Origin of the sequence: Geobacillus sp. FSL K6-0789 (assembly GCF_038593135.1) — a bacterium.
GTDB classification, from domain to species: Bacteria; Bacillota; Bacilli; order Bacillales; family Anoxybacillaceae; genus Geobacillus; species Geobacillus stearothermophilus.
Map to the genome: position 1 here is coordinate 2,292,300 of NZ_CP151966.1, position 57,671 is coordinate 2,349,970.

51 protein-coding genes, 3 pseudogenes and 2 other annotated features (2 of these 56 cut by a window edge) are annotated in these 57,671 nt (G+C 54.1%); of the genes and pseudogenes, 6 read left to right on the top strand and 48 right to left on the bottom strand.

The features are described from left to right. Nucleotides 1-273, bottom strand: a binding site (T-box leader); it reaches 57 nt to the left of the window's first position. Nucleotides 274-412: 139 nt separating this feature from the next. Further along, complete coding sequence (locus NSQ51_RS12145; RefSeq protein ID WP_011232115.1) at nt 413-601, top strand: hypothetical protein; 189 nt, start codon at nt 413-415, stop codon at nt 599-601. A gap of 37 nt (nt 602-638) precedes the next feature. Here the strand turns inward: NSQ51_RS12145 and ysxE are convergent, their stop codons facing one another. The 8 genes from ysxE to hemA all read right to left on the bottom strand — a co-directional run bounded on the left by ysxE (nt 639) and on the right by hemA (nt 9,063). Then, entirely contained in the window at nt 639-1,667 is a 1,029-nt protein-coding gene (ysxE, locus tag NSQ51_RS12150; RefSeq protein WP_121649952.1) for a spore coat protein YsxE, read from the bottom strand. 44 nt (nt 1,668-1,711) lie between these two features. Continuing rightward, entirely contained in the window at nt 1,712-2,758 is a 1,047-nt protein-coding gene (spoVID, locus tag NSQ51_RS12155; protein ID WP_121649953.1) for a stage VI sporulation protein D, read from the bottom strand. A 118-nt stretch (nt 2,759-2,876) separates the two neighbouring features. Beyond that, nucleotides 2,877-4,166 carry a glutamate-1-semialdehyde 2,1-aminomutase gene (gene hemL / locus NSQ51_RS12160; RefSeq protein WP_049624176.1) on the bottom strand — a complete coding sequence of 430 codons (1,290 nt, stop codon included), beginning with the start codon at nt 4,164-4,166 and terminating at the stop codon, nt 2,877-2,879. A 16-nt stretch (nt 4,167-4,182) separates the two neighbouring features. Then, nucleotides 4,183-5,157: a porphobilinogen synthase gene (gene hemB / locus NSQ51_RS12165; protein ID WP_011232119.1), complete on the bottom strand. Its 975-nt coding sequence runs from the start codon at nt 5,155-5,157 to the stop codon at nt 4,183-4,185. Continuing rightward, nucleotides 5,158-5,925, bottom strand: a complete 768-nt coding sequence (locus NSQ51_RS12170) for a uroporphyrinogen-III synthase (RefSeq protein WP_049624175.1) — start codon at nt 5,923-5,925, stop codon at nt 5,158-5,160. It lies immediately after the preceding gene. After that, a complete protein-coding gene (gene hemC / locus NSQ51_RS12175) occupies nt 5,922-6,854 on the bottom strand; it encodes a hydroxymethylbilane synthase (protein ID WP_033014321.1) in 933 nt (310 codons plus the stop codon). Before hemC ends, NSQ51_RS12170 begins: the two co-directional genes overlap by 4 nt. A gap of 15 nt (nt 6,855-6,869) precedes the next feature. Continuing rightward, on the bottom strand, nt 6,870-7,688 hold the full coding sequence (locus NSQ51_RS12180) for a cytochrome c biogenesis protein (RefSeq protein ID WP_055358687.1): 819 nt from the start codon (nt 7,686-7,688) through the stop codon (nt 6,870-6,872). Between the two features lie 10 nt (nt 7,689-7,698). Continuing rightward, on the bottom strand, nt 7,699-9,063 hold the full coding sequence (gene hemA, locus NSQ51_RS12185; protein ID WP_033014323.1) for a glutamyl-tRNA reductase: 1,365 nt from the start codon (nt 9,061-9,063) through the stop codon (nt 7,699-7,701). Nucleotides 9,064-9,229: 166 nt separating this feature from the next. Between hemA and NSQ51_RS12190 the strand changes: the two genes are divergently transcribed. Beyond that, complete coding sequence (locus NSQ51_RS12190) at nt 9,230-9,715, top strand: DUF5668 domain-containing protein (protein WP_033014324.1); 486 nt, start codon at nt 9,230-9,232, stop codon at nt 9,713-9,715. Between the two features lie 41 nt (nt 9,716-9,756). Here NSQ51_RS12190 and yihA read toward each other — a convergent pair whose 3' ends face one another. The 21 genes from yihA to ltrA all read right to left on the bottom strand — a co-directional run bounded on the left by yihA (nt 9,757) and on the right by ltrA (nt 34,780). After that, nucleotides 9,757-10,344, bottom strand: coding sequence for a ribosome biogenesis GTP-binding protein YihA/YsxC (gene yihA, locus NSQ51_RS12195; RefSeq protein WP_033014325.1), 588 nt, complete (start codon nt 10,342-10,344; stop codon nt 9,757-9,759). Beyond that, nucleotides 10,341-12,683 (bottom strand): endopeptidase La, encoded by a 2,343-nt coding sequence (gene lon, locus NSQ51_RS12200; protein WP_049624173.1) that lies wholly within the window; start codon nt 12,681-12,683, stop codon nt 10,341-10,343. The genes yihA and lon overlap by 4 nt, the downstream gene beginning before the upstream one ends. Nucleotides 12,684-12,913: 230 nt before the next feature. Then, on the bottom strand, nt 12,914-14,587 hold the full coding sequence (gene lonB, locus NSQ51_RS12205; RefSeq protein WP_033014327.1) for an ATP-dependent protease LonB: 1,674 nt from the start codon (nt 14,585-14,587) through the stop codon (nt 12,914-12,916). Nucleotides 14,588-14,730: 143 nt separating this feature from the next. Beyond that, nucleotides 14,731-15,996: an ATP-dependent protease ATP-binding subunit ClpX gene (gene clpX / locus NSQ51_RS12210; RefSeq protein ID WP_033014328.1), complete on the bottom strand. Its 1,266-nt coding sequence runs from the start codon at nt 15,994-15,996 to the stop codon at nt 14,731-14,733. A 229-nt stretch (nt 15,997-16,225) separates the two neighbouring features. Beyond that, nucleotides 16,226-17,512 carry a trigger factor gene (gene tig, locus NSQ51_RS12215; protein ID WP_033014329.1) on the bottom strand — a complete coding sequence of 429 codons (1,287 nt, stop codon included), beginning with the start codon at nt 17,510-17,512 and terminating at the stop codon, nt 16,226-16,228. Nucleotides 17,513-17,676: 164 nt separating this feature from the next. Further along, nucleotides 17,677-18,657, bottom strand: coding sequence for a tetratricopeptide repeat protein (locus NSQ51_RS12220; RefSeq protein ID WP_033014331.1), 981 nt, complete (start codon nt 18,655-18,657; stop codon nt 17,677-17,679). 204 nt (nt 18,658-18,861) lie between these two features. Then, nucleotides 18,862-19,455: a 3-isopropylmalate dehydratase small subunit gene (leuD, locus tag NSQ51_RS12225; protein ID WP_011232131.1), complete on the bottom strand. Its 594-nt coding sequence runs from the start codon at nt 19,453-19,455 to the stop codon at nt 18,862-18,864. A gap of 96 nt (nt 19,456-19,551) precedes the next feature. Beyond that, the gene (leuC, locus tag NSQ51_RS12230; protein WP_033014333.1) at nt 19,552-20,967 is read right to left on the bottom strand and encodes a 3-isopropylmalate dehydratase large subunit; all 1,416 of its coding nucleotides are present in this window, start codon (nt 20,965-20,967) and stop codon (nt 19,552-19,554) included. A 20-nt stretch (nt 20,968-20,987) separates the two neighbouring features. Continuing rightward, on the bottom strand, nt 20,988-22,103 hold the full coding sequence (gene leuB / locus NSQ51_RS12235) for a 3-isopropylmalate dehydrogenase (RefSeq protein ID WP_121649954.1): 1,116 nt from the start codon (nt 22,101-22,103) through the stop codon (nt 20,988-20,990). 17 nt (nt 22,104-22,120) lie between these two features. Beyond that, nucleotides 22,121-23,668, bottom strand: a complete 1,548-nt coding sequence (locus NSQ51_RS12240; RefSeq protein WP_121649955.1) for a 2-isopropylmalate synthase — start codon at nt 23,666-23,668, stop codon at nt 22,121-22,123. Next, nucleotides 23,655-24,680, bottom strand: a complete 1,026-nt coding sequence (ilvC, locus tag NSQ51_RS12245; RefSeq protein ID WP_033014337.1) for a ketol-acid reductoisomerase — start codon at nt 24,678-24,680, stop codon at nt 23,655-23,657. The genes NSQ51_RS12240 and ilvC overlap by 14 nt, the downstream gene beginning before the upstream one ends. Before the next feature lie 121 nt (nt 24,681-24,801). Next, nucleotides 24,802-25,320, bottom strand: a complete 519-nt coding sequence (ilvN, locus tag NSQ51_RS12250; RefSeq protein WP_033014338.1) for an acetolactate synthase small subunit — start codon at nt 25,318-25,320, stop codon at nt 24,802-24,804. Then, the gene (ilvB, locus tag NSQ51_RS12255; protein WP_033014347.1) at nt 25,308-27,026 is read right to left on the bottom strand and encodes an acetolactate synthase large subunit; all 1,719 of its coding nucleotides are present in this window, start codon (nt 27,024-27,026) and stop codon (nt 25,308-25,310) included. Before ilvB ends, ilvN begins: the two co-directional genes overlap by 13 nt. A gap of 70 nt (nt 27,027-27,096) precedes the next feature. Beyond that, nucleotides 27,097-27,363, bottom strand: a binding site (T-box leader). A 22-nt stretch (nt 27,364-27,385) separates the two neighbouring features. Continuing rightward, nucleotides 27,386-28,285, bottom strand: a complete 900-nt coding sequence (gene ilvE, locus NSQ51_RS12260) for a branched-chain-amino-acid transaminase (protein ID WP_033010640.1) — start codon at nt 28,283-28,285, stop codon at nt 27,386-27,388. Nucleotides 28,286-28,622: 337 nt separating this feature from the next. Further along, nucleotides 28,623-29,129, bottom strand: coding sequence for a metallophosphoesterase (locus NSQ51_RS12265; RefSeq protein ID WP_033014339.1), 507 nt, complete (start codon nt 29,127-29,129; stop codon nt 28,623-28,625). Then, nucleotides 29,126-29,740 (bottom strand): XTP/dITP diphosphatase, encoded by a 615-nt coding sequence (locus NSQ51_RS12270; protein WP_033014340.1) that lies wholly within the window; start codon nt 29,738-29,740, stop codon nt 29,126-29,128. The genes NSQ51_RS12265 and NSQ51_RS12270 overlap by 4 nt, the downstream gene beginning before the upstream one ends. Further along, complete coding sequence (rph, locus tag NSQ51_RS12275; protein ID WP_033010643.1) at nt 29,737-30,510, bottom strand: ribonuclease PH; 774 nt, start codon at nt 30,508-30,510, stop codon at nt 29,737-29,739. Before rph ends, NSQ51_RS12270 begins: the two co-directional genes overlap by 4 nt. A 384-nt stretch (nt 30,511-30,894) precedes the next feature. Beyond that, nucleotides 30,895-31,968: a GerMN domain-containing protein gene (locus NSQ51_RS12280; protein ID WP_049626412.1), complete on the bottom strand. Its 1,074-nt coding sequence runs from the start codon at nt 31,966-31,968 to the stop codon at nt 30,895-30,897. 105 nt (nt 31,969-32,073) lie between these two features. Continuing rightward, nucleotides 32,074-32,868, bottom strand: a complete 795-nt coding sequence (racE, locus tag NSQ51_RS12285) for a glutamate racemase (RefSeq protein ID WP_011232143.1) — start codon at nt 32,866-32,868, stop codon at nt 32,074-32,076. Nucleotides 32,869-32,877: 9 nt separating this feature from the next. Beyond that, nucleotides 32,878-33,321: a MarR family transcriptional regulator gene (locus tag NSQ51_RS12290; protein ID WP_015375537.1), complete on the bottom strand. Its 444-nt coding sequence runs from the start codon at nt 33,319-33,321 to the stop codon at nt 32,878-32,880. Between the two features lie 199 nt (nt 33,322-33,520). Next, a complete protein-coding gene (gene ltrA, locus NSQ51_RS12295; RefSeq protein ID WP_020754699.1) occupies nt 33,521-34,780 on the bottom strand; it encodes a group II intron reverse transcriptase/maturase in 1,260 nt (419 codons plus the stop codon). Nucleotides 34,781-35,202: 422 nt separating this feature from the next. On the opposite strand from ltrA, the gene NSQ51_RS12300 reads away from it, so the two are divergent. The 3 genes from NSQ51_RS12300 (at nt 35,203) to NSQ51_RS12310 (ending at nt 37,954) form a co-directional block, all read left to right on the top strand. Next, the gene (locus NSQ51_RS12300) at nt 35,203-35,766 is read left to right on the top strand and encodes a DUF6431 domain-containing protein (RefSeq protein WP_033011559.1); all 564 of its coding nucleotides are present in this window, start codon (nt 35,203-35,205) and stop codon (nt 35,764-35,766) included. A 141-nt stretch (nt 35,767-35,907) separates the two neighbouring features. Then, nucleotides 35,908-37,161 (top strand): IS481 family transposase, encoded by a 1,254-nt coding sequence (locus NSQ51_RS12305; protein ID WP_342462687.1) that lies wholly within the window; start codon nt 35,908-35,910, stop codon nt 37,159-37,161. Further along, on the top strand, nt 37,154-37,954 hold the full coding sequence (locus NSQ51_RS12310; protein ID WP_064213564.1) for an AAA family ATPase: 801 nt from the start codon (nt 37,154-37,156) through the stop codon (nt 37,952-37,954). Before NSQ51_RS12305 ends, NSQ51_RS12310 begins: the two co-directional genes overlap by 8 nt. Before the next feature lie 578 nt (nt 37,955-38,532). Here NSQ51_RS12310 and NSQ51_RS12315 read toward each other — a convergent pair. From NSQ51_RS12315 to NSQ51_RS12335, 5 genes are all read right to left on the bottom strand, one after another. Beyond that, entirely contained in the window at nt 38,533-38,757 is a 225-nt protein-coding gene (locus tag NSQ51_RS12315) for a response regulator transcription factor (protein ID WP_020754265.1), read from the bottom strand. 105 nt (nt 38,758-38,862) lie between these two features. After that, nucleotides 38,863-39,102, bottom strand: a complete 240-nt coding sequence (locus tag NSQ51_RS12320) for a hypothetical protein (RefSeq protein WP_049626559.1) — start codon at nt 39,100-39,102, stop codon at nt 38,863-38,865. 53 nt (nt 39,103-39,155) lie between these two features. After that, nucleotides 39,156-39,917 (bottom strand): succinate dehydrogenase iron-sulfur subunit, encoded by a 762-nt coding sequence (gene sdhB / locus NSQ51_RS12325; protein ID WP_049626560.1) that lies wholly within the window; start codon nt 39,915-39,917, stop codon nt 39,156-39,158. Between the two features lies 1 nt (nt 39,918). Beyond that, nucleotides 39,919-41,676 carry a succinate dehydrogenase flavoprotein subunit gene (gene sdhA, locus NSQ51_RS12330; RefSeq protein ID WP_015375539.1) on the bottom strand — a complete coding sequence of 586 codons (1,758 nt, stop codon included), beginning with the start codon at nt 41,674-41,676 and terminating at the stop codon, nt 39,919-39,921. A gap of 168 nt (nt 41,677-41,844) precedes the next feature. After that, nucleotides 41,845-42,453 (bottom strand): succinate dehydrogenase cytochrome b558 subunit, encoded by a 609-nt coding sequence (locus NSQ51_RS12335; protein WP_049626561.1) that lies wholly within the window; start codon nt 42,451-42,453, stop codon nt 41,845-41,847. 243 nt (nt 42,454-42,696) lie between these two features. Here NSQ51_RS12335 and NSQ51_RS12340 point away from each other — a divergent pair, with 243 nt between their 5' ends. Next, nucleotides 42,697-43,149, top strand: a complete 453-nt coding sequence (locus tag NSQ51_RS12340; protein ID WP_013144566.1) for a YslB family protein — start codon at nt 42,697-42,699, stop codon at nt 43,147-43,149. Nucleotides 43,150-43,584: 435 nt separating this feature from the next. Here the strand turns inward: NSQ51_RS12340 and uvrC are convergent, their stop codons facing one another. The 14 genes and pseudogenes from uvrC to NSQ51_RS12410 form a co-directional block, all read right to left on the bottom strand. Further along, the gene (gene uvrC / locus NSQ51_RS12345) at nt 43,585-45,372 is read right to left on the bottom strand and encodes an excinuclease ABC subunit UvrC (RefSeq protein WP_121649963.1); all 1,788 of its coding nucleotides are present in this window, start codon (nt 45,370-45,372) and stop codon (nt 43,585-43,587) included. A gap of 10 nt (nt 45,373-45,382) precedes the next feature. Then, on the bottom strand, nt 45,383-46,825 hold the full coding sequence (locus NSQ51_RS12350) for a hypothetical protein (protein ID WP_049626562.1): 1,443 nt from the start codon (nt 46,823-46,825) through the stop codon (nt 45,383-45,385). Nucleotides 46,826-46,872: 47 nt separating this feature from the next. Further along, nucleotides 46,873-47,799: an FTR1 family protein gene (locus NSQ51_RS12355; RefSeq protein ID WP_049626563.1), complete on the bottom strand. Its 927-nt coding sequence runs from the start codon at nt 47,797-47,799 to the stop codon at nt 46,873-46,875. A 26-nt stretch (nt 47,800-47,825) separates the two neighbouring features. Continuing rightward, nucleotides 47,826-48,587 carry a hypothetical protein gene (locus NSQ51_RS12360; protein WP_049624958.1) on the bottom strand — a complete coding sequence of 254 codons (762 nt, stop codon included), beginning with the start codon at nt 48,585-48,587 and terminating at the stop codon, nt 47,826-47,828. Nucleotides 48,588-48,680: 93 nt separating this feature from the next. Further along, complete coding sequence (locus NSQ51_RS12365) at nt 48,681-49,442, bottom strand: glycosyltransferase family 2 protein (RefSeq protein ID WP_049626564.1); 762 nt, start codon at nt 49,440-49,442, stop codon at nt 48,681-48,683. Next, nucleotides 49,399-50,899, bottom strand: a pseudogene (locus NSQ51_RS12370) (ectonucleotide pyrophosphatase/phosphodiesterase). The gene NSQ51_RS12365 and the pseudogene NSQ51_RS12370 overlap by 44 nt, the downstream one beginning before the upstream one ends. Beyond that, nucleotides 50,896-51,828 carry a lysylphosphatidylglycerol synthase transmembrane domain-containing protein gene (locus tag NSQ51_RS12375; RefSeq protein ID WP_033014359.1) on the bottom strand — a complete coding sequence of 311 codons (933 nt, stop codon included), beginning with the start codon at nt 51,826-51,828 and terminating at the stop codon, nt 50,896-50,898. Before NSQ51_RS12375 ends, NSQ51_RS12370 begins: the two are co-directional and overlap by 4 nt. After that, nucleotides 51,818-52,762 carry an NAD-dependent epimerase/dehydratase family protein gene (locus NSQ51_RS12380; RefSeq protein WP_033014381.1) on the bottom strand — a complete coding sequence of 315 codons (945 nt, stop codon included), beginning with the start codon at nt 52,760-52,762 and terminating at the stop codon, nt 51,818-51,820. The genes NSQ51_RS12375 and NSQ51_RS12380 overlap by 11 nt, the downstream gene beginning before the upstream one ends. A gap of 205 nt (nt 52,763-52,967) precedes the next feature. Continuing rightward, nucleotides 52,968-54,173, bottom strand: a complete 1,206-nt coding sequence (locus NSQ51_RS12385) for a hypothetical protein (protein ID WP_049626565.1) — start codon at nt 54,171-54,173, stop codon at nt 52,968-52,970. 202 nt (nt 54,174-54,375) lie between these two features. Continuing rightward, nucleotides 54,376-54,693 carry a thioredoxin gene (gene trxA, locus NSQ51_RS12390; protein ID WP_033014362.1) on the bottom strand — a complete coding sequence of 106 codons (318 nt, stop codon included), beginning with the start codon at nt 54,691-54,693 and terminating at the stop codon, nt 54,376-54,378. 266 nt (nt 54,694-54,959) lie between these two features. Further along, nucleotides 54,960-55,583, bottom strand: a pseudogene (locus NSQ51_RS12395) (electron transfer flavoprotein subunit beta/FixA family protein); the annotation flags it as partial. 112 nt (nt 55,584-55,695) lie between these two features. After that, entirely contained in the window at nt 55,696-56,469 is a 774-nt protein-coding gene (locus NSQ51_RS12400; RefSeq protein WP_049626566.1) for an enoyl-CoA hydratase, read from the bottom strand. Between the two features lie 25 nt (nt 56,470-56,494). Further along, the gene (locus NSQ51_RS12405; RefSeq protein ID WP_033010670.1) at nt 56,495-57,082 is read right to left on the bottom strand and encodes a TetR/AcrR family transcriptional regulator; all 588 of its coding nucleotides are present in this window, start codon (nt 57,080-57,082) and stop codon (nt 56,495-56,497) included. Between the two features lie 48 nt (nt 57,083-57,130). After that, nucleotides 57,131-57,671, bottom strand: a pseudogene (locus NSQ51_RS12410) (AMP-binding protein) (its annotated part continues 966 nt past the right edge of the window); the annotation flags it as partial.

Sequence of the window (57,671 nt, forward strand, 5' to 3'; positions counted from 1 at the left end):
CTGGTGATGAAGAGAACCGCAACACGGCCAACCCACCGGTGAAACATCGGCTGGCGAGCCCACAATCAGTTTAGTTGACCGGCCTTCTAGAAGCTTAAGCGCTTCATTGGCATAACGGCATGATGCCGGCTTCCTCTACTCGGCAGCAGCGCCTTTCAAAGAAGCAGCTCAAGGGCGACCTTCCAGCAGCCGTCATCCTAGGAAATCTCGCAGCTTCTGATTTCCCTCTCTGCAGGCGCGGACCGCTGTACTCCTCCCCGTCTTCGCTTTTGTCGTCATGATTCGATTATTATACTACCATTGTCCATCATCTTTGCCAAGTTTTTATTTATTTATTCCATCCGTGTGCATTTGGTGACAAACCACCGCACGTTTCATATTGTATAGTAAACCGGAGAAGGAGGGAACACCGATGCGGCGATTCAACCCGTATTCATGGCCGCCTTGGCTTCGGCAAGTGCGCGCCGTCTGCGCCCAAGTGATCATCCCGCTCACCATTTTTCAAGCGATCCGCACCATTTTTCTGCCAACGACGTTTGATGTCATTTTATTGGCCATCTTCGTTTTCATTGCCGTGGCGCTCCATTTGGAATGGATTTAGTGCGACGCCGTTTTGTTGGGCTGGATTCAAAATCCATTTAACCATTGCTGCTTTCATCCACCGGCTGTTCATTATCCATCGCCTCTTCCTGCTGCGCGGCGTCGCGTTGGACAAGATGCATGACAACGGCCTCCATGTTTTTGAACGCCCAGTAACAACGTTGCAGCGCGGTCACATATTCCCGTTCGTTCCGCTCGTTCCGCGAAGCGGCCTCATACCGCTCCAAACAGCGGACAAACCCACGCGGCTCCGCCAAATGGCTGTATAAAAACGCCCGCTCCCCGTCGGACAGCGGCAGCTCCTTCTCGTACTCCCCCATCCCTTCAAGCCACTCGCGCCCAAGCGGCGGCATTGTCTGTACGTGAAAACGGAGCGCGGCGATCACATCAAAGAGCGGCGAATTCCAATGCGCCCGCTCCCAACTGATCCAATACGGCGGGAGATGGTGGGAGAGGCGCGCTTTGCCGTGCACCCAGGCGATGCGCCATTGCTTCGTCTCTTTGAGCGTCTCTTCCCACACATCGAGCCGTTCTTCAGCGAACGAGTACGCGCGCATCACCTCATGAAAATAGGTGCAGCATTGGAGCTGAAACGGAGACATGTACCACGCCGCTTCGTACCGCTCAATCCGTTCTTCCCAAACCATCCGCGCCCGTTGCCATTCGTCCTTTTTTTGCTTTCGGTACGCCGCCGCCTCTTCCTCACTCACCTCGATCGTACGGACGGTGGCGCGATGGAGGCGGGCGAGCTCGCGAAAAAAGGCGTCCACCGCATCCTTCTCCACCTTTGATTCGCCGTCATGCCATGCTTGCAAATAATAAAGGCGCCTGCCTTCTGTGGCAAACAGCGACCGCCGCCGCGTCAGGTAAAGCGGGAGACAATGGGGGCCGCCATGCTGAAGAGACTGCCAAACGGCGGCGGCTTCTTGCTCGCTTTCAAGCGGCTTTAAGGCGAAAACACCGCGGTTCGTGTATACTTTGACGGCTTTGCCTCGCTGCTCCATGCGCTCTGGACGAAGACCGTACTGGGCGAGCACAGCCTCATATCGGTCAGCCTGTGCGGCCATTTGTTACGCCCCCTTATCGGCAAAAGAAACGGAAAGCGTTCCTTTCATGAGAAAGGACGGCTTCCCGCCATGGCCGGAATATAGAGCAGCTGCCCCTCGTGCACGTTATCTGGGCTTTCCAAATCATTGGCGCGCAAAAGCTGTGAGACGGTCACATCATACCGTTCGGCAATCTTGTCCAATGAATCTCCTTGCTGGACGATGCAAATTTTCAGTTTCGTAAACTCTTTCTCCTCGCTTTTCGCAAACAGTTTCGTCAAGTAAAGCGCATTTTCGCTTTTTGTTTTCGTTTCTTCTTCCTCAACCGCCTTTTTCGCCGCCCCGATTGATACCTTCGCCTCAGTTGGCGGCAGCAGCGAAGCGATGTCTTCCTCCGTCTGTGCGCTGACCTCCTTCGTTTCCGTCTCAAGCGGCAAAAACGGCTCTTTGGCCTCCTCTTCTTTCTCAGCCTCCGTTTCTTCATGACGTATGGCGGCCGGCTCCATGACGGAAACGGTCGTTTCGTCGGCGGCAAAAGCCGGCTGTTCATCCGCCTCATCGGTGAGATCATCCACGGAAGCAAACGCTTCCTCACCGGCCGCTTCCTTGCGGGCGATTGATTCAAACGGGGCAAACAGCGGCTCATCGTCCTCCTCATCGTCCGGCAAATCATCGTCAAGCGGCGCTTCACTAATGCCGCTGATCGAAATGTCGGCAGTGATCAGCAATCTTCCGTTTTCATCCAAATCATAATCAAACGATTCAACCGTCACGTACACATCCTCAAGGGAACGAATGCGGTTTTTTGGAATCGTAATATCGATTGGAAAGCGGTGCGACAGTTCGCTGATCCCGTCTTCGCGCACCGAAATGTGCTGAATGAACCGATAACCAGCCAGCTCAAACACGTCGTCATCCGCTTCAGCCTGCCCTTCGCCCGCTTGGTGGAATTCGCCGCTCAACTCAAGCGCGCCGCGGATCGTAATATATTGGTCGTACTCATCGACGGAAATGACCGGATCAAGAGAAATGGATAAAAACTCGGCGACTTCCTGTCCTCTTTTAAACCAGACCGATTCTTCCAATGAAAAACGCAAATACGATTGCTCCAACCGGGCCTCCTCCTTCCGTCCCTTCGGCAAATAGTTTCTATGACATTATCCATTGTATGAACGGAAACGAGGCGGTATGATAAAAAATTGGGCTGCCGACCGTCGGCAGCCCCTTTCCTTATCCGCGCAGACGGGCAAACACCCGCTCAGCAGCGGCAATCGTATATTCAATATCATCATCACTGTGCGCCGTCGACAAAAACAGCCCTTCAAATTGCGACGGCGGCAGGAAAATGCCTTCATTCGCCATTTCCCGATAATAGGCGGCAAACAGCTCCAAGTCGGACGTTTTCGCTGTCTCGTAGTTGACCACCGGCTCGTTCGTGAAGAAAAAGCCGATCATCGACCCAGCGCGGTTGATCGTATGCGGGATATCGTATTTCTCTGCTGCCTGATGAAGCCCATCCGCAAGGCGCGCCGCTTTGCGGCCAAGCTCTTCGTACGTTTCCGGCGTCAGCTGGCGGAGCGTCTCGTACCCGGCCGTCATGGCGAGCGGATTGCCGGAGAGCGTGCCGGCTTGGTACACCGGCCCGCTCGGCGCGACAAGCTCCATGATCTCGGCTTTGCCCCCGTACGCCCCAACCGGCAAGCCGCCGCCGATCACTTTGCCAAGGCACGTCAAATCCGGCTCAATGCCATAATACCCTTGGGCGCAGTGGTAATCGACGCGGAACCCGGTCATGACCTCGTCGAAAATCAATAAGGCTCCGTATTGTTTCGTCACCTCGCGCAGCCCTTCCAAAAAGCCAGGCACTGGTGGAACGACGCCCATATTGCCGGCGACCGGTTCGACGATCACCGCGGCGATGTCTTCGCCAAACCGCTCAAACGCATAGCGGACGCTGTCGAAATCGTTGTACGGCACCGTGATGGTATGCTGGGCGACCGATTCCGGCACGCCCGGGCTGTCCGGCAGGCCGAGCGTCGCCACGCCGGATCCGGCTTTAATGAGCAGCGAATCGCCGTGGCCGTGGTAGCTGCCTTCAAATTTGATAATTTTGTTGCGCTTCGTGTAGCCGCGCGCTAAGCGGAGGGCGCTCATCGTCGCCTCCGTACCGGAGTTGACCATCCGCACGATTTCCACCGACGGCACCCGCTCAATCACGAGCTTGGCGAGCTCATTTTCAAGCAATGTCGGAGCGCCAAAGCTTGTGCCTTGTTCCGCCACGCGCTTCAACGCTTCCACGACCTGCGGGTTGGCATGCCCTAAAATGAGCGGACCCCATGACAGTACGTAATCAATGTACTCATTGCCGTCAATATCGTAAATTTTCGCTCCTTGGCCGCGCGCCATGAAAATCGGCGTCATCCCGACCGACTTGAAGGCGCGCACCGGGCTGTTCACCCCGCCCGGCATCAATTTCACCGCTTCTTCGTAAGCGGTTTTTGACCGTTCGTAGCTTCGCATGCTTCCGCCCTCCTCTCTATTCAGCCAGCCAGCGGGCGACATCTTTGGCAAAATACGTAATGATCAAATCTGCGCCCGCCCGTTTCATCCCTGTCAACATTTCCATGACGACCGACTTCTCATCGATCCAGCCGTTTTGCGCCGCCGCTTTGACCATCGCATACTCGCCGCTCACGTTATAGGCGACAAGCGGAAGCGGAAAACGGTTTTTGACGTCGCGGATAATATCCATGTAGGCAAGCGCTGGCTTCACCATCAAGAAATCAGCGCCTTCTTTGACATCCGACTCCGCCTCGCGAAACGCCTCAAGGCGGTTGGCCGGATCCATTTGGTACGTCTTCCGGTCGCCAAACTGCGGCGCGCTGTCGGCGGCATCACGGAACGGGCCGTAAAATGCCGAAGCGTATTTGATTGCATACGACATGATCGGCACATACTCAAACCCTGCTTCATCAAGCCCACGGCGAATGGCGGCGACAAAGCCGTCCATCATGTTCGACGGCGCGATGATGTCGGCGCCGGCTTGCGCTTGGCTCACCGCCGTTTTGGTGAGGAGCTCGAGCGACGGGTCGTTCAGCACGCGCTCGTTTTCGACGACGCCGCAATGGCCGTGGCTCGTATATTCACATAAACACGTATCCGCAATGACGACTAGATCTTTGTGTTCAGCTTTGATTTGGCGGATCGCCCGCTGAACAATCCCTGTTTCGCAATACGCCTGCGAACCGACTTCATCTTTTTCATTCGGCACACCAAACACCATGACGGCGGGAATGCCAAGCTTGGCGATGTCGTCCACTTCCTCAGATAAACGGTCAAGCGATAAATGGTAAACCCCTGGCATCGACGGCACTTCCCGCTTAATGCCGCTTCCCTCGACCACAAACAGCGGATAAATGAGATCCTCGACGCGAAGATGCGTCTCACGCACCATCGCCCGAATCGCAGCCGTTTGCCGCAAACGGCGATGGCGGTCAAATGACAGTGCCATTCATCGTCCCTCCATGGAAAAATATTGTTCCATCGCTTTGATTATACCATCCGTGGTGTAATCCGTCGGACAAATATGGACCGAAATGCCCGCCCGCTCGGCCGCTTCTTTCGTCACCGGTCCGATGCAGGCGACCGCAACACCGGAAAGAAGGGCATCCACTTCTTTGTCGAGAAGGCGGACAAGGCTGTCAACCGCCGACGGGCTCATCAAGGTGACCGCATCAAGCTCCCGCCGGCGCAGCAGCGACAACAACCGCTCCCGGCCGTTTTCATCAGGCTCGGTCTCATACACCGTGAGCTCGTCGACCGCGGCGCCGGCGTTTCGCAACGCCTCAGGCAAGGTCGGGCGCGCCAAATTGCCTTTGACAAACAGCACCCGGTCGCCTTGTTTGACGCGCGGCATGAGCAAGTCAGCCAGCCGTTCAGCGGTGTAATCATCCGGCACAAGCGCCGGGGAAAGACCATGCTCGGCGAGCGCGGCCGCCGTCTTCCGCCCGACGACGGCGACATTCGGCAGCGGCCGCGGCAACGAAACGTGCGGAAAAAAGAAGCGGACGGCGTTCGCGCTTGTGAAAACGAGCCAACGGTATTCGCCAAGCCGCTCAACCATAGAAGCGATTTCTTCCGGCGCCGCCGGTCGGATGGCAATGAGCGGGATCTCGACCGGCACGGCGCCGACAGCGCGCAGCTTGGCAGAAAACGATGCCGCCTGCTCTTTGCCGCGCGTCACGAGCACCGTTTTGCCGGCGAGCGCGCTGTGTGTCATGATTGGCTCAACTCCTGTTTCACCCGCTCGATGAGCGCTTTCGCCCCTTGTTCGATCAAGACAGCAGCCGCCTGTCGGCCGACCGCTTCCGGATCGGCGCCAGTGACGATTTCTTTATACATTTCTTTGCCATCCGGGGAGGCGACAAGCGCGGTAAGACGCACCGTCCCCTCCTTCACTTCCGCATAGCCGGCAATCGGCACTTGACAGCCTCCTTCCATTTGCTGCAAAAAGGCGCGCTCCGCCCGAACAGCCCGCTCGGTTTGCTCGTCGTTTAACCGGCTGAGCCATTGGCGCAATTCGTCATCATCCTCCCGGCATTCGACCGCCAGCGCCCCTTGGCCGACCGCCGGAACACAGACATCAAAAGGAAGATAGTCGCTGATGACGTCATCGCCCCAACCCATGCGCGCAAGACCCGCCGCCGCTAACACGATCGCATCGTACTCTTCGCTTTCGAGCTTCGCCAACCTTGTGTCAATATTGCCGCGAATCCATTTGATCGTCAAATCCGGGCGATAGGCAAGCAGCTGCGCCGAACGGCGCAAGCTGCTCGTGCCAATGACCGACCCAGGCGGCAAGTCGGAGAGCATCCGGTTTCCTTTGCTGACAAGCACATCGCGTGCATCTTCGCGGCGTGGAACCGCACCGATCACTAAACCTTCGGGCAGCACAGCCGGCATATCTTTCATGCTATGGACCGCCATATCGATGCCGCCGGCGAGCAATTCATGCTCAATCTCTTTCACAAACAACCCTTTGCCCCCGACTTTCGAGAGCGTAACATCAAGCACCCGATCTCCTTTCGTGACGATTTCTTTCACTTCAAACGTAAACGGCGCCCCAAGCTGTTTCAATTCGTTGATCACCCACTTCGTCTGGGTCAAGGCAAGCTTGCTGCGCCGCGAGCCAACGACAATGTTCCGCATCTCGTTCCACCTCGATTACGAATACCAGAAATGAAATTTTGACAAACTACCAAACAAGAAAAAGTTGACAAGCAAAAATAAAAACGAACCGATATTCCATAGCGCGATCGCCTTCCCTTGCATCTGCCGGACGACTCGCTTGTAAAAATAGACGCCATAGACGAGAAGAACGACAAACGACCCGAGCACTTTCGCATCATACCAATGGAAATGGTCGATTTGAATATACGCCCAAATCACGCCAAGAATGAGCCCTAATAACAACATAGGTAAGCCGAGCGCGTTTAAAACATACGACAAACAATCAAGCCGCGACAAATCCGCCATGCGCCAAAGGCGCGCCCCCCACTTTTTCTTTTTCAGCAAACTGTACTGCAACATGTAAAGCACCGAAAACAGAAACGACAGCGTAAACGCCGCATACGCTCCGAGCGAAAGGGTGATGTGGATGATCAGCAGCTCCGAGACGAGCCGCTCCGCAACAGCCGGCGACTGCGAAGACGGTGCAAACGTATGAATGGCCAAAATAAAAAAAGCAAGCACGTTCGTAAAAAAGACGATGAAATCGACGCGCAGCAGCCGATTGATGACGAGCGACAGCGTAATGAGCAGCCAAGCGTAAAAATAAAGCCCTTCCGACATCGTTAAAATCGGAAAGCGCTTCGTCTCCATGATGCGAGAAACAAACGTCACTGTCTGCAAAAGCCACACAATAGAAAGCAACCAGAAGGCGATGTCGTTCGCCTTCCGGTTTTGTTGCAAAAAATCGATGAAATAGAATAGGATCGAAGCGATGTAAAGCAAAATGGACAACTCATACAACAGCGCCACCATCCATCCCACCTTACAGCTGCCATGATGGGCGGGCGGCACGGACCGCTTCCGCGTCTTGTTCATCGCATTGCACGGATTTCGCCTGCTCTATATGCCGCTCGGCTTTCACCGCATCTTCGATATTGAAAATTTTCATAAACAGCAAAAGCGCCTCCTCGGCATTCGGGCCGGCGGCGAGTTCCTTCGCCTGCAAAATCGGATCGCGGAGCAGCTGGTTAATAATGCTTTTCGTATGCTTATTCAACACTTTCCAGTCGCGCTCCGACAAATGCGGCAGTTTCCGCTCCAAACTTTTCATCGTTTCTGCTTGAATGGCCAGCGCCTTTTCGCGCAATGCGGCAATGACTGGCACGACGCCGAGCGTCTGCAGCCATTGGCTAAACGCCATAAGTTCCGCTTCGATCATCGTTTCAATGCGAGCCGCTGCCTTTTGCCGTTCCGCCAAGTTGGCCGCCACCACATCTTGCAAATCGTCAATGTCGTACAAAAACACCGTTTCCAAATCAGCCAACGCCGGATCCAAATCGCGCGGCACCGCGATGTCAACCATAAAGAGCGGGCGGCCTTTGCGCATTTTCTCAAGCGGCGCCACCATTTCCTTCGTCAAAATATAGCCTTTGGCTCCCGTCGAGCTGATGACGATATCTGCTTCCAGCAAAGCGCATGACAATTCGCCGAGCGGCTTCGCTTCGCCGGCAAACTGCTTAGCAAGCTGTTTCGCTTTTTCAAGCGTCCGATTGACAACCGTCACCTTCCCGACGCCGCTGCCGTACAAGTTTTGCGCCGCCAGCGTCCCCATTTTGCCGGCCCCGATAATCAAGACGTGCTTGCCGGCAAGGCGGCCGAAAATTTTCTTCGCCAGCTCAACCGCCGCATAGCTGACCGATACAGCGTGCGCGCCGATGCCCGTTTCCGAGTGGGCGCGCTTCGCAAAGGTCACCGCCTGCTTGAACAGATGATTGAAAATCGTGCCGCTCGTCCCGACCTCTTGAGCGAGCAAATAGCTGTCTTTCACTTGCCCTAAAATTTGCGTTTCCCCAAGCACCATCGAATCAAGGCCGGCCGCCACGCGGAACAAATGCTTTATGGCCGCTTCTCCTTCAAGCACACGCAAATACGGAGCAATCGCTTCCACTTTGACGCCAAACCATTCGGCTAAAAATGCTTTCATATAGTAACGTCCGGTATGCAGTTGATCAACCACTGCATAAACTTCCGTCCGGTTGCACGTCGAGACGATCACATTTTCGAGTACGCTTTTTTGCTCGGCGAGCTGTTTCATCGCCGCACCGAGTTCCGCTTCTGCAAACGCGAGCTTTTCGCGGATTTCTACAGGGGCGGTTTTATAGTCGACGCCAACGACTACGATTTGCACGATGCCATCCCCCTTATTGACCGAATCCCTTCCATCATTATATCACAACTGTCCATCGTTCCGATTTAAAAAAATTGTGAACATGCCTCCAAAGCTATGCTAAACTGTAGACAGTGATCATTCTATCATAAACATGTCCAAAAGGGAAACGGAGGACGCGACGATCATGAAAACCCGAACGGTATTCGCCGGCATCTTGTTCATCGGCCTCGGGCTGTATTTTCTCGCCGGACAGTTGGAATCCCCCCTTTTCCATTTCTTCCAAGGGTGGCCGGCCTTGCTTGCCATTTGCGGCGCGGCTTTGCTTGGCCAGGCGCATTCAGCGCGTGAATATGCTTACCTTTTCCCCGGCTTTCTTTTACTCGGATTTGGCGTTGAGTTGCTCCTTGCGAGTGCATTTTCGGCCTGGCCCCGCGGCGTGAACATGTTTTTTTTCCTCATTGCGTTCGCTTTTTTCGCCAGCAGCCGCAAACAAAAAGGCGGGGCCGGCTTTGGCGTACTTTTCTTGCTTCTCGCTGTCGTGCTGACGTTTTCCGGGCGCGGCCAGCCGTTCTTTCACCTCGTCCAAGCCGGACTTTCCTCTGTCTGGAAGTTTTGGCCGCTCGGACTCATCGCCATCGGCGTCTATCTATTATGGACTAGGCGAAAATAGCCTTGGAAGTGAAAACACCAGCGGAATCGCTGGTGTTTTCGTCATGAGGACACAAACGGCAAAAGCGCCGCCCATGCTTCGTCTTTCCCTTGTCCGGTCTCGGCGGAAAACAAAATGAGCGGGTCGCCGTCAGCCATCCGCAGCGTCTCGCGCGCGATTTTCGCGTGTTTTTGATGCTTGCCGCGCGGCACTTTATCCGCTTTCGTCGCGATGACGATCACCGGGATCTCGTAATGTTTCAAAAACTCGTACATCATCACATCGTCTTTCGTCGGCGGATGGCGCAAATCAACGAGCAGGACCGCCGCCTTAAGCACCTCGCGCGTCGTAAAGTACGTCTCCATCATGTTCCCCCATTTTTGCCGCTCCTGCTTCGACACGCGGGCGAAACCATAACCTGGCACGTCCACAAAGTAAAACGAGTCGTTAATCAAATAAAAATTCAACGTTTGCGTTTTCCCTGGCTTTGAGGAGGTGCGCGCCAAGTTTTTCCGGTTGATCATTTTGTTGATGAATGATGATTTGCCGACGTTCGAACGGCCGGCGAGCGCCACCTCTGGCCGTCCGCCGTCCGGATATTGTTCCGGCTTGACGGCACTGGTCACAAGCTCTGCTTTCTTCACATTCATCGCTTCCACCCCACCAGCGCGTGCGGCAGCACCTCATCGAGATGGGAGACGAGCACAAAGCGCAAGTCGCGCTTCACCGTTTCCGGAATGTCCGCTAAATCTTTTTCATTGTCTTTTGGCAAAATGACCGTTTTCAGCCCGGCACGATGGGCGCTTAACGTTTTCTCTTTTAAGCCGCCGATCGCAAGAACGCGGCCGCGCAGCGTAATTTCGCCGGTCATGCCAACAAAGCGGCTCACCGGCTTGCCCGTCAGCGCGGAAATGAGTGCGGTGGCGATCGTAATGCCTGCAGACGGCCCGTCTTTTGGCACCGCTCCTTCCGGAACGTGAATATGGATGTCGTACGTTTCGTGAAATTTCGGGTCGATGCCGAGTTCCTCAGCGCGCGATCGAACATAACTGAACGCCGCCTGCGCCGATTCTTTCATCACATCGCCGAGCTTGCCGGTCAAAACGAGTTTGCCGTTTCCTTTCGCGAGCGACACTTCGATGGCGAGCGTATCGCCGCCAAACGCCGTATACGCCAGCCCGGTCGCCACGCCGACTTGGTCTTCCGCCTCCGCTCGGCCGTAGCGGTATTTTCGCTTCCCTAAAAATTCCTCAAGATTGTTTTCTGTGATCACCACCCGCTTTTTCTCGCCGGAAACGATGAGGCGGGCCGCTTTTCGGCAGATAGCGGCGAGCTGCCGCTCAAGCTCCCGCACCCCGGCTTCGCGCGTATAATGGCGGATGATATCGAGCATCGCGTCATCGCGAATTTGCAACGCCGCCTTTTTCAGCCCGTGCTCGGTGATTTGTTTCGGCAGCAAATGCCGCTTCGCAATATGGAGCTTTTCAACTTCGGTATAGCCCGGAATCTCAATCACTTCCATCCGGTCCAACAGCGGCTGCGGAATCGCCGCCAAATAGTTGGCAGTCGCAATAAACATTACCTTCGACAAATCGTACGGCTCTTCAATGTAATGGTCGCTGAACGTATGATTTTGCTCCGGGTCAAGCACCTCCAGCATGGCCGCCGATGGATCGCCACGGAAATCACTCGACATTTTGTCGATTTCATCAAGCAAGAAGACGGGGTTGATCGTGCCTGCTTTTTTCATCCCTTGGATAATGCGTCCCGGCATGGCGCCGACATACGTGCGGCGATGGCCGCGAATTTCCGATTCGTCGCGGACGCCGCCGAGCGAAACGCGGACGAAGCGGCGGCCGAGCGCTTTGGCGATCGAGCGAGCGAGCGACGTTTTGCCGACCCCCGGCGGTCCGGCGAGGCAAAGAATCGGACCTTTTAACGATTTCGTCAGCTGCTTGACAGATAAAAATTCAAGCACCCGTTCTTTCACTTTATCGAGCCCGTAATGCTCCTCGTTTAAAATCGCTTCCGCCTGCTTAATGTCGTGGATGTCTTCTGTTTCTTTCGACCACGGCAAGGCGATGAGCCAATCGAGGTAGTTGCGAATGACTGTGCTTTCCGCTGAGGTCGCCGGAATTTTTTCATAGCGGTCAAGCTCCTTCAATGCCGTTTGTTTCACATGCTCCGGCATGCCGGCCGCCTCGATTTTTTCTTTCAGCTCCTCGACTTCGCCCGTTTTTCCTTCTTTTTCGCCAAGCTCTTTTTGAATCGCCTTCATTTGCTCGCGCAAATAATACTCTTTTTGCGTCCGCTCCATCGACTGCTTGACGCGGGCGCTGATCTTTTTCTCAAGCTGGAGCACTTCTTTTTCGTTGTGCAAAATTTGGATGATTTTATTGAGGCGCTCTTTCACGTCGATCGTTTCTAAAATACGCTGTTTTTCCTCAAGCTTAAGTGGCAAGTGCGAGGCGATGATGTCCGCCATTCGCCCCGGCTCATCGATGTCGACGATCGAGGCGTAAATGTCGACCGACAGCCGCTTGGACAAGTTTATGTACTGCTCGAAATATTCAAGCATCGTCCGCTTGAGCGCCTCATCTTCTAAATCTTTCGCCGCCCGATCAGCAAACTTTTCGACTTTGACGAGAAAGTACGGCTCCTCGCTGATCACTTCCGTAATGAGCGCCCGAGCGACGCCTTCGACAAGCACGCGGAACGTGCCGTTCGGGAGTTTTAGAAGTTGCTTGACGCGCGCGATCGTTCCCATTTTATATAAGTCATCCATGTCCGGTTCGTCGATGGCAACGTCTTTTTGCGACGTCAGCAAAATCATATGATCCTCAACCATGGCTTGTTCGAGCGCTTTGACCGATTTCTCGCGCCCGACATCCAAATGGAGCACCATCGTCGGAAACACGAGCAGCCCACGCAGCGGCAAAAGCGGAACGACCGTCTCCTTTTTCTTTCCGTTCACGCCGAACACCTCCATCTCTCGCTTCTATTCGTTTATTGTATAGTACGGTAGCCGGGTTTGTAAAATTTGACGAACGAAAAAGCGCGCGGCGCTCCATCTGCATGCAAAGAAAAACCGACTTCAGCGACGATCCGCTTGCGCCGAAGCCGTACATAAAAGAGAGGCCGGGCGAACCGCCCGACTCGGTTGCGAGCGGATCGCCCGCTTTCGTTGCCAATCGTTCGCCTTGCCGCCGTTTCCTTTGGCTAGACGAGCTTTTTCTCCGAGCGGTCCATAGCCGCTGGCAGCAGCGCGGAGCCGCGGCGGAGCGCCTCTTCGTCGAACACATGGACGAGCACTTCCTCGAGGCGGCGGACGGCGATGATTTGAATGCCGCTGACTTCGCCTAGCAACGATTGCATATTCTCAATCGGGATGATGACTTTTTTCGCCCCAGCTTGTTTGGCCGCTTTGATTTTGGCGAACACGCCGCCGACCGGTTTCACGCAGCCACGGATACTGATTTCTCCGGTCATCGCGACCGTATGATCGACTGGAAGCTGGTAAATGGCGGAATAAATGCCGACTGCAATCGCCACCCCGGCTGAAGGGCCGTCAACCGGCACCCCGCCCGGGAAGTTGACATGAATGTCGTAACGGTCGGCCGGCACGCCCATCGCCCGCAACACAGTGATGACGTTTTCTGCTGAACCGCGCGCCATGCTTTTGCGGCGCACCGATTTTTCGGCGCTGCCGATGCTCTCTTCCTCAATAATGCCCGTGACGTTGATCGTCCCTTTTCCTTTCGCCGGCAAGGCGGTCACTTCAATTTCAAGAAGCGCGCCGGTGTTCGGGCCGTACACGGCAAGGCCATTGACGACGCCGACCGCCGGGGCGGACGCAATTTTCTTTTCATAGCGCGGGGCCATTTGGCTTGAATGAATGACCCATTCAATGTCTTTATCCAAAATTTTGTCGCGGTTTTCCGTAATGGCAAGACCGGCGGCGATTTGCATCATGTTCACCGCCTCCCGCCCGTTGCGCGCATAGGCAGCAAGCAGGCGAATGCCGCTTTCTGACACGTTCAGGCGGATTTTTTCCGCCGCCTTTTTGGCGATGAGGGCGATCTCATCTTGGTCCAATTCACGGAAAAATACTTCCAGGCAACGAGAGCGAATGGCCGGAGGAATTTCGTTCGGCGTGCGCGTCGTCGCCCCGACAAGACGGAAATCAGCCGGCAGTCCATTTTGGAAAATATCGTGAATATGGCTTGGGATTTGCAGATTTTCTTTGCTGTAATAGGCGCTTTCAAAAAATACTTTCCGGTCCTCAAGCACTTTCAGCAGCTTGTTCATTTGGATCGGATGAAGCTCGCCGATTTCGTCGATGAATAAAACGCCGCCGTGGGCGTTCGTCACCGCCCCTTGCTTCGGCTGGGGAATGCCGGCTTGCCCCATCGCCCCGGCCCCTTGGTAAATCGGGTCGTGCACCGAACCGATGAGCGGATCGGCAATGCCGCGCTCGTCAAAACGCGCCGTCGTCGCGTCAAGCTCCACGAACACCGCATTTTTCTTAAACGGGGAGAGCGGATTTTTTTTCGCTTCCTCAAGCACGAGCCGAGCAGCTGCCGTCTTGCCGACGCCAGGGGGGCCGTAAATGATGACATGCTGCGGGTTGGGGCCGCATAAAGCAGCTTTTAACGCCTTGATGCCGTCTTCCTGACCGACGATATCGTCAAAACTTTTCGGCCGCACTTTTTCCGCCAGCGGCTCGGTGAGCGAAATCGAACGCAGCTTGCGGAGCTGTTCCATCTCTTTGCGCGACTCCTTATCAATCGAAACTTTTTGCACACGTTGCCCTCTTAGCAAATTCCAAAAATAAAGGCCGATGATGACCCCGAAAAACAGCTGGATGACCAGTACGATGTTCGTCCAATCCATGCCCCGATATCCTCCTGCCTTTAGATGGTATGTAGTATGATAGTATCTCCGCGAACGGGCGGGAATAAACAAAAAAAGCGCCGACCGGCGCCAAGGGCATGGGCGGCAAAAAAAGAAACCGCCGAAAAAAGGCGGTTTTCCCATCAGGCAGATGTTTTCCGTTCCAGCTCGATGACGGTGCCGTCATGACGGATCAGCGTCGGCGGCTTTGTGCCGCGCACCGTGTCGAGCGTGATGATGCACTTTTGCACATCTTCGCGCGACGGCAACTCAAACATCACATCGAGCATAATGCCTTCGATGATCGAGCGAAGGCCGCGCGCGCCCGTTTTCCGCTCAATCGCTCTTTTCGCGATTTCCCGGAGCGCCGCTTCTTCAAACTCGAGTTCAACGCCGTCAAGCTCCAGCATTTTTTGGTATTGTTTCACGATCGCGTTTTTCGGCTTCGTCAAAATATCGATCAACGCCTGTTCGTCAAGCGGCTCAAGCGTCGTAATGACCGGCAGACGGCCGATGAACTCCGGAATAAGCCCGAACTTGAGCAAGTCTTCCGGCAGCACTTTCGACAGCAAGTTTTTCTCATCAACATCGGCTTGGTTCATTTCCGCACCGAATCCGATCACTTTTTTGCCGAGGCGGCGCTTAATGATCGGCTCGATGCCATCAAAAGCCCCGCCGCAAATGAACAAAATGTTCGTTGTGTCGATTTGGATGAACTCCTGATGCGGATGTTTGCGGCCGCCCTGCGGTGGAACGCTGGCGATCGTTCCCTCCAAAATTTTGAGCAGCGCCTGTTGCACCCCTTCACCAGAAACATCGCGGGTGATGGAAGGGTTTTCCGATTTACGGGCGATTTTATCGATTTCATCGATATAAATAATGCCTTTTTCTGCCCGTTCCACATCATAATCGGCCGCTTGGATGAGCTTTAACAAAATGTTTTCGACGTCCTCGCCGACATAGCCTGCCTCCGTGAGCGATGTCGCATCGGCGATGGCAAACGGCACGTTTAAAATGCGCGCCAATGTTTGCGCCAGCAGCGTTTTCCCGCTCCCGGTCGGTCCGATCATCAAAATGTTGCTTTTCGACAGCTCGACATCATCGATTTTGCTGCCGGAATTGATCCGTTTATAATGGTTGTAAACCGCAACGGCGAGCGATTTTTTCGCGTCATCTTGGCCGATGACGTATTCATCTAAAATTTCCCTGATCTCCATCGGCTTCGGCACGTCTTTAAATTCAAATTCTTCCTCGTTTCCAAGCTCTTCCTCGACGATCTCCGTGCACAATTCAATGCATTCATCACAAATGTAAACGCCCGGGCCGGCGACGAGCTTGCGCACTTGGTCTTGCGTTTTGCCGCAAAACGAACACTTTAGCTGCCCTTTTTCATCATTAAATTTAAACATGTCATTCACCCCTTGCTAACAAAATCGCACCTGCGTTATGTATCATGTCTCGCCATCCCATGTTGCAAAAAACTTATGTATTCGCTATTTTACCATACATGCGTCAAAAAAAGCGAATGAAAAACCCGTGATGTATTAGAAAAGTTTGAAAAATCACCTCCAGGCGCCAATGACTGAGATAAAGAACAAGGCACGAACGTCTCGCGCCTTGTTCCTTCTACCTTTATTATTATGCCGCAACCGTGCTGTGCTCCACAAGAAAATCGATCGTTTTCCGCCATTTTAAATCTTCTTTGACGCCATCCAAGCTGCCGAGCAGCTCTTTTAACTTGTCCACGCTCAAGTTGTAGGCTTCCGCCATTTTTTGGAGTTCTTCCTCCACCTCTTCATCGGTTACCTCGATGTTTTCTGCTTTGGCGATCGCTTCGAGCGTCAAGGCCGCACGCACCCGTTTTTCGGCGTCTTCTTTCATTTGCTCACGCAGCGCCGCTTCATCCTGACCTGAGAATTGATAGTACAGCTGCAAGTTCAGCCCTTGCATTTGCAGTCGTTGATCAAATTCGCGAAGCATCCGGTCCGTCTCGTTTTGCACCATGACAGCCGGAATATCGATTTCCGCATTGGCAGCCGCTTTTTCGACGACCGCATTGCGCAACGCCGTTTCCGCTTCATTCTTTTTCGCTTCTTCCAGACGGGCGCGGATTTTCGCTTTCAGTTCGTCAAGCGTTTCAACTTCTTCATCGACGTCTTTCGCAAACTCGTCATCCAAAGCCGGCAATTGCTTCGCTTTCACTTCATGCACTTTCACTTTGAACGTCGCCGGTTTGCCGGCCAGCTGCTCAGCGTGGTATTCTTCCGGGAACGTCACTTGAATTTCTTTTTCTTCGCCGGCTTTCATACCGACAAGCTGTTCTTCAAACCCCGGGATAAAGGTGCCTGAACCGATTTCGAGCGAATAGTTTTCCGCCTTGCCGCCTTCAAACGGCTCGCCGTCGACAACCCCTTCGAAATCGATGACGACCGTATCGCCGTTTTCCACCGTCCCGTCTTCTTTCACGACAAGTTCGGCGTAATTTTCTTGCAAACGTTTCAATTCGTTTTCGACATCTTCGTCCGTCACGGTTGTATCCATTTTTTCCACTTCAAGCCCTTTATATTGACCGAGCTTCACTTCCGGCTTTACGGTCACTTTCGCTTTGAAAATTAAGCTTTTGCCTTTTTCCATTTGCTCAATGTCAATCTCCGGCATTGACACCGGTTCGATGCCTGCCTCTTCGACGGCTTTGGCATACGCCTCTGGCAGCAAAATATCGAGCGCGTCTTGATAGAGCGCCTCAACGCCAAACCGTTTTTCAAACAGGACACGCGGCACTTTCCCTTTGCGGAAGCCCGGCAGCGCAATATTTTTCACCACTTTTTTAAATGCGGCATCCAAGCCTTTGTTCACTTGCTCGGCGTCGACCTCAACGGTCAATACGCCTTCGTTCCCTCCAAGTTTTTCCCATTTGACTGACATCCTTGTTCCCTCCACCTGAAATCATTGCTCGGACCATAGCGCACTCCGCTTGTCCATATCTTTTTATGATGCCCAATTATGTAGACAAGTATGCGAAAACAGATACATAGCACAGCCACTATATTATAACATACAACAGCCATGTTTCAACAGAGAACTAGCCATTAGAGGGAGGAAAGTTCCTCTATTTCGTATAGATTTTGGCAAAGCGTTTCCATCTCCGCCGCCTCCACACCGTAGCGGTCGGCCAAGGCGGTCGCGTCAGCATCCAAGCCTAAAAACCGGCTCGCCATCCAATGGAGAGCAGCAAGCCAGGCCGCTGCATCCGCCGGCTCTGGCGGAAACGGGTACAACACATATGCATAGCGAAGCCAAATGTCCGCCGCCGTTTCATACAAACTCGGGCTTTCCGCCGCGAGCTGCTGTTCAAGCCGACCCAGCAGCGATGAAGCAAATTCCGTTTCCGTCTGTTCGTCCAACGCTGACGGGACGACCTCCATGCAACGGCCAAATTTCTCAACCGTCACCGTTTCGTTGACTTGCTTCCCTGTCAACAGGCGAAGGAGCATCGTTTTCGCCATCGGGCTTTTTTCCGGTGCGCGTAAATATTGCTTGAGCAACGGCAGCACCGGCTCGATGTCTTCTTTTTCCAGTTGTTTAATCAGTTGCAGCTGCTCAGCAATGTCCCCGGACTCAAGCAGCCGTCTCACCCGCTTCCACTCCGCGGGCGGAAGCGTGCGGGCATTCATTTTTTCACTAAACCGGAGCAGCTGATGAAGCTGTTCGCGCAACGAAGCGGATAGCGACGGATGGCGCAAGGCGGCGCGGATCACCGTTTCCGCCTTGCTGTATCGATTCGTTTGCAACAGCACAGCGAGATACATTTGCAACAGATCGCTGTTGTTCGGCTGTTCGTCAAGTAAGGCGGCGAGGCGCCACTCCGCCTCATCGTAGTCTCCAAGCTCATAGCAACAGACAGCCAGCCCAAGGCGAACAGGAAAACTGTGGTCGCCAAGCTGTTCAGCAGCGCGCAAAAAGCGGAGCGCTTCTTTGTAGCGTTTCGCTTCAAGCGCCGCAAACGCTTCTTCCATCAGTCGTTCTTTCGTTTGCGGAAACATGATGATTTTTCCTTTTTTCCCGGTCATCTTCGCCCGCTCCCATTTGCATTTACCATCAGTGTAACAAGTTTTCCCTAGCGAAACAACCCGCGCCTTGCTGGGTAACACAAACCGCTTGTTTGCCAAAAAGCAGCCGGCCTCTGGACGCAGGCGCCGTCAAACGCGAAAAAGGCTGCGCCCGCCGATTGGCAGAGCAGCCCATCTCTCCTTGCCTCCCGAAACACATGGCGCTTACGGCCGTGGACAATGCCGTCGTTCGTAGGCGGCGATATGCGCTTCGTACACAAACGTCAAATCAATTTCGTCCCATCCTTTTAGCAACAGCTGTTTTCGATACGGGTCGATGTCAAACGGACGCGAAAATCCTTCATCGTCAAATACCCGCTGTTCTTCAAGCGAAACCGTCAGTTCATAGTCTGCGCGCTCGCTTTGGCGCAGCAAGTAGCGGACATCCTCTTTATCCAGCCGGATCGGCAACAGCCCGTTTTTTAAGCAGTTGTTGTAAAAAATATCGGCAAACGATGGGGCAATGATGACGCGAAATCCGTAATCTTGGAGCGCCCAAGGCGCATGTTCGCGCGATGAGCCGCAGCCGAAGTTTTCATCGGCGACTAAAATCGTCGCCCCTTCGTTTTCCGGGCGGTTGAGCTCAAACTCCGGATTTGGCGTGCCGTCGCTCAAATACCGCCAATCGTAAAAGAGAAACTGGCCAAAGCCGGTGCGTTCAATCCGTTTCAAAAACTGCTTTGGAATGATTTGATCGGTATCAATATTCGCCCGGTCGATGCCGGCGGTTTTCCCGCGGTGAATCGTAAACGGCTTCATCCCGTCTCTCCCCTTCCGTCCCGTGTATCGTTCGTTTCTATGCCGCTTTTGAGAAGATAGCCCCAAAACGGGGGCGGCCATATCAAGGAGCACCCGTCATCGGACCAGCTCAGCTTCAAGCTGGCGCACATCGACAAAATGTCCGTAAATCGCAGCCGCCGCGGCCATCACCGGGCTGACGAGATGCGTGCGCGCCCCTTTTCCTTGCCGCCCTTCAAAGTTGCGGTTCGACGTTGACGCACAGTGCTCGCCTTCCGGAATGATGTCCGGGTTCATGCCCAAACAGGCGCTGCATCCAGCATCACGCCATTCAAAACCGGCATCGATGAAAATTTGCGCCAACCCTTCCGCCTCGGCTTGTTTTTTCACTTGCTGCGATCCAGGCACGACGAGCGCCCGTACACCCGGAGCCACTTTTTTCCCTTTCACGATGCTCGCCGCCGCGCGCAAATCGCTGAGGCGTGAGTTGGTGCACGAACCGATGAAGACGTGCTGCACCGGAATATCCGCAATCAGCGTGCCCGGCTTGAGCCCCATGTACTCAAGCGCCCGGCGCACCGCGTTTTGCTCTGTTTTGTTTTCAAACTGCTCGGGATGCGGCACGACACCATCGACCGATGTGCTCATCGCCGGGGTTGTACCCCATGTCACCATCGGGGCGATCGTCGACGCGTCGATTTCAATCGTCTTGTCGTATTCCGCCCCCTCATCGCTTGCAAGCGCCCGCCACCGTTCGACCGCTTGCTCAAACGCTTCGCCTTTTGGCGCATATTTGCGGCCGCGCAAATAGGCGAATGTCGTTTCATCCGGGCTGATGAGCCCGGCTCTCGCCCCCGCTTCAATCGACATGTTGCAAATCGTCATCCGTTCTTCCATCGACATGCGGCGGATCGCCTCACCGGTAAATTCAATAATATAGCCGGTGCCGACGCCAACGCCATAGCGGCCGATAATGGCCAAGATGACATCTTTGGCGGTCACCCCTTTGCCGAGGCGGCCGTTGATGCAGATTTGCAGCGTTTTCGGCTTATGCTGCCAAAGCGTTTGCGTCGCCAGCACGTGCTCGACCTCGCTTGTGCCGATGCCAAACGCCAACGCGCCAAACGCCCCGTGCGTCGACGTATGGCTGTCGCCGCAAACGATCGTTTTCCCCGGTTGGGTCAAGCCGAGCTCCGGACCGATGACGTGCACGATTCCTTGCTCTTCGCTATGCAAATCTGCCAGTGGGATGCCGAACTCGCGGCAGTTGCGCTCAAGCGCAGCGATTTGGTTGCGCGCCACTTCGTCGGTAATCACAAATCGGTTAACGGTCGGCACGTTATGGTCCATCGTCGCAAAGGTCAAATCCGGCCGCCGCACCTTCCGCCCTTTTTGCCGCAATCCTTCAAAGGCTTGCGGCGAGGTCACTTCATGCACTAAGTGCAAATCGATGTACAATAAATCCGGTTTGCCCTCCTCACGGTAGACGACGTGGTTTTCCCAAATTTTATCGATGATCGTTTTCGGCTTCATTGGTCTTCACCTCGCACGTCTTAGGCATAAACGGTCCTAATTTGAGCAATGGTCGTATAATCCAGCACCGCCGCTTTGATTTCTTCGACCATTTCGTTCGTGGATACAATGCGGCCGCCGCTTGGCGCCAAGTCGGCGGTGCGCAAACCTTGATCGAGCGCCTGCCACACCGCGTGCTCTACCGCCTCCGCTTCCGCGGTGAGCCCGAACGACAGTCGAAGCATCATCGCGGCCGACAAAATCGCCGCAATCGGATTGGCTTTGTTCATGCCAGCGATATCAGGCGCTGAACCGTGTACCGGCTCATACAAGCTCGGACCGGAAGCGGATAAGCTGGCTGACGGCAGCATCCCGAGCGAACCGGACAGCATCGAGGCCTCGTCGCTCAAAATATCGCCAAACATGTTTTCTGTCACAATGACATCAAACTGCTTCGGCGCGCGGATGAGCTGCATCGCGGCATTGTCAACAAGCATATGCTCAAGCGTGACGTCCGGAAATTCCTTCGCCACCTCTTCGGCCACTTCTCGCCATAATCGGCTTGACGACAGGACGTTCGCCTTGTCGACCGACGTCACTTTTTTCTTCCTCCCGCGCGCAAGCATAAACGCCATGCGCACGATCCGTTCGATTTCTTCCTTTTTATATAAGAGAGTGTCAACCGCTCTTTCTTCCCCGTTTTCCACGACGCGGCCGCTCGGCTGGCCGAAGTAAATGCCGCCGGTCAGCTCGCGGACGATGACAAAATCGACGCCTTTCACGAGATCCGGTTTTAACGGCGAAGCGGAAACCAAACTGTCATAGCAAACAACCGGCCGCAAGTTGGCATATAAGTCGAGCTGCTTGCGAATGGCAAGCAATCCTTTTTCCGGGCGCAAATGCGGAGGGTTGTCGTCCCACTTCGAACCGCCGACCGCCCCGAGCAGCACCGCATCGCTCTGTTGGCAAAGGCGAAGCGTCTCTTCTGGGAGCGGCGTCCCGGCTTCATCGATCGCGACTCCGCCAATCAATCCATACTCAAACGCAAACTCGTGGCCAAACCGGATGCCGACCGCTTTCAAAACCTCGACCGCTCCGGACGTCACTTCCTTGCCGATGCCATCGCCCGGCAAGACGGCAATCCGATAGTTTCCCATGTTTGAATCCCTCCGTTTTATGATGTTGCCACCTTTTCGTTTTCAGCACGCATCGCTTCGATCATAAACACGCGGTTCATGGCGTTGATGTACGCTTTCGCCGACGCCTCAAGCACGTCTTGCGCCGTTCCGCGCCCGCTCGTTTCAACATCGCGCACGCGCACTTTCACAAACACTTGCGCTAGCGCATCGCGGCCGCCGCCGACCGACTCAATCCGGTAGTCAAGCAGTGTCACTTCCGTTTGGAAGCAGCGCTCGAGCGTATTGTACAGCGCCTCGACGCTGCCGGAGCCGGTCGCCGCTTCTTGGATTTCATTCCCCTTCCCGTCTTTCAGTACCACGACCGCTGTCGGAATTTGATTCGTCCCGTATTGCACTTGAATGGAAGACAATTGATAAAAATCTTTGAAGTGGTCGAACTTCTCTTCGAAAATCAACGCGATTAAATCGTCGTCGGTAATATCCTTCTTTTTGTCCGCCAGTTCTTTAAAACGGACAAACAGCTGATTGATCTCTTCATCGGACAACGTGTAGCCGAGCTCCTCAACCCGGTTGCGAAGCGCATGGCGGCCGGAATGTTTGCCGAGCACCATCAAATTCGACGGCACGCCGACGAGCTCCGGTGAAATGATTTCGTACGTCGTTTTTTCTTTTAAGACGCCGTCTTGATGGATGCCGGATTCATGCGCAAACGCGTTTTTGCCGACGACCGCTTTGTTGGGTGGAACGACGACCCCGGTCAGCTTGCTGACAAGATTGCTTGTGCGCTTAATTTCTTGCAAATTGAGGCGCGTTTCCACTTGATAATAATCTTTGCGAATGTGAAGGGCGACGGCGATCTCCTCAAGCGCCGCGTTGCCGGCCCGCTCGCCGATGCCGTTGATCGTGCACTCGACCTGCGTCGCCCCATGCTCAATGGCCGACAACGAGTTCACCACCGCCATGCCCAAGTCATCATGACAATGAGCGGAGAGCGAAACATTTTCAATATTCTGAACATTGTTTTGCAAATAGAGGAAAATTTCCCCGTATTCTTTCGGCGTAATATAGCCGACCGTATCCGGGATGTTGATGACCGAGGCGCCGGCTTTGATCACTTCGGCGACGATTTTCGCCAAAAACGGCAGCTCGCTCCGGCACGCATCTTCCGCCGACCATTGGACGATCGGGAAAAAGCGCTTCGCGTATTTCACTGCCTCAACCGCCGCTTCAATCACTTGTTCCGGCGTCATCCGCAATTTATGCACCATATGGATCGGCGAGGTGGCGATGAATAGGTGGAGCCGCGGCTCCGCGCCGCCTTTTAACGCCTCCCACGCCGCATCAATGTCGCTTCGGACCGAGCGCGACAGCCCGGTGACCGAGCATGTTCTCACCGTTTCGGCAATTTGTTTGACCGCCTCAAAATCGCCTTTTGACGAGGCGGGGAAGCCCGCCTCGATGATGTCAACCCGCAGCCGTTCAAGCTGACGGGCAATTTCCAACTTTTCTTGCAAGTTCAAATTGACGCCGGCCGACTGTTCCCCATCGCGCAATGTAGTATCAAAAAACTTAATGTTTCGCACCTGGCACCACCGCTTCTTTTTGTTTTGCTTTCACAAACGGCATCATGCTCCGCAGTTCGCGTCCGACGACTTCGATTAAATGCTCGTTCTCGCGCCGGTTGATGGCGTTGAACTCCGGACGGTTTGCTTGGTTTTCCAAAATCCAGCTTTTCGCGAATTTGCCGGTTTGGATGTCATCGAGCACCTTTTTCATTTCCGCTTTCACGGCGTCGTTAATGATGCGCGGACCGGTGATAAAGTCGCCCCATTGCGCCGTATCGGAAATCGAGTAGCGCATCCACGACAAGCCGCCTTCATAAAGAAGATCAACGATGAGCTTCATTTCATGCAAACACTCGAAATAGGCGACTTCCGGCTGATACCCGGCTTCAACGAGCGTTTCAAACCCGGCCTTGATGAGCGCCGTCAGCCCGCCGCACAGCACCGCTTGTTCACCGAACAAGTCGGTTTCCGTCTCTTCTTTGAACGTTGTCTCCAACACCCCAGCTCGAGCAGCACCAATCGCTTTCGCATAGGCGAGCGCCGTTTCTTTCGCGTGTCCGGTTACATCTTGATAAACGGCGATGAGCGCCGGCACCCCGGCTCCTTCCGCATATGTGCGACGCACGAGATGGCCTGGTCCTTTCGGCGCCACCAAGAAGACATCGACATGCTCCGGCGGGACGATTTGGCTGAAATGAATGTTAAACCCGTGCGCAAACACAAGCGCGTTGCCCGGTTCAAGCCCCGGTTCAATCTCTTCCTTGTAGACAGCCGGCTGTTTCTCATCCGGCAGCAACACCATCACAATATCCGCTTGTTTTGCCGCTTCGCGCACCGAGTATACTTCAAAGCCGTCCTGTTCCGCCTGCTCCCACGATTTCCCTTTGCGCAACCCGACAATGACGCGGACGCCGCTGTCGCGCAAGTTTTGTGCATGGGCGTGGCCTTGTGAGCCGTAGCCGATGATCGCGACCGTTTTCCCTTGCAAATATTGTTCGTTTGCATCCCCGTTATAGTAGACTTTTGCCATGATTACCCTCTCCTTTGTCGTGTAGTGTAAATGGGCCGCCATGCGCCCTCATTGCGCACAGGCGCGGTTATTCGTATCGACAATGTTTTGACAACGATCGTTGCAACGGAGACAGCGGCCGTTAAATGATAAACGCCGTTTTCTGGTTGGCTGCCGCTTTTTGCGCCCCGCGGGTGAACGCGGTCGTACCGGTGCGCGCCACTTCTTTGATGCCATAGGGGCGCAACAGCTCAATCAACGCCTCGACTTTTTCCGGCTCGCCGGTGACTTGAATGACGAGGCTGTCTTTGCTGACGTCGACGATCGAGGCGCGGAACGGCTCAATGAGCGTGTAGATTTCTTGGCGGATCGCCGGAGCAGCCGACACTTTCACAAGCGCCAGCTCACGGGCGACGATCGCCTGATCCGTGATGTCATTGACTTTCAATACATCGATCTGCTTGTTTAGCAGTTTGATAATTTGTTCCGCGGTCCGTTCGTCGTCGACATTGACGACAAATGTCATCCGCGAGACTCCATCGATTTCCGTATGCCCGACGGTGATGCTTTCGATATTGTAATGCCGCTTCGTAAACAGCCCGGTGATGCGGTTTAACACGCCCGGGCGGTTGTTGACCGTCATCGTGATCATTCTTCGCACGCTTTCACCCCCACCATTTCATGAAGCCCTTTGCCAGGCGACACCATCGGATACACGTTCTCGTCGGCGCGGACGTGGAAATCCAACAGCACCGGGCCGTCCATCGCAAACGCTTGTTTTAACACTTCAGCTGCTTCCGCCTCCGTCTTCGCCCGCAGCCCCGGTATGCCGTATGCTTCAGCGAGTTTTACAAAATCCGGATGATTCGGGATGAGCGAATGGGAGTACCGTTTTTCGTAAAACAGCTCCTGCCATTGCCGCACCATGCCGAGCGCCTGGTTGTTGACGATGACGATTTTAATTGGCAACCCCAGCTCTTGAATGACCGACAGCTCTTGAAGCGTCATTTGGAAACCGCCGTCGCCGACGATGGAAACGACGGTCGCGCTCCGATCCGCCAGCTGGGCGCCGATCGCTGCCGGAAGCCCAAAGCCCATCGTGCCGAGCCCCCCGGACGTCACCCACCGGTTCGGTCGATTGAACTTGTAATATTGCGCCGCCCACATTTGGTGCTGGCCGACGTCCGTTGTGACGATCGCTTCGCCATTTGTCAATTCGTAAATCATTTCGATAAGCTTTTGCGGCTTGATCGTCCCGGCTTCCGGCTCGTAATGGAGCGGGAAGCGCCGCTTCCACTCATTGAGCTGTTCGAGCCACGCCGCGTTGTCAGCCGGTTTGCCTTGCTGGGCGATCAGTTCCTGCAGCGCCGCTTTGGCGTCGCTGACAATCGGAATTTTGGTCGGCACGTTTTTGCCGATTTCCGCCGGGTCGATGTCGATATGAGCGACAGTCGCCTTTGGCGCGAAGTATTTCAAGTTGCCAGTGACCCGGTCGGCAAAACGGGCGCCGATGTTGATAAGCAAATCGCACTCATAGAGCGCCATGTTCGCCGTGTACGTCCCGTGCATGCCCGCCATCCCCAAGAAAAGCGGATGGTCTGCTGGGAAGCCGCCAAGGCCAAGAAGCGTATGAACGACCGGAATGTTTTGCTGCTCGGCGTACTGCCGCAATTCGTTTGCCGCGTCGGCGTGCAAGACGCCGGCGCCGGCTAAAATGACCGGCCGCTTCGACTGGCTGACCGCCTCGACAAGACGGCGGATTTGCCAATGGTTCGGCTGTGTCGTCGGCTGATACCCAGGCAAGCAAACTTCTTCATCGTAATCGAATTCCCCTTCGGCCGTTGTGATGTCTTTCGGAATATCGATCAACACCGGTCCCGGTCGTCCAGTCGTTGCGATGTGGAACGCCTCTTTGATGATTTTCGGCAGCTCACTGATGTCGCGCACTTGGTAGTTGTGTTTCGTAATCGGCATCGTAATCCCGACGACATCGGCTTCCTGAAAGGCGTCCGAGCCGATGACGCTCGTCGCTACTTGCCCAGTGAACACGACGAGCGGCAACGAATCCATCATGGCGTCGGTCAGTCCGGTGACGATGTTGGTCGCTCCCGGCCCCGATGTCGCGATGACGACCCCCGGTTTTCCCGAAATGCGCGCGTACCCTTCCGCCGCATGAATGGCTCCCTGCTCGTGCCGCGTCAAGACGTGAAACACACCGGCTTTATACAGCTCATCGTAAAGCGGAAGCACCGCGCCGCCCGGATAGCCGAAAATGACTTCGACTTGCTCCGCCTTCAGCGCTTCGATCAACATCATCGACCCGCTCATCTTCGTCTTCGTCTGCTCCTCCACGTTCATCTTTGCCATCGTCGATCCTCCCCGTTGGTTGTGATTCATATAAAAAACCTTTTCACCCACCATGACTGGCATTTCCAGCCAAAGGGGCGAAAAGGTTCCTTTCCGCGGTACCACCCTTCTTCACGGCCATGACGGCCGCCTCAGGAGCAGCCAGCCGAAGCCGGCTGCTCGTTTTTTGTAACGGGTGAAGCGCACATCCCCACCCGTCCGGCCCTACTGGCGAATCTGCGTTCAAGCCGGCGCTCGGAGGTGAGTTCATCAAGCGGCAACATCACCGGTTCGCAGCTCCCCCGGCTCTCTGTGGATGTTGGCCCCGCTGACTACTTATCCTCGTCAACGCTTTCTCGCTATATGGTTGTCATTCTTGCTCAACTGACATTGGCGTTCGTCGGATACACCTTTACTCCTTCGACGACTACGCGGCGGCGGAATTCTTCAAGCAGCCGCTTCGTATGCGGACCCGGCGTCCCGTCGCCGATCGTCCGGCCATCGACTTTAATGACGGAAATGACTTCGGCTGCCGTCCCGGTTAAAAACACTTCATCTGCCACATACACGTCATGGCGGGTGAACGGCTCCTCTTTCACCGTATAGCCGAGATCAACGGCAATTTCCATAATCGCCTGACGCGTGATGCCTTCCAGCGCCCCGACATACCCAGGCGGCGTGTAAATGACGCCGTTTTTGATGATGAAAACATTGTCTCCCGAACCTTCCGCGACATAGCCTTGATCGTTTAAGATCAGCGCTTCGCTTACGTTCGCCAAATGCGCCTCGATTTTGACAAGCACATTGTTTAGGTAGTTGAGCGATTTGACTTTCGGGCTCAATACATCAGAGCGGTTGCGGCGCGTCGCCACTGTCACCACTTCGATGCCGGTTTCATATAAATGCTTCGGGAAGAGCGCGAGCGGCTCGACGATAATCACGATTTGCGGCGTTTTGCATTTGTACGGGTCAAGGCCCAAATCGCCGACCCCGCGCGAAACGACTAAGCGAATGTATGCATCCTGATAGCCGTTGCGGCGGACAGTTTCAAGCACATGGCCGATCATTTCGTCCTTCGTATATGGAATGTCGAGCAAAATTGACTTGGCCGAATTGTACAGCCGATCTATGTGCTCCTCAAGACGGAAGACGTTGCCGCTGTAGACGCGAATGCCTTCAAATACGCCGTCCCCATACAAAAATCCATGGTCATACACGGAAATTTTGGCGTTTTCTTTTGTCACAAATTCTCCGTTTAAAAAGATCCATTGTTCGCCCACTTCGGTTCCCCTCTTCCTTGATCAGTCAACGGTTGCTTTAAACGGCTCGGCGATGCGTTTGAATCGTTTCTTTTGTTTGAAAATTATAATAATCCGAAACGACCGCGCCGTCAATAACTTTTTTTGAAAATTTCGATTCGTCGAACTGCTTGTATACGCTTACAATTTGATAGAATCAAGGATTTGCCGTTTAAAAAAATTTTTTCTTCGCCTAGCAGTGAAGAGGGAAGAAGCTATGTTTCCCCATTCGCAAAAGCAACGCAACGCCTCCGGCTCGAGAAACCCGCCGGCCTCTTGAAAACGTCCGGAAAACGAAAAAGACGGACGCTTTGTCCGCCTAGATGGAAAACGTTTGTTGCAAGCCTGGGACCGGCTTCCCTGCTGTGTCGTAAAATTCCACTGTCGCCCGGCCGTTTGCAGCGGTCAGCACCGCGTACGTTCTTTCTTTTCTCCCGCGCGGCAAGGCGATGCTGCCGGGATTGATGAACAGCACCCCCTCGATTTGCTCGGCCCCAGCCAGGTGGGAATGGCCGAAACAAACGACATGGGCGCTCGTTTCTTTCGCCCGGTAGTAGAGGCGCAGCAGCGACGTTTTGACGCCGTACAAATGGCCGTGCGTGATGAGAAAGCGAAGGCCTTCCGCCTCCTCGGTCCGCTCATTCGGAAACGCCGCGAAATCGCAGTTGCCGCGCACGACGACAAATGGAGCAAGTTCGGCCGCTTGAGCCGACAGCTCGGAATCGCCGCAATGAATAAACAGATCGGCTTCATGGCGATGGCGCTCGACAATGGCGGAGAGTTCGCCGCTGAGCCCGTGGCTGTCGCTTACAACGACCGCTTTCATTCCATCCGTCCCTCCCCTCCCATGATGTCATCCCATTGCTCGTCAAGCTTGGCCAGCGCCTTCGCCCGGTGGCTGATCTCATTTTTCTCTTCCGGGGTGAGTTCCGCCATCGTCTTCCCCTTTTCCGGAAGATAAAAGACGGGGTCATAGCCAAAACCGCCTTCTCCCCGCGGCGCTTCGGCGATGTACCCTTCGCACGCCGCCTCCACAACGGCCGTCGGCCGCCCGGGGATGGCGACCGCCAGTGCGCAATGAAACCGGGCGGTGCGCTGTTCCATCGGCACGCCTTCCAACTCGTGAAGCAGCTTCGCGATGTTGCGCGCATCGTTTTTGTCTTCACCGGCATAGCGGGCTGAATAGACGCCCGGCCGGCCGCCGAGCGCATCGACCACCAGCCCCGAATCATCGGCGATCACCGGGCAGCCGAAACGGTGAGATATGGCTTCCGCTTTTAACCGGGCGTTTTCGGCAAACGTGCTTCCCGTCTCCTCGACGTCCGGAACGTCCGGAAAATCAAGCAGCGATTTGACGTCGATGCCCCGCTTCGCAAACAAAGCGGCAAATTCGCGCACTTTTCCGGCATTTTTCGTCGCGATCACAATCTTGTTCACTCTGTCCCCTCCTCCTGCTTCGCTTCTTGCTTCGTCCCGATGCGAGCCGCCCAATCGCCCAAAACGCGGCGCTGCACGGCGATCAGCTGTTCAATGCCGATGTGCGCCGCCTCAAGCAATTCATCGAGCTCGGCGCGAGAAAAAGTCGCTTCTTCCCCGGTCCCTTGAATTTCAACAAACTGGCCGGATCCGGTCATGACGACGTTCATATCGACTTTTGCCCGCGCGTCTTCATCGTAATTCAAATCGAGCACAACGCCATGCTCCGGATCGATGCCAACGGACGTAGCGGCAAGAAAATCGCGGATTGGAAGCGCCTCGAGCTTCCCTTCGTCAACGAACTTGGAAAGCGCCAGCACGAGCGCCACGTAGCCGCCGGTGATCGAGGCGGTGCGCGTTCCGCCGTCCGCCTGAATGACGTCGCAATCGATCCAAACCGTTCGTTCGCCAAGCCGCTCCAATTCAACGACCGAGCGGAGCGCGCGGCCGATCAGGCGTTGAATTTCCATCGTCCTCCCCGACACTTTCCCTTTGCTTGCCTCCCTCGCATTCCGCTGCTCTGTCGCCCGCGGCAACATCCCATATTCGGCGGTGATCCATCCTTTTCCGCCGCCGCGCATAAACGGCGGCACTTTTTCTTCCACCGTCGCCGTGCAAATCACTTTCGTGTCGCCGATTTCAATCAACACGGACCCTTCGGCATGTTTCACATAATGCGGCTGTATATGTACAGGGCGCAGCTCACGGTTATGTCGTCCGTCTGCTCTCATTCACTCTTCCTCCTTTTTCCTTCCCGTTTGCCAGCAGGAGCCGGTCGGTCCTGCCTCCTTCCTTGCATCACGACTCCGTGCCGCCGTTGCCAAAAAACAAAGAGGCGGAGCACGCTTCCACCTCTTTGTTATACCATAACAGCCTATTCGTTTCCAGCTTGGGTGAACACCCCACCACTTACGCTTCGCTTAGAGGCGGGGGCTTCAAGCGACTTGTGCGTGTTCGCCGAACGGTAAGCCACACACAAGAACCCTTTACACTTTCCTTCGTTCCGAAGGGGTCCGTTCTAACCTTATTTTATCCTATTCGTTGGCTAACGCCAACCGACATTCATCTCCCACTTTCACTTTGCTGAGAAGCGGGAGACTTCTTTCGGAAAGATGTTAAAACGACCCGGTATTGACGTTTTGCGGCCGAGCGACCGGTTTGGTGAGCGGCTTGCCATCTTCCGTGACAAGATTGGCTTTGCCATTGACGGTGATCGCCACGCTTTCGACTCCTTTTTGCTCCGTGAGCGACAAAACGAGAGAATTCAACACGACGTCGGAAATGACATTTTTCTTGTTGCTTCCATAAATGCCTTCGTTAAAGTTGAGCGTCACTTTGCCATCCTCGTATTTCGGGGCATCGACAAGCTTCGCGTCCGGCTGAAAGACGCCGACAAGCCCGCTCCCTTGCTCTGGTCCTTGAATCAGTTCGTTGACGGCCGCGGCAATATCATCTTTCTCCTTATTGGACACACGCCGTGTCACCGGCACATAGTATGTGCTGTTCCCTTGTTGGGCGACAAAATAAACGGTGACCGGATGCGTATTCGTAATGTCTGGCACGCCGTTCGCTTCCATATTGATGCCATCGGCGCGGCTTACCCCATCTTGGATCGGCGTTTTATTGACCGGCATCACGTTTTGATCGTAGCCGTTGATGCGGATTTTGACGCGCTTGATATTGTCAAATTGCGTCAATGTCCACGTAATGGACTGCAAAATTCGTTTTTCGTCCTCCGGCTTATAGTTTTTAAATTCCGGCGAAAAGTCAGCGATCAACGTTCCGTCTTTTTCCAATTTTGTGCCAAGCACCGTCGTTCCGGCCGGAATAACCGCGCGGAAGCCGTTCGGTAACATTTCTGACACGGGTCCGTCTTCAACCAAATATTCGAGTACTTGTTTCGCCACGGCCTGCGTTTTCGGCAATTCCACTGTTTGCGGCACGACAAAGCCGTTTTTGTCAATCAAGTACAGCTCTCTTTTCACCGTCTCGGTGGCCTTCGCTTCCTCTTTCCCTTCCTTTTGGCTTTCCGTCGCTTCCTGAAGCGCTTGGCCGTCTTTGACATAACTCGTCTCTTGCGGCGGATCGATCTCCTTCACCGCCTCATCTCGCCCAAACAAACCGCAGCCGCCAAGCAACAACAGCGAGGCGAGCAGCGGCGCCGCCCATATGTGAGTCGTCCGTTTCATTGACGTTCCCTCCTACTCGTAGTTTGTACTACTATGTATACGAGCCGTTTTCCAAAATAGAATAAAAAAAATCCTTTAGCGCATGGACGCTAAAGGATTTGTTGGTTACAGCCGAATCGCTTCGACCGTGCCGATCGGCTTGCCAAACCACTTCCCGGAAATCTTTTCAAACAGCTCTTTCGGCCCGGTCGTGAAAAACAAATGCTCCGGTTCGCGCTCGCCGGTGTAAAGGAGCTGGCTGTGGTGCAAAATCGCGCTCACTTCACGAGCCGTCTCACCGCCCGAGCAAATGAGCTTCACGCGTTTGCCCATATACGTGCGAATGAGCGGCGCGAGCAACGGATAATGCGTGCAGCCTAAAATCAGCACATCGATCGGCAGCGGACGGAGCGGAGCGAGCGATTCGGCGACGATCGCCATCGCCTCCTGCCCTTCAAAGTCGCCGCTTTCCACAAGCGGAACGAATTTCGGACAGGCCAAGCTCTCGACTTGGACGCGCGGATTGATGGATTGAAGCGCCTTTTCATACGCCCGGCTTCGGATCGTGCCAATCGTGCCGATGACGCCGATGTGCCCGCGCCTAGTCGCTTTCAGGGCGGCGCGAGCGCCGGGATGAATAACGCCAAGCACAGGAATGTCAAGCTTCGCCCGCACGTCGTCAAGCGCGACCGCCGTCGCGGTGTTGCAGGCGATAACAAGCATTTTCAAGGGATATTGCCGCAAGTAATCAATCATTTGCCACGTAAATCGCCGGACTTCTTCCACCGGCCGCGGCCCATACGGGCAACGGGCGGTGTCGCCTAAGTAAATAATTTGTTCTTTCGGCAGCTGCCTCATAATTTCTTTGGCGACGGTCAAACCGCCGACTCCTGAGTCAATGACACCAATTGCTCTTTCCAAGTGATCGCCTCATTCTTTCGTCATTTCTTGATGCAATTTGCGCAAACAACGCTCAAAGAGAACGATTTCCTCTTCAGAAAAATTTTCCAACACTTTAGCTAAATCTCTCTGGCGTTTTTCAATCACTTCCTCAATGATGCGCTCGCCTTTTTCCAACAAGTGAATGCGGACGACGCGGCGGTCGTGTTCATCGCGGACTCTGGCGACAAGTCCGTTCCGCTCCATACGGTCGACCAAGTCGGTCGTCGTGCTGCACGCCAAATACATTTTGTTCGATAACTCGCCGACCGTCAAGTCCCCTTCTTCAAGCAGCCACTGCAGGGCGACAAATTGCGGTGGGGTGATCGGATAGTTGGTTAAAATTTCACGGCCGCGCTGTTTCAAATTGGCGGCGATATAACGAAGCAATTTTTCCAACTCGGCGACCGTTTGTTCATTCATCGCAGACGGCATACCATCTCTCCTTGATCGTTTCCGCGGCCAGCCTCAAACGGCGGCTTGCGTCGACAGCTATTCTTACTTTTCATTTTACAACACCGGCAAAGATAATCAACAAAAAAATGCGGCGGCCGCCGCGGATCGAGTAGGAGAGGGTGACTAACCCTCGTCCTCTCACACCACCGTACGTACCGTTCGGTATACGGCGGTTCCATTAAGTCTGACGCAGAGATTCATATCGTTGATAAAGACTCTTCAGCCCTTGGCTCTCCCAATAGGAGTTGCCAAGGGCTTTATGCAGGATGGGACTGGCGGCCACTCTCCAATATTTCTTCCGAGTGTTTCCCCATTCATATGCTTTCTGCTTGGGCACTCCTAAACTTTGCAGTTTTCGGACTCTGGTTCTCGGAAGTTTCCACTCTTTCCATTGGCACATGCGCAGCCTTCGTCGAATCCATCCATCTAGTTCTTTGAACACACTTGGGGTCTCTGCTAGCGAAAAGTATCCACACCATCCCAGAATGTATTGATTGAGCTGTTCGATTCGTTCGGGCATGGGAATCGGTTTCGATCGGCTCGTCATGGTGCGTATCCTTTGCTTCATGCGCCGAATGCTTTCCTTTGCAATTCGGATTTTTGGCTCCTTACTTGGGGTGAAGCTAAAACCGAGGAATTTTCTCCTCCACGGACGATCCACTGCCGATTTGGTTTCGTTGACTTTCAGCCGGAGTTTCTTTTCGATGAATGCCGTGATCGATTTCATCACCCGTTCCCCGGCCTTCTTCGTCCTTACGTAGATATTGCAGTCATCCGCATACCGTACAAACTTGTGCCCTCGTTTTTCCAATTCTTTGTCCAGCTCATCCAGGAGAATGTTGGACAGGAGTGGACTGAGCGGCCCTCCTTGTGGAGTCCCCTCTTGTGTTTCCATGACCACCCCGTTGATCATGACCCCTGCCTGTAGATACTTCCGTATCAACTTTAGGAGGATTTTGTCTGGAATTCGTTTCGCTAATATCCCCATCAGTTTGTCATGGTTGACTCGATCAAAGAACTTTTCCAAGTCGATATCTACCACCCATGTATATCCTTCCTGAATATACTGCTTCGCCTTTTTCACCGCGTCGTGTCCTCTTCGACCGGGACGAAACCCGTAGCTGTGTTCCGAAAAGGATGGGTCAAAGATCGGCGTGAGCACTTGGGCGATGGCCTGTTGGATGAACCGGTCTGTCACGGTCGGGATTCCTAGTAACCTGACTCCTCCGTTCGGTTTCGGGATTTCGACCCGTCGGACCGGGCAAGGTTCGTAGGTCCCTTCTTCTAAAGCGTGCCGTATCGCGTCCCAATGTTCCACGAGGTGTCTTCGCAGGTCTTTGACGGACATTCCATCGGTTCCATGGGACCCTTTATTCTTTTCCACTTGTTTGAGTGCTCGCAGGAGATTCTCCCGTGACAATACCTGTTTCATCCACATTCCGATTCTTCCTCTCTACGTGAACGGTCCGTTCTATTTGTGCCATCTTCTTCTCCACCCTCTTGAGGTTCCCCATGGACTTCACCATTTCCCCCTCAAGCAGGCCCTTTCGGGTTATCTGCTTCATCAAAGAAGATGAACGCCTAGTGGCCGTTCTCCTTCATGGTTCGGTCCTTCCCCTTCTATCTTAAGCTAGACGGGTACTATGACCTCTGCTGACTTCTGTCCGTTCAGCGTTGGATCGCTCCAACGGTTGCCAAGCGCACTTGGCTGTAAATTATCATTTTATTTCAGCACAAAACACCCATTTTTTTGCACATTCTTTCAGAAAGCCCTCTCCCCTTTTCTGAAGGAATGTGCTAAATTTTTTGTGAATTGTTTCGGACAAAGATTTCCATTCGTTTCAATGAGGGGGAGGAAGTGTGATCCAGTTTCACGACTTTGGCATTGACATTCAAACGTATACGGATCGTGGGAAAGGGAACGATTTTCCCGACGTGAACCAATGCCCCCACTGTTCATCCCGCCGCCCCTTGCATCGTCACGGATACTACCAACGTTATGCGTTGACGGCAGAGGGGGAGTATCACCTTTGGATCGCACGATATCGCTGTCAAGAGTGTCGCAAAACCGTGAGTGTGCTGCCTTCTTTTCTCCTCCCGTATGTTCAATATACACGATCGGTTATTTGGCAAGCGGTCAAAACGTGGCTCGAAACGCCAAGGCGAGGAGCGAAGACCAAACAGGTTGGTTTTCCCACCAAGGAGGTCATCTTATTTTATGTCCGACGATTTTTACGGAATCTCTCCCGCTTGCATCACGCGGCGGCGAGAAGGTGGGGGATCATCGGCCCTGTGGGGAACGCAAGAACAGAACGGGCGGTTTGGTGGATGCAGACTTTGGAGGGACGGGGGGTGGGCTCGATCATCCAAGACCTGTGGACAAACGAGAGGTGGCATCTGTTTGCGGATCAAATTGCTTCCTGATTTTCTACTTAACACCAAAAATGGAGATGGTTGATGTTCCCACAAACCCTTCCTCTCGACGAATCTCGAGCCGTTTCGTAAGATAGGAGGCAGAGGGACCGGGACGGTCCAACATCACAGGGAGACAGGGAGGAGATCCGGATGGATGAATCGATGAGACACGACATCGCGCTGTTTCGGTACGGGCTGATCGCTCCGTTGGTGAATGGCCAGGTGGAGCCCAAGGCGTATTTGAATGAGGTGGGCGGGCGAGTGCATTCGATTCCTCATCAAGGGGACAAACCCATTGCGGCGAAGACGATTCTGGATTGGTGCGCCCGATACAAAAAAGGGGGCTTTGACGCCTTAAAGCCGAAGCGCCGTTCGGACCGCGGCCACTCAAGGCGTCTGTCGCCCGATGATGAGGATCATATTTTAGCCCTAAGAAAAGAACATCCCACCATGCCCGTGACGGTGTTCTACGAACACCTGATCGAGCAGGGGGAAATCCCAGAAAATCATACCTCTTACTTTACTATATACCGATTGTTGAAAAAACACAACCTGGTGGGAAAAGAAATCTTGCCGATGCCGGAGCGAAAGCGTTTTGCGTATGACCAGATCAATGAGCTATGGCAAGGGGACTTATCCCATGGACCCACGATTCGCGTCCATGGGAAAGCCCAGAAAACGTTTTTGATCGCGTATATCGATGACTGCTCGCGGTTAGTGCCATATGCCCAATTTTTCCCTTCGGAGAAGTTTGACGGGCTGCGGATCGTCACGAAGGAAGCGGTGCTTCGTTGCGGGAAGCCGAAACGCATTTACTCGGACAACGGGAAAATTTATCGGTCCGAGGTGCTGCAGTATGCGTGCGCCGAGATGGGGATTACACTCATCCACACCCAGCCGTATGACCCGCAAAGCAAGGGAAAAATCGAACGGTTCTTCCGCACCGTACAGACACGGTTTTATCCACTGTTGGAGCTGAATCCGCCGAAATCGCTTGACGAGTTGAACGAGCGTTTTTGGAAGTGGCTTGAAGAGGAGTATCATCGAAAACCGCACGCCTCACTGGACGGAAAAACGCCGCATGAGGTGTTTCAATCGCAAGTGCATCTCGTGTCGTTCATCGAAGATGGCGATTGGCTGGATGCGATTTTTCTGAAACGGGAGCACCGCAAGGTGAAAGCCGATGGCACAATCACCCTGAATAAACAGCTATACGAAGTGCCGCCTCGGTTCATTGGGCAATCGATTGAGCTCCGCTATGACGAACGAGGCGTCTATGTGTACGAAGAGGGCAAACGGGTGGCGGAAGCCATTCGGGTGCGTTTGGAGGACAATGCCTATGTAAAACGCCATCGGTCCCCGTTTGCGGCGATTCCGGCGAAGGAGGGAGAACACGGTGTATAAATCGTTTTACTCCCTTTCGCGGGAGCCGTTTGCGAAAGAAACAGACCCGTCCGAGGCGTATCAAGGGGCGTCATTTCAGGAAGCGTTGCGGGCGCTGGAGTACGTGAAACGAACCCGGGGGATCGGGCTGTTGATCGGAGAGCCGGGGGCGGGCAAGACGTTCGCCCTTCGGGCGCTGAAAGAGTCATTGAATCCATCATTGTATCATGTCGTCTACTTTCCGTTATCCACCGGAGGCGTGATGGATTTTTACCGTGGACTGGCCTTGGGATTAGGAGAGGAACCGAAGTACCGCAAGGTAGACCTCTTCCGCCAAATCCAGCAGGCGATCGAGCGATTGTATCATGAACGGCGGATCACGCCGGTGTTCATTTTGGATGAGATGCATTTAGCGAAGGATGCATTTTTACAGGACATCGCGATCTTGTTCAACTTTGAGATGGATTCGACCAACCCATTTGTCTTGATTTTGGCCGGGCTGCCCCATTTACAGGGGAAGCTGCGGCTCAATCAGCACCGCCCTCTCGACCAGCGGATCATCATGCGATACCGGATGGGGCCGCTGGAGAAGGAAGAGGTGGCGGGCTACATCGAACATCGGATGAAACAGGCCGGGGCGAAGCATCCGATCTTCACCCCATCGGCGTTAGAGGCGATTGCCCTGCAGTCGCGGGGATGGCCTCGGGTGATCAACACGTTGGCCACGACGTGCCTGTTATACGGGTATCAGCTGAAAAAGGACGCCATTGACGAAGAAGTGGTGCGCATGGCCGCAGAGGAAATGGGGTATTAGCACGAAAGGGGCCGAATCGGCCTCTTTTGTGCTTTCTCTTTTCCATAGGTCCATCAGGCGCGCTGGAAATCTTCATCTGAAAGAGCGTGCAAACGTTCCGAAAGAATGTGCAAAATCCGGAACAATCCGCAAAAATTTTGCACATTATTTCCGAATCCGCCTGAAATAATTTGAAAAAGGGATTCTGAAATAATGTGCTAGTTTACACTTGGCTTCCCGGACAGACCTCCCCGGGTAAGAGTGCAGTCTTTCCTTCCATCCATCTGCTTCATTTACTCGGTATCACCTTCGGCAGAAAGGGCTTCGTTTTGTCGTGCAAACTCACCCAATGATACCCAGCCTCCTATGAAGTTCGTGTTCCTCAGACCGGAAGTTTGCCGCCCGCTTCCTTCAGATTCTGCGTCGCCGCAGACACCCTTGCGTTAAGCTAACTGCTACTTCTGCCTTCGCAGTTCGGGACTTTCACCCTATAGACTGCACCCATGCCGGGCGCACACGAAGGCCGGACGGGCGCCAAGCCTCGTCCGGCCGCAAGGGAACATAACAGCCGGCTGTCCAACAAGGAAAGCCGGCATCGTTTATAGTTCAAGTTCGCCCATTCGAAGCAATTCAATGACAGCTTGCGAGCGCCCCTTGACCCCAAGCTTTTGCATCGCATTCGAAATATGGTTGCGGACCGTTTTCTCGCTGATAAACAGCTCTTGGGCGATCTCTTTCGTCGTCTTGTCTTGCACGAGCAATTCGAAGACTTCTTTTTCTCTTTTTGTCAAAAGCGGCTTCGATTGAAACGATTTGTCCTTCAACGGTTGTAACCCTCCTTGCTCTCAATGGGCCCGAACTGCCGGATGGGTATTTCCTCGCCATATCGTATGTGAGAGCAAGAACGGCGGTGACGAAAATTTGCTTATCTAATAGAAAAATGGGTCTTTTTTTTTTCGGTTCATCACCAAAAGATGTACTTGACTTTTAAAGACAAACATGATAGCAATGTTGTTCAAAGAGATGTGTGGTATAAAAAGGAAAAAATGCTGTTTTGGTTTTTCTTTATCATGATCGTCTTTCTTTTTCAAGTACACTTTGTGATGAAGAGCCTTTTCTTCTTTATCTTTCGATTCGCCGGAGACGGTTGGCTGCCGCTTGTCCAGCAAAACAAAAAATCCCCCTCATGTCTGTTCGAATGAAGGGGATTTTGATTCTGCCGCTACACTTCGTCGCTGCCAAAGAAATCGCGGAACATTTGAATCGTCGTTTCGCGGTTTAACGCCGCGATCGATGTCGTCAACGGAATGCCCTTCGGGCACGATTGCACGCAGTTTTGCGAGTTGCCGCAGTTGGCCAGTCCGCCGTCGCCCATAATCGCCCGCAACCGTTCGGCTTTATGCATCGCCCCGGTCGGATGGGCGTTAAACAGCCGCACTTGCGACAGCGGCGCCGGGCCGATAAAGTTCGACTTGCTGTTGACGTTCGGGCACGCTTCGAGGCAGACGCCGCATGTCATGCATTTGGACAGCTCGTACGCCCATTGCCGCTTCCGCTCTGGCATGCGCGGCCCCGGACCCAAGTCGTACGTTCCGTCGATCGGAATCCATGCTTTCACTCGCTTCAACGCGTCAAACATCCGGCTCCGATCGATGACCAAGTCGCGGATGACAGGGAATGTGCGCATCGGATCAAGGCGGATCGGCTGCTCGAGTTTGTCAATGAGCGCGGCGCACGCCTGGCGCGGTTTGCCGTTAATGACCATCGAACAGGCTCCGCATACTTCTTCCAGACAGTTCATTTCCCAAGCGACCGGCGTCGTTTTTTCCCCTTTGGCGTTGACTGGATTGCGGCGAATTTCCATGAGCGCCGAAATGACGTTCATGTTCGGGCGGTACGGAATGACAAACTCTTCTTCATACGGCGCGGAATCCGGACGATCTTGGCGCGTGATGATCAAACGAACCGTTTTGTTCTCGCTCATCTTACTTCACTTCCTCTTTCTTTTTGCTGTAGTCGCGCTTGCGCGGTTTAATCAACGAGACGTCAACGTCTTCATAATGGAACGCCGGACCGTCTGGCGTGTAGCGGGCCATCGTCGTTTTCAGCCATTCTTCGTCGTTGCGCTCCGGAAACTCCGGCTTGTAGTGCGCGCCGCGGCTTTCATTGCGATAGTAAGCGCCAAGCGTAATGACGCGGGCGAGCTGCAGCATGTTGTACAGCTGGCGGATAAACGTCGCTCCTTGGTTGCTCCATCTCGACGTATCGGTGACGCTGATGTTTTTATACCGCTCCATCAGCTCTTGAATTTTCTCATCGGTCTTCAGCAACCGGTCGTTGTAGCGGACGATCGTCACGTTTGCCGTCATCCATTCACCGAGCTCTTTATGCAGCACATAGGCGTTTTCCGTGCCGTCCATCGCCAAAATGTTTTCCCACTTTTCTTGCTCCCGTTTCACATAGCTGTCGTATAACGTCGACGGCATCGCATCGGCCGATTTCTCGAGACCGCGGATGTAGCGGACGGCGTTCGGGCCGGCGACCATTCCGCCGTAAATCGCCGACAGAAGCGAGTTTGCCCCGAGGCGGTTCGCGCCGTGAATCGAATAATCGCACTCGCCGGCAGCAAACAACCCTTTGATGTTCGTCATTTGGTCATAGTCGACCCATAAGCCGCCCATCGAGTAGTGAACGGCCGGGAACACCTTCATTGGCACTTTGCGCGGGTCTTCGCCCATGAACTTCTCGTAAATTTCGATAATGCCGCCGAGCTTGACATCCAACTCTTTCGGATCTTTATGTGACAAATCCAAATACACCATGTTTTCGCCGTTGATGCCGAGCTTCAAATCGACGCAGACGTGGAAAATTTCCCGGGCGGCGATGTCGCGCGGCACCAAGTTTCCGTAAGCCGGATATTTTTCCTCAAGGAAGTACCACGGTTTCCCGTCCTTATACGTCCAAATGCGTCCGCCTTCCCCGCGCGCCGATTCGCTCATCAACCGAAGCTTGTCATCGCCTGGGATCGCGGTCGGGTGAATTTGGATGAACTCGCCGTTCGCGTAGTAAACGCCTTGCTGATAGGCGATCGAAGCCGCTGAACCAGTGTTGATGACCGAGTTCGTCGATTTCCCAAAAATGATCCCCGGGCCGCCGGTCGCCAAAATGACGGCATCGGCTGGAAACGCTTTGATTTCCATGGACCGCAAATCTTGTGCGACGATGCCGCGGCAAATTTGCTCGTCATCCAAAACGACGCCTAAAAACTCCCAATGCTCGTACTTCGTGACGAGCCCGGCCACTTCATGGCGGCGCACCTGTTCATCAAGTGCATACAAAATTTGCTGCCCGGTCGTGGCTCCAGCATAGGCGGTCCGGTGATGCTGCGTCCCCCCGAAACGACGGAAATCAAGCAACCCTTCCGGCGTCCGGTTGAACATGACGCCCATCCGATCGAGCATGTAAATAATCCCCGGCGCCGCTTCACACATCGCTTTGACCGGAGGCTGGTTCGCCAAGAAGTCCCCGCCATAGACGGTGTCGTCAAAATGCTCCCACGGCGAGTCGCCTTCCCCTTTCGTGTTGACCGCTCCGTTAATGCCGCCTTGGGCACAGACGGAGTGAGAACGCTTTACCGGAACGAGCGAAAACAGTTCGACAGGCACTCCTGCTTCGGCGATTTTAATCGTGGCCATCAAACCGGCCAACCCACCGCCAACAACGATGATTTTCCCTTTTTTCATAGCTACTCACTCCCTAATAGATTGCTGCTTTTGCTTGCATGCCGCACGTTTTGCCTTGCCGGCCCGCCATCGACCAAGCGATCGTTCGGCGAACGGCTAGAGCACGTTTGTCACGAGCCAACGCAGCAGTTCATCGTTGAATCATTCCTTAGGAATGGAACGCTTGTCTTACGCAAACGCCAAGATGGCGCGAATGCCGACAATGGAAAGCGCGATGAAAATGATCATCGTAATGTACGTAAATACTTGCTGCGAACGAGGGGACACCGTCAACCCCCAGCTGACGCAGAACGACCATAAGCCGTTGGCGAAGTGAAAGACCGTGGACAAGATTCCAACAATATAAAATCCGAGCATAAACGGATTGTCGACAATGTTGGCCATCATGTCGTAGTTCACTTCGGCGCCGAATGCAGCATGCACCCGCGTTTCATACACATGCCAGACGACAAAAATCAATGTAATGATGCCGGTGATCCGCTGAAGCATGAACATCCAGTTGCGGAAATAGCCGTACTGGCGAGTGTTGAATTTGGCTGTAAACGCGATATAAATGCCGTATACAGCGTGGAACAACAATGGAAGAAAAATAACAAAAATTTCAAGAAAATAGCGGAACGGCAAGTTTTCCATAAACGCCGCCGCCCGGTTAAACGCTTCCGGCCCACGGGTCGCAAAATGGTTGACGACCAAGTGCTGCACTAAAAAGATGCCGACGGGAACAACCCCCAGCAGCGAATGGAGCCGGCGATAGTAAAACTCGCGATTCCCTGCCATTATGTAAACCCCCTTCAATTGAATAAAAAATATGTCCCTCTCGCTCGCCATGCGGAAACGGAAACGTCTTCCATTCCCCTATTCGCTTGTCACATTCATTGTACTCCCACATTGTACAAGCGTCAAGAAAACACTGACACAAAATGTTCAAACATTCTCATAGTTGCGCCACCTTAGGAAAGAGGATGCACTCCGGCAGCAATTCAGCTATAATGGGGAAATGGATAGAAAGAGGGGAAAACGATGAAACAGCCACCATTAGAGGACCAATATCAAATGTTTGGGTCGATTGCGCTTTCCGCCTTCGGGGCTGAGCTGCTTCGCCATTCGCTTCTTCCCGAGCTGCTTGGCAAAGATGCCGCTTCGCTGCTGTACTGGGCCGGCAAACAGCTGGCGCGGCGCTACCCGCTCGGAACGCTCGATGACGTCGCCGTATTTTTTGAACGGGCGGGCTGGGGGGAGCTATCAACCGGCGAGGAGCGAAACGACGAACTCTATATCGAGCTGTCGGGCCCCATCATCGCCGCCCGCTTTTCCTTGTACGGCAGCTGCTCGTTCCAGCTTGAGGCTGGATTTCTCGCCCAGCAAATCGAACAACAAAAGCGGTTCGTCACCGAAGCGGTCGAACTGCCGCCAAAGCGGGACGGCAAAGCGCGCATTTTGGTGAAATGGGATCGGAAGCAGGCGATCGAATGACATGCAAAGAACGGGCGTCCGCTCGCAAAACGGGCGTCCGTTCAGCCATTATTCATCCTATTTCGCGCAGGAGACTCCCACTTCAACGACCAAAGGGAGTAAGTGGGAGAGGAATGCGCGTTCCCCCTTTCTTTTGTGTATGATAGAATAAAGATGTGGAGACAACCGTTTAATAAAGGCACTCCAATCACGGCTGCTCGATGGATGGAGTTGGTTGCAGGAAACGTTGCAACCGCAAAACATCGAGCGTAGGTCCGTCTGTTGTGTGTGGAAGCCAAGTACTGCCAACAGACACACCGAGAGAATCGGTAACGATGCAGGCATGACCTGTGTCGTTGGGCAGTTGTCAACCTGCCCCTGATGCAACCCCAAGTCAAGGAAGGAGGACAAAGTCCGCTCGCACTTCTGGGGAGTTGCAAGCCCCCACTTCAAGCGTTAGCTAAGTGGGGGTAGTTGACGCAGTTTTTCATAGATTTTCTCCGCCACCGCCCGTGGAATGTTCGCCCGTTGCAGCTCATCAACGGTCGCCTCTTTCATCTTTTTGACTGATCCGAAATAGTTTAACAGCGCTTTTTTCCGCTTTTCCCCGACGCCGGGAATGTCATCAAGCACGGAATGGAACATCGTCTTCTGCCGCGCCTGGCGGTGGAACGTGACCGCAAACCGGTGCACTTCGTCTTGAATGCGCTGCAATAAATAAAACTCTTGGCTTTGCCGGTCAAGCGGCACGACATCCGGCGGGTCGCCGGCCAAAAGCTCTGATGTGCGATGTTTTTCGTCTTTCGCCAATCCAGCCAGCGGCACATCCAGTCCAAGTTCGTTTTCGAGCACACCCCGCACCGCCGACAAGTGTCCTTTGCCGCCGTCGATGATGATCAAATCGGGAAGCGGCAATCCTTCTTTCAACACGCGCGTATAGCGGCGGCGCACGACTTCGCGCATCGTTTCATAATCGTTCGGCCCCGCGACCGTTTTCACCTTATATTTCCGGTATTCTTTTTTCGCCGGCTTGCCATCGAGGAAAACGACAAGCGCCGAGACCGGATCGGCCCCGTAAATGTTCGAGTTGTCAAACGCCTCGATGCGGCGCGGCGCCGGAATGCCAAGACGCTCTCCGAGACGTTCGACCGCTTTGATCGTCCGTTCTTCGTCCCGCTCGATGAAATAAAATTTTTCTTTCAGAGCAATGGCCGCGTTTTTGCTCGCCAGCTCAACAAGCTCTTTTTTCTTCCCTTTTTTCGGCTGGACGACGGCAACGCCGAGCAATTCGCGGGCGAGCTCGCCGTCAATGTCGGACGGGAGGACGACTTCTTTTGGCTTCAAATGATGCGCTTTCGCATAAAACTGACCCAAAAACGTAAGCATTTCCTCATCCGGGTCTTGGTAAAGCGGGAAGATCGACACGTCGCGCTCGATCAGCTTTCCTTGGCGGAGGAAAAACACTTGCACGCACATCCAGCCTTTGTCGTACGCATAGCCGAATACATCGCGGTCGATGAAGTCGTTGAGCATCATTTTTTGCTTTTCCATCGTCATCTCAATCGCTGCGATTTGATCGCGGTATTCTTTCGCCCGTTCAAACTCGAGCGCTTCCGCCGCCTCGTGCATTTTCTCGGCCAACTCCCGCTTCACGTCTTCATACCCGCCGTTTAAAAAGCGGACGATTTGTTCAACCATCGCCTTATTTTGTTCGTCCGACACCGGGTGGACGCACGGGGCGAGGCATTGGCCCATATGGTAATACAAACAGGCGCGCGAAGGCAGCGTCGAACATTTGCGGAGCGGATATAAGCGGTCGAGCAGCTTTTTCGTTTCGTTCGCCGCCTGCACGTTTGGATACGGGCCGAAATATTTGCCCCCGTCTTTTTTCACTTTGCGGGTGATCAGCAGGCGCGGATGTTGTTCCGCGGTGATTTTAATAAACGGGTAGCTTTTATCATCCTTGAGCATGACGTTGTATTTCGGATCATGCTTTTTGATCAAATTCATCTCCAAAATGAGCGCCTCGGCGTTTGACGAGGTGACGATGTATTCGAAATCGGCGATTTCCTCCACAAGCCGCTGCGTTTTGCCATCATGCGTCCCGGTAAAATACGAGCGGACGCGCGCCTTCAACGACTTCGCCTTGCCGACGTAAATGACCGTTCCGTGTTTGTCTTTCATTAAATAGCAGCCCGGCTGTTCCGGGAGCACGGACAGCTTTTCCTTCAGCCGGTCGTTCATGGCCATCCCCTCACTCTCCGTCCACCCATTCATACAGTGTAATCGTTCCATACACCGGGTCGGCAAGCGGACTGGAACGATACGTTTTCACTTTGCGCACATGGCGGGAAATATCGATCCCTTGAGCCTCGAACCCTTGGACAACGTGATTGGTCATATATATCATAGCATGGCGGTAGTTTTCTTTGTCTTGCAAAAAGAAGGAAAAATGGAGCACGTCTTTATGTGGAAAGGGCACGTTCAAATAGTCTAGGACGCGCGTCTCTTCCCACGTATATACCACAAACGGCTGCGGCTTGTCACGCAAATCGTCGGCAAGCTGATACACTGCCGGGGGCGTCTTTGCCTGCTCGTGCAGCAGCCCGATGCCGATTGCAGACTGCAGCAGCACAACCGCCGCTGCCAGCGCTAATCTCCATGCCTTCGGCGCAGCCAAAAAGCGGCCCCACACATAAAACAGCGCAAAATGAACCAACGGAAGAAGGTGGCGCGGCTTGTCAATATTTTGTCCAAACAGCGCCCAGACAGCATACAGCAACGCGGAAACGACAAGCGCACGCGGCAGCTGAAACCGCCCCGTGCGCCAGGCGATGGCGCCGACCACTGCATAGGTAGCCAGCAGCCAAGCATTTCGGCTGGCCATGCCGGTCCAAAGAAAGTTGTCAAGGACAAAGCGGCGCACCCGCTCCCAAAATGGAAGCGGGCTCGCCGCCGCCGTTCCCCCCCAGTCGCTGAAATGACCGACGACAAACGCCCAGCCAAGCTTGAAAAACGGCCAAAGGCCGCCTTCCGTCGCCGCGACCGCCGCCACCCAAACAAATTGAAAGGCGGCCGCCGCCAACAGCGATGCCGCCACGCGGCCGAGGCGGCGGTGCGTTTTCCAGTCTTCATGCCAAAGGATCAACAACGCAGCGGCAAACGGGGCATAAGACAAACGGATGCCCATGAGGATGCTGAACAACGCGGCCGGCCAAAGCTGCGCCATCCATGTTGTTCGCCGCCGCGCCCATTCCACCGCCCATATGTACCACCAAAGCACGCCAAGCGCCGCGCCGTCCGACATCGGTCTGGCGGCGGCAAGGAGCACGTAGCTTGAAGAAAGCACCGAAAGCGCCGCCCATAGCGCCGCTGAACGCGGCATATGGCGAGCGAGCAGCCAAACGATGGAAAAGGCGGCGGAAAACAACACGAGCACATTCAAGATCGAAAGCGCTTTGGCCGGATTGGCGACCAGAGCGTGCACTGCCATGCCGCCAAGAATCAAATACGGATAGCCCGGGAAATGCGGCTGCATGGCCAATAAATCATAGCGTTCCAGCGCCCGCGCAAAGTCAACTTCGTCCCACGAGGCCGCATACGGGTTCGCCCCATACAAACCGGCGCCGGCCAACAAAGCAGCCATTCCGACACCAAAGCTCATCCAAAAGCGATCATCGCCCAACCGTTTGTCCACCGTGTTTCCCTCCAAAGAAAACGTACAAGGCGCAGCGTCCTTGTACGTTACATGACGTTTTTGGCTTGTTCCTCCAACGAGGCAACCGCCGGCTTCTCAACCACGGCCTTCTTTTGACCGCGGCGGCTCGCCACCAACAAATACACGACGACGAAGTAGCCGATATAGGCCAACACTTCTTCAAGCGACGGCATTGATGAATAGCCAAACAACGCTTTTAAAAAGACGCCGACTTCGCCGGAAAAGACAGGGGCGACGCCATGGTCGCGCACGTAATGTTCGTAATCGATCGGATGTTCCGGAAGCAGCCACGTCAAATCGTATACATGCGGCATGACGCTGCCGATGAGGCCGATATCTTGCATCATCGAAATGGCTTGCACGAGCAGTCCAGCGGCAATTAGGACGATAAACGCGCCGGTGACTTTAAAAAACGTCTTCAACGGAATGCGCATCGTCCCTTTAAAGAAGAAGTAGCTGACGAAAGCAGCAATGGCAACCCCAGTTGCCGCTCCCCATCCTTGCATCGCCGCTCCGATGTTGCCGTGCGTAATCGCAGCGAAGAAGAAGACCGTTTCCACCCCTTCACGCAACACGACCAAAAACGAGTGAATGACCATGCCGACGACATTGCCGGCGGTGACAAACTGATCCATTTTCCCTTCCAAGCTTTTTTTCATGTCCCGGCTGTGTTCGGCCATCCAGAACACCATTTGCGTCAACAGCAGCGTGGAAACGACCATGATGCCGATCTTTAAATATATCTCGCTTCCCATTGCCGCAAAACCGGTAAAGACAAGCTGAAACAACATGGCGACACCGACGCTCGCCGCCACAGCGAGAGCGGCGCCAAGCCATACGTATTTCGTGTATTCGCGGTGACCGACCCGTTTCAAATACGAGGTGATGATGCCAACGATCAGCAGCGCTTCCAGTGCTTCGCGAAACGTAATGAGCAGCGCTTGAACTTCCATGCCCCCGCCTCCCCTTCACATGTAAACTAAGCCCGTTTCCGACGTCGCACATAAATCAAGGCAGTGCCAATGATGATCGCAACGATGATAATGAGAGGAATCCAGTTTTTTGATTTCGACAAATCCGTCCATTCCTTTTTTTTCACTTCATCCGGTTTTTCTGTAGCACTGTCCGAAAAATGGCCAACTTCTAAGCTTTTCAAACCGAATTGTTGTTGCAGCACGGTTAAAATAGTCTCTTTGCTTTTTTTAAACGCATTGATGTCCGATTTTTTCTCGCCGACGCCAAATAACCCCGGGTTGCCAAGCGACTGCAGAGCCTTGTCAAACTCGGTGCGCAGCTGTTTGTCAAGCGCAGGGTCTTTCCCTTGGATGATTGGCGACAGCGCCTCATACGTCGCAAACGCCTTCGCCAACAGCCGCTTGCTCGTGTCGTACTGATCAAAGTTCGCCTCAATATTGTCCAAACGTCGGGCGATATTGAGCACTAAAATTTTTTCCATATCTTTGATCACCGCCTGGCGGTCCTTCGCTTCGATGGCTGCAAGCACGGCCTTGGACGGCTCAGGTCCCATATGCATGTCGATTTCTTCTTTTATGGTTCCGAAAATTTCCTTCGCTGCGGCAAAGTTCGGCGGCTGCTCGTTCAACTTTTCTTTCATCTCTTTATACGCCTCAGCAACCGCTTCTTTGTTCGGATCTCCATACGAATAGGCGAACGCTTTCAGCGGAATGAGATTGAGAATAATGATCACTGCTATGTAAAAAAAGAAACGGGATGTTTTCACGTTTCTGATCCCCCTCCATCAAGATCAATGATAATCATTATCACCATCATTGTCAATATTGGGAAAAATGGCCGGCGGCCCAAGGCGGCCGCCTCACGAACAATGGCGCTCCCGCTCCAAAGAAAGCAGATGCGCTTTTCGGTCAATGACCGCTTTTGTTACCGGGCGGCGCATTTCCTTCCAGATGGCCGGGATGACCGCGGTCATATAGGCGGTGAACTTGATGAACGAACGGCCGGTCGTCCGCACTTGGTAGCGGATCGGCACTTCCTTTAGTCGAAACCCTTTGCGCACTAAGTTGAGCGTCAACACTTGGGCGTAATTGTAATCGTGGATGATTTCCGCCTCTTCCATCGCTTGGCGGGAAAACGCACGCATCCCCGACTGCCCGTCATACAACCGCTGGCCGAGCAGGAGCGACTGCAGCCACGTAAAGGCATAGTTGCCGAGGCGGCGGTGCCATTTCATGCCGCGAATCGTGCCAAGAAAGCGCGAGCCGATCGTATAGTCGGCCTCACCGGCGAAAATCGGCGCCAAAAGGTCAGGAATTTGTTCCGGCGGATATTCGTTATCGGCATCGATCATCACGCCGATATCCGCGCCAAGACGGACACACTCTTCAAGCCCTCGCCGCACCGCCGCACCGAGGCCGCAGTTTTCCGGCCAGCGGCAAATGTAGTCCGCTCCCGCTTCTTGCGCCGCTTCAGCAGTCCGGTCGGTTGACCCGTCATCAATGACCAAGACGCTGACCTCTACATCGGGATGGAAATGACGCGGAATGCGGCGAATCACTTCCCCAATCGCTTCTTCTTCATTGTGCGCCGGCAAAAAGACGATGACGCGCTGCTTCTTCATCGCTCTCCTCCTTTCTTTCGCATCGCTTCGATCAAAACCGGACCGCGGCTATGGCTCGGATACGGAGCGCCAAGCAAATAGGCGATCGTCGGCGCCAGCGAAACGAGGCTTTTTTTCTCATCGACTCGTTTTCCTGCTTCAATCGCCGGGCCGTATAAAAAAAACGGCACATACCGCTCCCCTTCATCGAGGTGGCCGTGGCCGCCGATGCCATCCGCTTGGCCATGGTCGGCGCAGACAATCAATGTCGCGCGCTCGAGCTCGCCCCGTTCCTCAAGCCAGCCGACAAACTCCGCGATCAACGCGTCGGCTTCTTCAATTTTTTCGATATACTCGTCATACAGCACACCGCGGCTATGGCCGGTCTGATCGGTGGCGATCAACTGTACGACAAGCAAATCCGGGTTTTGTTCCTCGACGATGCGTTTCGCCCGCTCGATGATATAACGGTCGGCGAGGTCGTTCGGCATGACGGCCGTCACCGTTTCGACATCGTCGCCGAACGAATCGACCAAATGAGCGATGCCAAGCAAGCGGCCGGTTTTTCCGATTTTCCGGAGCGAATCGAAAATCGTCTCCACTTTTGCCCCAAGCTTCCATACCATATTGGACCGGATGCCGTGCTCAAACGGATACGTCCCCGTCAGCATCGAGGTGAAGCAAACGACCGTGCGCACCGGATAGACGGTTTCCATTTGCGCAAATTCCGTCCCTTGAGCGCGCAACCGTTTCAAAAACGGGGCGTTGGCCGCTTCAAACCGGTCTTTGCGCATGCCATCAATCACGATGACATACACTTTGTCACTGATCGGCACGGTTGGACTCGGCACATTGTTCGTATAAGTCGGAATGATCTCCGGCTGCCAGTCGAACAAATTCCGATGCAAAATCCATGAAAACAGCCACACCCCAGCGGCAAACAGCCAAAGCGCCCCGCACAGCGGCGCCAAAGCCGCTCCTTGATCGATCTGCTGCGAAGCGTATTCCCATACAGACAAAAGAAGAAAACATTTTGGCAGCTGCTCTTGGGCGTTGCCGCTCGTCGAATCGCTGTTTTTCAACACCAGCTTCCAAAAGCGGGTGAAATTCCACCACGACGTGCCGATGCGCAAATGGTAATACAGCGTCCCCCAAAAAAAGACGGTAAAGAAAAAGTAAAGCCCCGACGCCAACAACAACAACGACGCATCAGCGAACGACCAAACGATGAGAAACACGACATAAGGGATCCATAAATAATTGCGCAAAAACAGCGGATAATCATAGACATAGTAGATGACAAACAGCGGCAGCGCCGCCGCCAGACCAAGCATCCATCCCCATGAGCCGCCCATCCAATCAGCGGCATGGTAGATCGTCATCGTTCCCGCGACAAAAATCGGCGTAAACGGCTTTCCTTCATTCAGCAAATTCCAGCAGCGCGCCGCGATTTTTTCGAATCGTGATGCTTGTTTCATCGCTTCTCCCTTTCCTTTTTCCATACACCCCGCACCATCTGCCAGTCGGACCGCCAAAACCACAATACCGCGGCACCAGCGGCGTAAGAAAACAAAAACTTAAACGCATGGGTCAACACTGCCGCCGCATATGCTTTCTCCCACGGTGCGCCGAGCCGGGTCAACGCAAACGCCATCACCGCCTCGTATGTTCCGATCCCGCCGGGGGCGACTTGGGCGATCTGGCCGGAAACGGTCGCGCTGTTTGCCCACACCGCCTGTCCAAAGGAAAGCGGGATGCCGACTGCTTTCGCGATCACGCCAATGACGGCCGCCTCACACAGCCAGCTCGCCGCCACCGCCCCGACCATCGCCGCGCCGCTCCAGCCGTGAAATACGCTCCGCCATCGCCGCCATAACCGATCGAGGCGGAGCGGACGGCGAAACACGATCACGGTCAGCACGAACCCGGCCGCAACGGCCGCTGCCAAGAGAGAAATGCGGGGAATGTAATGCATATACGCATACATCCCAATGACAGTCAATCCACCAAGCACCGCCATATCAAGGAGCCGCATCACCGCCACCGATTCAATGGCCTCGCTGGCTGAAACACCGGGCTGGCGGGCAAGCAAAGCCATACGCACAGCATCACCGATTTTCACTGGGGCTAGATGGTTAACAAACAAACTAAGCAGCACGGCACGCCAATAAACAGAGAAGGCGATTGGCTTTCCGACATATCGCTTCCACGCCCACGCCCGCAGCCAAAACGACAAGCCATATACGAAAGCAGCGGCAGCCATCTCGATCGGGCGGCTGACTATCCTGGATAGATGATGGAGCATCTGCCGGCCGTCAAAGCAGCGGTATGTCAACCAAGCGGAAAAGAAAAGAAGCGCGAGCCCAGCTGCTTGCAACGCCGCTTTAGCCGCCGGTTTACCGCTCATATTCGCGCGCCCACGCCACCGTGCGGGCGAGCCCTTCGGCAAACGCCACCTTCGGCTTGTAACCAAACGCCCGCTCCGCCTTCGTGATGTCCGCCCATGTCGCTTTCACATCGCCTTTCCGCTCCGGCGCGTGCACGATTTTCAGATCGGGAAAGTGCTTCCGCAACTCAGCGAGCAGCTGCTCCATGGTGACGGGCGCCCCGGCGCCCAAGTTGAACACTTCGCTTCGCCCGCCGCTGCGGTGAAGTGCTGCGATCATGCCCTCCACAATATCATCGATGTACGTATAATCGCGCGCCGTCCCCTTGCCATACACGACAATCTCCTCGCCCGCCAGCAATCGGCGCAAAAACGTGCCGATCGCCATATCCGGACGACCCCACGGCCCGTAAACGGTGAAATAGCGGAAAATCGTCATTTGGTAGCTATACAAATGGGCATAGGCATGACAAAACGATTCCGCTCCGTATTTCGCCGCCGCATACGGCGACACGACGCGGCCGTCAGCCATCTCTTCCCGGAGCGGCACATTGCCTCGGTCGCCGTACACCGATGACGATGAGGCAAACAGCACGTGCGCCGCACCCGCTTCCCCCGCCGCCGCCAACACATTGACCGTCGCTTTGATGTCATAATCGATATACGCGAGCGGCTCCTCGAGGGAATACGGCACGCCCGGCAGCGCCGCCAAATGGTAGACGACATCGGGGCGAAACTCGACCAGCCACCTTTTCGTTCGCTCCCCATCAAGCAAATCCAAGCGGACAAGCGGCACCCGGCCGCCGGTGAGCGTCTGAAACTGCCGCTCTTTCCGTTCAGCAGAATAATATGGATGAAAACAATCCACTGCAGCCACGTCATATCCGAGTCCGCTTAACCGGGCGGCTAGATGGCTGCCAATAAATCCGGCTCCCCCGGTCACCACCACTTTCATCGCCTTCACCTCATCATCGAATTCCATTGTCCATTAGCATCTTACCATAAACCGTCGGGGAACGTCGTGGCCAATCGGCAAAAACCAAATGTTTTCATTTCCCGCCTTGGCTCGGTGAGGCAAGCGTCAGCCCAGCCATCGCTGCCTTCGCTCCGGATGGACGCCTGCAAAAAAGGGCGCCGCGCCGGACACCCTTGCTGATCATTTAGTTCGCTTTCTGGATCACTTGCTGAAGCGCAGCCTCGATTTGCGGCAGCCATTTGTCACCCTCAGCTTTGTTTTTTGCCTTTGCCGCCTCTAGGTAGCGTGTCGCCTGTTCGTTCAAGTCGGTGTATGCTTTGTCGCCAAGCAGCGTTTTGATATCCTGTTCGATCATGTTAATAAAGAGCGCGCCTTCTAAGGCGGTGATCACCGACTTGTCTTGCCCCCAATTTTCTTTGCTTTCTTCATATTCATGAAGCGCCACTTTCGCCCATCCGCGCACGAACGCATGGTTCACCGCTTTCGGATCGAGCATTTTGACATCGGTTTGCAGGTCAAACTGTTTCAAAATGTAGTCCGCCTCCTCCGCGGCATGCCGTTTCATATACGGATAGACGGACTGATAAAACGCCCAGCCTTCCGCCTGCTCCACTTTGGCTTCTTCGGCGTTTTCCTTGGCCGCAGCCGCCGCCTTCGCCGCATAGCCGTGCGGCAGCGCTCCGCTCGCTAAATAGAATGTTTTCATCAATGTTTTGTCCACGACTTGCTTACCGAGGGCAAATGAGAGCGCATCATCGTTTTGGACCGATTGCTCCATTTGGGCAAACGCCCCGTTGATCGCGTTAACCAACTTCGTTCCGTAAGCCGCATCGCGCTTTTCCACGGTCGACTGCAAAATCGCGTAAAAGGTTTTGGCTTCCTCAAGCTCTTCCTTTACTTCTTCCTTATTGGCCCAATGTTCTTCTGCTTCGGTAAACTCATGCTTGATCGTCGTGTAAAACACTTTTTGCATCAGCTTGTCAAAAATTTGCTTGACAACCAACGGCTCAAGCGACCCGTCTTTGCCGGCGGCCAGTGCGTTGGTAATATGTTGGTCAAGCGTATCTTCAAATTCCGCGTCACGTTTTTGTACAAGCGGCTGCAGCTTTTCTTTGTAGATGCTCTCCACTTTGCCGAAGTCGACCGCCCCGCCTTGCTTCGCCTTCTCAAGCTCCGCGAGCGCTTCGCTGAACGCTCCCGCATAATCGACTTCCGCTTCTTCCTTCTCGTTCTCCGTCTTCTCTTCCTCTTTCGGCTTTTCTTGTTTTTCCACAGCCGTTTGGTTGCTGCTTTCTTTTTCTGTTCCCGCCGTCTGTTTGCTCTGGCCGCACGCGCCAAGCGCCAACGCCGCGGCGGCCAACAAGGCCAGCCACTTCCATTTTAATGACATTATGTATCCCCCGTTCACACATCCAAAAAATGATAATCAATATCAATACAATAAGATTATAAGAGAAAATGAATTTCAATGTCAACACATGATGAAAAAGAGAGGACTCCCTTCTTGCTGAAAATCCTCTTTTCCTAGCTGATCACACCTTAAATAAAGAAATCCAGAGGCTTCTTCCCCTCTGGATTTCCTTCTTTCTCCGTTATGACACATGTTTGCCAACCAGCTGCACAAGCGCCTCTTTCGGCTGGTAGCCGATCGCTTTGTCGACAAGTTGGCCATCTTTGAACAGAAGCAGCGTCGGGATGCTCATGACGCCGAACTTCGACGCTGTTTCTTGGTTTTCATCGACATTCACTTTGACGATTTTCACTTTGTCGCCCATTTCACGGTCAAGCTCTTCCAGCACCGGAGCGATCATGCGGCACGGTCCGCACCATGGCGCCCAAAAGTCAACGAGCGTGAGGCCGTCTTTCGTTTCTGCGGCGAACGTTTGGTCAGTGGCGTTGACAATCGCCATATGGATTCCCTCCCATCTTCTTGAATGCTGCAAGCAAAGTATACCATGGAATGCATGTCGGCGCGAATGTTTTGCTTCGTTTCTACTATTCGCTTTTGCCGCGGAATTTATCCGTCAAAAAAACGGACGGCTGCAGCCGCCCGTGTTGTTCATTACGAATGCACTTTCAGTTTTTCTTTTCAAACGCTTTGCCGGAGTAGATCGGACGGGTAAAGACGATGTTGCCGCCCGCCTCTTCGACGGCGATGACGTCGCCCGCTTCGGCGCAAGAACACTTCAATCGTTTTCGTCTTCGCTTCAACATCGTCTTCGTCGAGGTCCAAATCGTCAAGCTCTAGCTCTTCAAGCGGTTTCTTTTTCGCTTTCATGATCCCCGGCAGCGACGGATAGCGCGGTTCGTTCAAGCCTTGTTGAGCGGTGACAAGGAGCGGCAGCGACGTTTCGATGATTTCCTCATCCCCTTCGACATCGCGCACGACCGTCACGTTGCCGCCGTCGGCAATGTCGAGCTTTGTGATCGTCGTTACATATGGAATGCCGAGCAATTCCGCCACACGCGGGCCGACTTGGCCGGAGCCGCCGTCAATGGCGACGTTGCCGGCTAAAATCAAGTCCGGGTTTTTGTCTTTTAAGTATTCAGCGAGCACTTTCGCCGTCGTATATTGGTCTTGTTCTTCGACATCATCGTCAATGTTGATGAGCACCGCTTTGTCGCACCCCATGGCGAGCGCTGTGCGGAGTTCTTTTTCCGCCTCTTCGCTGCCGACGGTGACGACCGTCACTTCGCCGCCGTGTTTGTCGCGCACTTGAATCGCTTCTTCAATAGCGTATTCGTCGTACGGATTGAATTCTGCCACTTCCTCGTTAATCTTGCCGTTGACGATGGAGATTTTTTATTCCGTGTCAAACGTGCGTTTCATCAACACAAAAATGTTCATGTCGTTCCCTCCTCGGTTTGATTGAACATTGTTTCACGTTCCAACATTCAGATATTGACAAAGATTATTTCCCTTTAAAGACGGGCGGCCGTTTTTCCAAAAACGCCTGCACGCCTTCTTTTGCATCCTCGGATCCAAACACGCGGCCAAACCATTCCGCTTCCTCGCGCACGGCCTCAACGAACGTTTTTTCCTTGGCGGCGTTAAGCAACTCAATAACCGCCCGAACGGAAAGCGGACTTTTGGCGGCAATCTTTTTCGCCAACGCTTTGGCTTCATCAAGAAGCCGCTCTTCCGGCACCGCCTTGTTGGCAAGCCCCCATTCAACCGCTTCGAGTCCGGTGATCGGCTCGCTCGTCCACATCATTTCCGGCGCTTTGCCAAAGCCGACGTAGCGCACAAGCCGATGCGTTCCAGCAAATCCAGGGATGAGGCCAAGCTGCAGCTCCGGAAGGCTGAGTTTGGCGTTTTCCGCCACCACACGAATGTGGCAGCTCATAGCCAGCTCCAACCCACCGCCTAATGCGGCGCCGTGAATCGCCGCAATGACTGGTTTGGAAAAGCGTTCGATCCGCTCCATCACGAGTTGGCCGTTGCGCGACAAGCCGGATGCCTCCTCGACGGAAGCGATGGACGTGAATTCTTTAATATCGGCGCCGGCTGAGAAAAACCGCCCCTCGCCATGAAGCAACACGACGCGCACGTCCGGGTCGGTCTCAAGCTCGTCCAACAAGTTTGAAAGCCCTTTCAAAACAGTGGATACAAGAGCGTTCGCCGGCGACCGCGAAAACGTCACGACGGCGACGAACTCCTCTTTCGCTACGCGAAAAAAATTCATGAAGCCTCTCCCCTTTCTGCCTTTCCTAACGCCCGGCGGCGCACCCTTTGATGAGCAGTTCGTACACCGGATCGGCGAGCGCGGCTAGGTCGTACTTTTGCTCGTTCATCACCCACGTCGTCACCGTTTCATCAAGGGTGCCAAAGATCATTTGCCGGGTGAGCCGGACGTCTAAATCTTGGCGAAATTCCCCTTTTTCCATCCCCTCCATGATGATGCGGTCGATGAGCCGCAAATATCCTTTCAGCACGTCATTAATGCGATGGCGCAGCTCTTTGTTCGACTGACGCAACTCAAGCTGCGTCACGACCGCCATATGCGGATCAGCAGCGAGGGCGGAAAAATGAGTTTTCACCAACACATACAATTTCTCTAGGGGGCTTGAAATTCCTTCTGTCTCTTGTTCAATTTTCTCGATGAACGCCCCCATCTTTTCCTGAAAAAGCGAAATTAAAATATCCTCTTTGTTTTTAAAATAAAGGTAGATCGTGCCGTCGGCGACACCGGCCTGCTTGGCGATTTTCGACACCTGTGCTTGATGGTAGCCGTGCTCGGCGATGACGACGACGGCCGCGTCAATAATTTGCTTGAACTTCGGCTTTTCTCTGCGCAATCGTCATTCTCCTTTGCTTCCGATCCCCATCTTCAAGTGAATGAATCATCATTCATATTCCCATTTTACGAATTGTTCCGACGATTTGTCAAGCCTTATTTTTTTCTTGCTCTGCGAGAACACGGCGCAAAATTTTGCCGACCGCCGTCTTCGGCAATTCGCTGCGGAACTCGTACAGGCGAGGCACTTTGTAAGCAGCCAGGCGCTGGCGCATAAACACGTCAAGCTCCTGTTCGCTGCACATCTCCCCCGGCTTTAACACGACGAACGCTTTCACCGTCTCGCCGCGGTACGGATCCGGAACGCCGATCACGGCCGCTTCCTGCACTTTCGGGTGCTCATACAGCGCTTCTTCGACTTCGCGCGGGTAAATGTTGTAACCGCCGGCGATAATGACATCTTTCTTGCGGTCGACGATATAAAAATACCCACGCTCATCCATATAGCCAATGTCGCCGGTGTACAGCCATCCGTCGCGCAGCACTTGCTCAGTCTCCTCCGGCTGGTTCCAGTAGCCTTTCATCACTTGCGGCCCGCGCACGACGAGTTCTCCACGCTCGCCGGGCTTTGCTTCCTCACCCGTTTCCAA

What these genes read in the sequence shown, in the direction of transcription:
- NSQ51_RS12145 (WP_011232115.1), top strand. Translation starts at nt 413, where the DNA reads ATGCGGCGATTCAACCCGTATTCATGGCCGCCTTGGCTTCGGCAAGTG.
- ysxE (WP_121649952.1), bottom strand. Translation starts at nt 1,667, where the DNA reads ATGGCCGCACAGGCTGACCGATATGAGGCTGTGCTCGCCCAGTACGGT.
- hemL (WP_049624176.1), bottom strand. Translation starts at nt 4,166, where the DNA reads ATGCGAAGCTACGAACGGTCAAAAACCGCTTACGAAGAAGCGGTGAAA.
- hemB (WP_011232119.1), bottom strand. Translation starts at nt 5,157, where the DNA reads ATGGCACTGTCATTTGACCGCCATCGCCGTTTGCGGCAAACGGCTGCG.
- NSQ51_RS12170 (WP_049624175.1), bottom strand. Translation starts at nt 5,925, where the DNA reads ATGACACACAGCGCGCTCGCCGGCAAAACGGTGCTCGTGACGCGCGGC.
- hemC (WP_033014321.1), bottom strand. Translation starts at nt 6,854, where the DNA reads ATGCGGAACATTGTCGTTGGCTCGCGGCGCAGCAAGCTTGCCTTGACC.
- NSQ51_RS12180 (WP_055358687.1), bottom strand. Translation starts at nt 7,688, where the DNA reads ATGGTGGCGCTGTTGTATGAGTTGTCCATTTTGCTTTACATCGCTTCG.
- NSQ51_RS12190 (WP_033014324.1), top strand. Translation starts at nt 9,230, where the DNA reads ATGAAAACCCGAACGGTATTCGCCGGCATCTTGTTCATCGGCCTCGGG.
- yihA (WP_033014325.1), bottom strand. Translation starts at nt 10,344, where the DNA reads ATGAATGTGAAGAAAGCAGAGCTTGTGACCAGTGCCGTCAAGCCGGAA.
- lon (WP_049624173.1), bottom strand. Translation starts at nt 12,683, where the DNA reads ATGGAGGTGTTCGGCGTGAACGGAAAGAAAAAGGAGACGGTCGTTCCG.
- lonB (WP_033014327.1), bottom strand. Translation starts at nt 14,587, where the DNA reads ATGGATTGGACGAACATCGTACTGGTCATCCAGCTGTTTTTCGGGGTC.
- clpX (WP_033014328.1), bottom strand. Translation starts at nt 15,996, where the DNA reads ATGTTTAAATTTAATGATGAAAAAGGGCAGCTAAAGTGTTCGTTTTGC.
- tig (WP_033014329.1), bottom strand. Translation starts at nt 17,512, where the DNA reads ATGTCAGTCAAATGGGAAAAACTTGGAGGGAACGAAGGCGTATTGACC.
- NSQ51_RS12220 (WP_033014331.1), bottom strand. Translation starts at nt 18,657, where the DNA reads ATGACCGGGAAAAAAGGAAAAATCATCATGTTTCCGCAAACGAAAGAA.
- leuD (WP_011232131.1), bottom strand. Translation starts at nt 19,455, where the DNA reads ATGAAGCCGTTTACGATTCACCGCGGGAAAACCGCCGGCATCGACCGG.
- leuC (WP_033014333.1), bottom strand. Translation starts at nt 20,967, where the DNA reads ATGAAGCCGAAAACGATCATCGATAAAATTTGGGAAAACCACGTCGTC.
- leuB (WP_121649954.1), bottom strand. Translation starts at nt 22,103, where the DNA reads ATGGGAAACTATCGGATTGCCGTCTTGCCGGGCGATGGCATCGGCAAG.
- ilvC (WP_033014337.1), bottom strand. Translation starts at nt 24,680, where the DNA reads ATGGCAAAAGTCTACTATAACGGGGATGCAAACGAACAATATTTGCAA.
- ilvB (WP_033014347.1), bottom strand. Translation starts at nt 27,026, where the DNA reads ATGGCAAAGATGAACGTGGAGGAGCAGACGAAGACGAAGATGAGCGGG.
- NSQ51_RS12265 (WP_033014339.1), bottom strand. Translation starts at nt 29,129, where the DNA reads ATGAAAGCGGTCGTTGTAAGCGACAGCCACGGGCTCAGCGGCGAACTC.
- rph (WP_033010643.1), bottom strand. Translation starts at nt 30,510, where the DNA reads ATGAGAGCAGACGGACGACATAACCGTGAGCTGCGCCCTGTACATATA.
- NSQ51_RS12280 (WP_049626412.1), bottom strand. Translation starts at nt 31,968, where the DNA reads ATGAAACGGACGACTCACATATGGGCGGCGCCGCTGCTCGCCTCGCTG.
- NSQ51_RS12290 (WP_015375537.1), bottom strand. Translation starts at nt 33,321, where the DNA reads ATGCCGTCTGCGATGAATGAACAAACGGTCGCCGAGTTGGAAAAATTG.
- ltrA (WP_020754699.1), bottom strand. Translation starts at nt 34,780, where the DNA reads ATGTGGATGAAACAGGTATTGTCACGGGAGAATCTCCTGCGAGCACTC.
- NSQ51_RS12305 (WP_342462687.1), top strand. Translation starts at nt 35,908, where the DNA reads ATGGATGAATCGATGAGACACGACATCGCGCTGTTTCGGTACGGGCTG.
- sdhB (WP_049626560.1), bottom strand. Translation starts at nt 39,917, where the DNA reads ATGAGCGAGAACAAAACGGTTCGTTTGATCATCACGCGCCAAGATCGT.
- sdhA (WP_015375539.1), bottom strand. Translation starts at nt 41,676, where the DNA reads ATGAAAAAAGGGAAAATCATCGTTGTTGGCGGTGGGTTGGCCGGTTTG.
- NSQ51_RS12335 (WP_049626561.1), bottom strand. Translation starts at nt 42,453, where the DNA reads ATGGCAGGGAATCGCGAGTTTTACTATCGCCGGCTCCATTCGCTGCTG.
- NSQ51_RS12340 (WP_013144566.1), top strand. Translation starts at nt 42,697, where the DNA reads ATGAAACAGCCACCATTAGAGGACCAATATCAAATGTTTGGGTCGATT.
- uvrC (WP_121649963.1), bottom strand. Translation starts at nt 45,372, where the DNA reads ATGAACGACCGGCTGAAGGAAAAGCTGTCCGTGCTCCCGGAACAGCCG.
- NSQ51_RS12355 (WP_049626563.1), bottom strand. Translation starts at nt 47,799, where the DNA reads ATGGAAGTTCAAGCGCTGCTCATTACGTTTCGCGAAGCACTGGAAGCG.
- NSQ51_RS12365 (WP_049626564.1), bottom strand. Translation starts at nt 49,442, where the DNA reads ATGAAGAAGCAGCGCGTCATCGTCTTTTTGCCGGCGCACAATGAAGAA.
- NSQ51_RS12375 (WP_033014359.1), bottom strand. Translation starts at nt 51,828, where the DNA reads ATGAGCGGTAAACCGGCGGCTAAAGCGGCGTTGCAAGCAGCTGGGCTC.
- NSQ51_RS12380 (WP_033014381.1), bottom strand. Translation starts at nt 52,762, where the DNA reads ATGAAAGTGGTGGTGACCGGGGGAGCCGGATTTATTGGCAGCCATCTA.
- NSQ51_RS12385 (WP_049626565.1), bottom strand. Translation starts at nt 54,173, where the DNA reads ATGTCATTAAAATGGAAGTGGCTGGCCTTGTTGGCCGCCGCGGCGTTG.
- trxA (WP_033014362.1), bottom strand. Translation starts at nt 54,693, where the DNA reads ATGGCGATTGTCAACGCCACTGACCAAACGTTCGCCGCAGAAACGAAA.
- NSQ51_RS12400 (WP_049626566.1), bottom strand. Translation starts at nt 56,469, where the DNA reads ATGAATTTTTTTCGCGTAGCGAAAGAGGAGTTCGTCGCCGTCGTGACG.